The sequence below is a fragment of the Algoriphagus sp. genome (genome assembly GCF_024305035.1).
In the GTDB taxonomy this organism is placed as follows: domain Bacteria; phylum Bacteroidota; class Bacteroidia; order Cytophagales; family Cyclobacteriaceae; genus Algoriphagus.
The window spans coordinates 109576-157277 of record NZ_JAMWZB010000007.1 but is presented as its reverse complement, the minus strand read 5'-3'; the positions used below and the strand labels follow the sequence as shown (position 1 = coordinate 157277).

General features: G+C 43.8%; 36 protein-coding genes (1 of these 36 running past the window's edge). 13 read left to right on the top strand and 23 right to left on the bottom strand.

Going from position 1 to position 47702, the window contains the following annotated elements; translation table 11 throughout:
* The first annotated feature begins 96 nt into the window (after positions 1-96).
* Positions 97-978: a S41 family peptidase gene (locus tag Q0L00_RS05675; RefSeq protein WP_297335899.1), complete on the top strand. Its 882-nt coding sequence runs from the start codon at positions 97-99 to the stop codon at positions 976-978.
* A 331-nt stretch (positions 979-1309) separates the two neighbouring features.
* On the opposite strand, the gene Q0L00_RS05670 is transcribed toward Q0L00_RS05675, so the two are convergent.
* From Q0L00_RS05670 to Q0L00_RS05660, 3 genes are all read right to left on the bottom strand, one after another.
* Entirely contained in the window at positions 1310-2293 is a 984-nt protein-coding gene (locus tag Q0L00_RS05670) for a serine hydrolase domain-containing protein (RefSeq protein WP_363318513.1), read from the bottom strand.
* 180 nt (positions 2294-2473) lie between these two features.
* The gene (locus Q0L00_RS05665) at positions 2474-3976 is read right to left on the bottom strand and encodes a hypothetical protein (protein WP_297335897.1); all 1503 of its coding nucleotides are present in this window, start codon (positions 3974-3976) and stop codon (positions 2474-2476) included.
* Positions 3977-4179: 203 nt separating this feature from the next.
* Entirely contained in the window at positions 4180-4977 is a 798-nt protein-coding gene (locus tag Q0L00_RS05660; RefSeq protein ID WP_297335896.1) for a glucose 1-dehydrogenase, read from the bottom strand.
* 190 nt (positions 4978-5167) lie between these two features.
* Between Q0L00_RS05660 and Q0L00_RS05655 the strand changes: the two genes are divergently transcribed.
* The 3 genes from Q0L00_RS05655 (at position 5168) to Q0L00_RS05645 (ending at position 9876) form a co-directional block, all read left to right on the top strand.
* The gene (locus Q0L00_RS05655) at positions 5168-8161 is read left to right on the top strand and encodes a sensor histidine kinase (RefSeq protein WP_297335895.1); all 2994 of its coding nucleotides are present in this window, start codon (positions 5168-5170) and stop codon (positions 8159-8161) included.
* A 70-nt stretch (positions 8162-8231) separates the two neighbouring features.
* Positions 8232-8864, top strand: coding sequence for a response regulator transcription factor (locus Q0L00_RS05650; protein WP_297335894.1), 633 nt, complete (start codon positions 8232-8234; stop codon positions 8862-8864).
* Between the two features lie 430 nt (positions 8865-9294).
* Positions 9295-9876 (top strand): sigma-70 family RNA polymerase sigma factor, encoded by a 582-nt coding sequence (locus tag Q0L00_RS05645; RefSeq protein WP_297335893.1) that lies wholly within the window; start codon positions 9295-9297, stop codon positions 9874-9876.
* 336 nt (positions 9877-10212) lie between these two features.
* On the opposite strand, the gene Q0L00_RS05640 is transcribed toward Q0L00_RS05645, so the two are convergent.
* The 4 genes from Q0L00_RS05640 to Q0L00_RS05625 form a co-directional block, all read right to left on the bottom strand.
* Positions 10213-10683, bottom strand: a complete 471-nt coding sequence (locus Q0L00_RS05640) for a RidA family protein (protein WP_297335892.1) — start codon at positions 10681-10683, stop codon at positions 10213-10215.
* An 11-nt stretch (positions 10684-10694) separates the two neighbouring features.
* The gene (locus tag Q0L00_RS05635; protein WP_297335891.1) at positions 10695-11480 is read right to left on the bottom strand and encodes an MBL fold metallo-hydrolase; all 786 of its coding nucleotides are present in this window, start codon (positions 11478-11480) and stop codon (positions 10695-10697) included.
* Between the two features lie 125 nt (positions 11481-11605).
* Positions 11606-13930 (bottom strand): hypothetical protein, encoded by a 2325-nt coding sequence (locus Q0L00_RS05630; protein ID WP_297335890.1) that lies wholly within the window; start codon positions 13928-13930, stop codon positions 11606-11608.
* A gap of 373 nt (positions 13931-14303) precedes the next feature.
* Positions 14304-15845: a M20/M25/M40 family metallo-hydrolase gene (locus Q0L00_RS05625; RefSeq protein ID WP_297335889.1), complete on the bottom strand. Its 1542-nt coding sequence runs from the start codon at positions 15843-15845 to the stop codon at positions 14304-14306.
* A 222-nt stretch (positions 15846-16067) separates the two neighbouring features.
* Between Q0L00_RS05625 and Q0L00_RS05620 the strand changes: the two genes are divergently transcribed.
* Positions 16068-16214, top strand: a complete 147-nt coding sequence (locus Q0L00_RS05620) for a type II toxin-antitoxin system HicA family toxin (RefSeq protein WP_297335888.1) — start codon at positions 16068-16070, stop codon at positions 16212-16214.
* Positions 16211-16558 carry a type II toxin-antitoxin system HicB family antitoxin gene (locus tag Q0L00_RS05615; RefSeq protein WP_297335887.1) on the top strand — a complete coding sequence of 116 codons (348 nt, stop codon included), beginning with the start codon at positions 16211-16213 and terminating at the stop codon, positions 16556-16558. Before Q0L00_RS05620 ends, Q0L00_RS05615 begins: the two co-directional genes overlap by 4 nt.
* 151 nt (positions 16559-16709) lie before the next feature.
* Here the strand turns inward: Q0L00_RS05615 and Q0L00_RS05610 are convergent, their stop codons facing one another.
* Positions 16710-17081, bottom strand: coding sequence for a DUF6567 family protein (locus tag Q0L00_RS05610; RefSeq protein ID WP_297335886.1), 372 nt, complete (start codon positions 17079-17081; stop codon positions 16710-16712).
* A 341-nt stretch (positions 17082-17422) separates the two neighbouring features.
* Between Q0L00_RS05610 and Q0L00_RS05605 the strand changes: the two genes are divergently transcribed.
* The 6 genes from Q0L00_RS05605 to Q0L00_RS05580 are packed head-to-tail and all read left to right on the top strand — an operon-like array spanning position 17423 to position 23948.
* Positions 17423-18310 (top strand): EboA domain-containing protein, encoded by an 888-nt coding sequence (locus tag Q0L00_RS05605; RefSeq protein WP_297335885.1) that lies wholly within the window; start codon positions 17423-17425, stop codon positions 18308-18310.
* A gap of 32 nt (positions 18311-18342) precedes the next feature.
* Positions 18343-19254, top strand: coding sequence for a TatD family hydrolase (locus tag Q0L00_RS05600; RefSeq protein ID WP_297335884.1), 912 nt, complete (start codon positions 18343-18345; stop codon positions 19252-19254).
* A 1-nt stretch (position 19255) separates the two neighbouring features.
* Entirely contained in the window at positions 19256-20170 is a 915-nt protein-coding gene (gene eboC / locus Q0L00_RS05595) for a UbiA-like protein EboC (protein WP_297335883.1), read from the top strand.
* 52 nt (positions 20171-20222) lie between these two features.
* On the top strand, positions 20223-21371 hold the full coding sequence (locus Q0L00_RS05590) for a 3-dehydroquinate synthase (protein WP_297335882.1): 1149 nt from the start codon (positions 20223-20225) through the stop codon (positions 21369-21371).
* Position 21372: 1 nt separating this feature from the next.
* A complete protein-coding gene (gene eboE / locus Q0L00_RS05585) occupies positions 21373-22581 on the top strand; it encodes a metabolite traffic protein EboE (RefSeq protein WP_297335881.1) in 1209 nt (402 codons plus the stop codon).
* Positions 22578-23948, top strand: coding sequence for a nucleotide pyrophosphatase/phosphodiesterase family protein (locus Q0L00_RS05580; RefSeq protein ID WP_297335880.1), 1371 nt, complete (start codon positions 22578-22580; stop codon positions 23946-23948). Before eboE ends, Q0L00_RS05580 begins: the two co-directional genes overlap by 4 nt.
* Here the strand turns inward: Q0L00_RS05580 and Q0L00_RS05575 are convergent.
* The 10 genes from Q0L00_RS05575 to Q0L00_RS05530 all read right to left on the bottom strand — a co-directional run bounded on the left by Q0L00_RS05575 (position 23945) and on the right by Q0L00_RS05530 (position 39419).
* Positions 23945-24526: an HD domain-containing protein gene (locus Q0L00_RS05575; RefSeq protein WP_297335879.1), complete on the bottom strand. Its 582-nt coding sequence runs from the start codon at positions 24524-24526 to the stop codon at positions 23945-23947. The two genes, Q0L00_RS05580 and Q0L00_RS05575, sit on opposite strands and share 4 nt — an antisense overlap.
* A complete protein-coding gene (locus Q0L00_RS05570) occupies positions 24526-25419 on the bottom strand; it encodes a YitT family protein (protein ID WP_297335878.1) in 894 nt (297 codons plus the stop codon). The genes Q0L00_RS05575 and Q0L00_RS05570 overlap by 1 nt, the downstream gene beginning before the upstream one ends.
* 168 nt (positions 25420-25587) lie before the next feature.
* Positions 25588-29208 carry an amidohydrolase family protein gene (locus Q0L00_RS05565; RefSeq protein ID WP_297335877.1) on the bottom strand — a complete coding sequence of 1207 codons (3621 nt, stop codon included), beginning with the start codon at positions 29206-29208 and terminating at the stop codon, positions 25588-25590.
* Positions 29209-29579: 371 nt separating this feature from the next.
* Entirely contained in the window at positions 29580-30629 is a 1050-nt protein-coding gene (locus tag Q0L00_RS05560; RefSeq protein WP_297335876.1) for an adenylate/guanylate cyclase domain-containing protein, read from the bottom strand.
* Positions 30630-30635: 6 nt separating this feature from the next.
* Positions 30636-31022, bottom strand: a complete 387-nt coding sequence (locus Q0L00_RS05555) for a response regulator (protein ID WP_297335875.1) — start codon at positions 31020-31022, stop codon at positions 30636-30638.
* 3 nt (positions 31023-31025) lie between these two features.
* Positions 31026-32396 carry an ATP-binding protein gene (locus Q0L00_RS05550; protein ID WP_297335874.1) on the bottom strand — a complete coding sequence of 457 codons (1371 nt, stop codon included), beginning with the start codon at positions 32394-32396 and terminating at the stop codon, positions 31026-31028.
* Positions 32397-32430: 34 nt separating this feature from the next.
* Complete coding sequence (locus Q0L00_RS05545) at positions 32431-36087, bottom strand: two-component regulator propeller domain-containing protein (RefSeq protein WP_297335873.1); 3657 nt, start codon at positions 36085-36087, stop codon at positions 32431-32433.
* A complete protein-coding gene (locus tag Q0L00_RS05540) occupies positions 36080-37465 on the bottom strand; it encodes an ATP-binding protein (RefSeq protein ID WP_297335872.1) in 1386 nt (461 codons plus the stop codon). The genes Q0L00_RS05545 and Q0L00_RS05540 overlap by 8 nt, the downstream gene beginning before the upstream one ends.
* A 2-nt stretch (positions 37466-37467) precedes the next feature.
* Positions 37468-38142: a hypothetical protein gene (locus Q0L00_RS05535; protein WP_297335871.1), complete on the bottom strand. Its 675-nt coding sequence runs from the start codon at positions 38140-38142 to the stop codon at positions 37468-37470.
* Complete coding sequence (locus Q0L00_RS05530; RefSeq protein WP_297335870.1) at positions 38139-39419, bottom strand: oxygenase MpaB family protein; 1281 nt, start codon at positions 39417-39419, stop codon at positions 38139-38141. The genes Q0L00_RS05535 and Q0L00_RS05530 overlap by 4 nt, the downstream gene beginning before the upstream one ends.
* A 347-nt stretch (positions 39420-39766) precedes the next feature.
* Between Q0L00_RS05530 and Q0L00_RS05525 the strand changes: the two genes are divergently transcribed.
* Positions 39767-43024 carry a S41 family peptidase gene (locus Q0L00_RS05525; protein WP_297335869.1) on the top strand — a complete coding sequence of 1086 codons (3258 nt, stop codon included), beginning with the start codon at positions 39767-39769 and terminating at the stop codon, positions 43022-43024.
* 110 nt (positions 43025-43134) lie between these two features.
* Here Q0L00_RS05525 and Q0L00_RS05520 read toward each other — a convergent pair whose 3' ends face one another.
* From Q0L00_RS05520 to Q0L00_RS05500, 5 genes are all read right to left on the bottom strand, one after another.
* A complete protein-coding gene (locus Q0L00_RS05520) occupies positions 43135-44277 on the bottom strand; it encodes a DUF4221 family protein (protein ID WP_297335868.1) in 1143 nt (380 codons plus the stop codon).
* Positions 44278-44685: 408 nt separating this feature from the next.
* The gene (locus Q0L00_RS05515; protein WP_297335867.1) at positions 44686-45255 is read right to left on the bottom strand and encodes a porin family protein; all 570 of its coding nucleotides are present in this window, start codon (positions 45253-45255) and stop codon (positions 44686-44688) included.
* Positions 45256-45518: 263 nt separating this feature from the next.
* Entirely contained in the window at positions 45519-45716 is a 198-nt protein-coding gene (locus Q0L00_RS05510; RefSeq protein WP_143189465.1) for a hypothetical protein, read from the bottom strand.
* Between the two features lie 320 nt (positions 45717-46036).
* A complete protein-coding gene (locus tag Q0L00_RS05505; protein ID WP_297335866.1) occupies positions 46037-46483 on the bottom strand; it encodes a nuclear transport factor 2 family protein in 447 nt (148 codons plus the stop codon).
* 33 nt (positions 46484-46516) lie between these two features.
* Positions 46517-47702, bottom strand: the 3' portion of a protein-coding gene (locus tag Q0L00_RS05500; RefSeq protein ID WP_297335865.1) for an APC family permease. The gene runs 119 nt beyond the window's last position; 1186 of the gene's 1305 nt are visible here — the last part of the coding sequence; the start codon falls outside the window, past its right edge — the gene reads right to left on this strand; its stop codon occupies positions 46517-46519.

The following is a 47702-nucleotide window of genomic DNA, read 5'->3' as shown; positions in this document are numbered from 1 at the left end:
AGCCTTCAAAAAGACTACTCGCCGCTCTGGATGATGAGTACCGATCTAAAGTCCTGAAAATCTAAAAGCGATTTCCCTGATGGAAACATAGGGTATTTGGAGATTCCCTTTTTTGGTCCAATCACCCATTGTGCAGACAGTCTGTTTGAAGCGATGAAATTTATTTCTGAAACTGATGCCTTGATCCTGGATTTACGGGAATGTAGAGGAAGTTTGGATCCCAATATGATCCCACTTTTTAGCGGATATTTCTTTGATCAGCCCGTTCACCTTTTTGATTTCGAAAATCGAAAAAAAAACACCTTAAAACAGATGTGGAGCGCTGCCTATGTACCTGGACCAAAATATTTAGGTAAACCTTTGTATATCCTGACCAGTGGCCGGACCTTTTCTGGAGGCGAAGAATTTGCCTATGACATGAAACACCTAGGCCGAGCCAAGCTTTTAGGTCAAGTAACAAAAGGAGGCGCTAATCCAAAGTTCCCGGTACAGCTTTCTGAAAATTTCTTGGTAACTATTCCCATGGAGCGTTCGATCAATTCAGTAACTGGTACCAACTGGGAGGCTGTAGGAGTACAGCCGGATGTGGAAATGCATGCGGCTCTTGCGCTTCATCAAGGTCAAGTGATGGTATTGGAGGAGCTTCTGGCTACTGAAAAAGATCCGAAAAAGGCGAGCCAGTTGAATCAAAATTTGGAAAAAATGAAGGAGACCATCCCGAAGTTGACGCGTGTTGAAATTTCACTCACCGGCTACCCGGAGGCAAAGAAAGTTCTGGTATCGGGGACCTTCAATTTCTGGGCTACCAATACTAATTTTCTCCAAAAAACCGATCAGGGTTGGAAGGGATTTGTCGAAGTAATTCCCGGTGAACACCGTTACCAATTGGTAATAGATGGAAGATGGGTACCGGATCCAACAAACCCAAATCAAGTCAAAGAAGGAAACCGTATTTATTCTATGCTTAAGTTGGACTGATTTTAAGGTCTTATTTGCGTAAAGCAGGCGGGTCGGGAAATTTGTTTTCCGACCCTTTTTTGATAAAGCAATTGAATGCCCGTTTTCTGACCAGTAAGAAAATTAGTTGACCTAAAAGAAGCATGAAAGTTTCATGCTCGAAGGCTTCGCCTACCAGCCGTGGCTGGGTCATCGGTCGCCTATGCAGAGCTTTTCCGCTGATTCGGAAACACTTTTAAAAGTAGATCTTCAGAATTTACTAAAGAATCCTTGGCCCTGAAGGAAAAAGAAACCAAGAGATTCAGGCAACCGATCTTTGGGTTTAGATTAGGGTGTCAAATGAAGTTAAAGATCATTGTGGGATCTCCGGCATGACCAGTCCATCAATATAATATCGTGCTACCCCACGGGACAAAAATGGATAAAAACCTCCCCGTCGGTTAGTCAATACGATTATGCTAATCTTCAAGTCGGGAAAACGGATTACATCTGCCAAAGCCGGCCCTCCACTGTGTCCAGTCAAGCGGTGTCCCTGGTAGGTTTCTGTAATCCATCCCAATCCAAAATTTGATTGATTTCCGTTTTTTAGGGGGTTAGGTCCGAAAATTAGCTTTTGGGTAGAAGTAGAAATTAATTCCTCTCGGTCTAAGGCCTTCATCAATCTGGATAAATCATCGATAGAAGAATATATTCCTCCGGCTGGGTAAAACCAGTCTGGGAACCGCATGTCTGAAATAAAGTGCCGGCTTTCAGCCCAGCCATAAACTTCCACCCGATTTTTGATTAGGTCAGCGGTGCTGAACAATCCCTCATCTTTACGCTGATCAAATCCAGTATGGTGCAATTCTAGGGGATCCAGCAGCATTTCTTTCATCAATTCAGGGAAGGATTTACCCGAAATTTTTACCAAAACTTGGTTCAAGAAAGCATAGTCTGCACTGACATAATATTCTTGGGTACCTGGCTCGTATTCTAATTTTTCCTCCATGGCTGCTTTGGTGGCGGAATGGAGGTCGTGATATTTTTCGAGTTCGACTATTTTGATTCCCGATTGGTGTGCAGCGAGCTGACCAAGGGTGATTGTTTTCCAGCTGTTTGGAAGGGAGTCCAGGTATTTTTCCAGCTGATCATCGACAGAAATCACCTTTTTCTCATGCAAGATTCCCAGGAGAACTCCTGTGAAGAGTTTGGTGGCGGAAGCCATTTGAAAAGGACTGTTGGAAGTTACTTCCTGGTTCCATTCCAGGTTTGCTTTTCCGTACACACACTTTTTAAGAATCTGTCCGTCTTGAATTACTGCCACAGCTGCACCGGGAATATGATGTGCTTTCATCACACTGTCAATAAATAGGTCAGTTTGATCTTGAGCCTAAAGCAACATGAATTGCAGAAACAGCATCAAAAGAAGTGAGAGCTTTTTCATGGGTTTATAATTTGTTTTTTAGTGGTCAGATGGAATCTCGCAGGGTTGGTAGTCATGCCAGTGTGTGATTATTTGGTCATACTCGATTTCCTATCAATGAATTTGGAATATTGAATAGCGAGAAAAGGATGGAGGAAATGATGTTTTGGATTGAATCCTAGCAGAGGCCAGTGACTTGATCTTGGAGTGGAACCTACTAGAATTTTGGAAGTAGTCTCGACTTTTTCCAAGAGAAAAATCACTTAGAAAATCAGAATAATTGTCTAACAAGTCACTCTCTTCCAAGGTAATGGAGTTGAGTGAGAGATTTTCGAGATGGAGTGCTTCAGATGCGATTAAGGGTGCGAGTAGACGAGTCTGATCAGGTCCTTGCACGCGCACGATCAGCCAATCGGTACCCTTAGAATCCATTCCTGTCCAGGTAGTAAACAGTAAGTCGGAAGTTCCCTTGACTAGGAGTTTAGATTCATTTAAGATGGAAACATCCGCATCAAAAGTTTGTATATAAGTTGGGAGTTGGACCGCCCTAAATCTGGAGAAAATTTGGAAGTCATCCTCTGCATAGTTTAGCTGAAATTCGACTTTGGGGAAAAGGCTAGCATAATTTATCAAATTCAACTTAAGCTCTCCACTTAAAGGCCCTATTTCCAATGGGGTTTGGCTAGTGAGGTCTGAAACGGATTCAAATCCATATACAGAATAAGATCCGGAGATCGCTTTGGAAATGCGGATGCTTTGAGAATTCATCAAATTCATAGCACTCAAGTTAAGATCTATGGTCTCGCCAGAAAAAGTGGCCCTTTCCGGAAAAAACTGGGCATAAGTTTTCCCTTCCTGCTTTAGCCGGACAAAAAAGCGGGTCGGAATTAGATCCAAAAATAAGGGCAGAGTGGGGGGTAAATTTTGTCCGTGGGAAAAACTTCCTCGACTTCCGATCCAGTATTCCTGATGAGTAGGAATCTGTTGGAATTTTAGTGTAGCGGTACCAAATCGAGGATGGTCTTGATGAGTTACACCCAGTGGGAAAAAATTTCCCAGAGAGACTCCATCGAAAACTTGCCCCAAGCCCTGATGATATTCATCAAATTCGGTGAATATTCCCCACGAGAAAGTATCAAATTCATAGCTGCCAAGATCAACTCGGTGTTCACCTGCCTGAGCCAGTTCCTCCACCCAAATGGTTTGGCCGGCCTCATTCCAGAGGACTAAATGATGCCTCACTTGATCCTCCATCAGGCTGGGATCTATGCCCAATTCCAGTAGAAAAGCAGCTTTTTCAAAAATGCTGATCTCATTATTCTCCGGATTGGAAGTTTGGGATACGTTAAGCTGATGAGTGCCCGCAGGAAATCCTTTTAAGGGCAGAACCCATTCCCCATTTTCAGTTTTTTCAGGGAAGACTTCCAGATTTCCGATGGAAAAAGTTAAATCGGAGCTGGAGATTTCAGGATCGGACAGCAGAGTAAAGCGTAGAAAATTACCAAAAACTTGATGATCCATTTTTACCTCAAAAGAAAGGTTTGGGAACTCATTCTCTTTTTTGCATCCGCAAAAAATCAATACAAATAAGAAGCAAACTCCAATGGTTTTCATCATAGGTGGGTTTAGATTACAGAAGAGCGGAGAATTTATCCTTTCGGTAATCTAGTGGATTGATTTTAACAGGGTCGGGTTGCTTGGGGACCCGAAAAAAATGACCAATCGTTAAAAAAGAGCTTTTTAACTACCCCAAATTCTTGTCTGAAGATCAACGTGAAGAAATCAAACCGGGAATTTCCCTTGCCCGGATTTTGAAAGGCTTATTCCGGTCTTGCCTGTGAACCAGCCAAAATCCCCCCGTCCACATGGAGTTCTATTCCGGTGACATAACTAGACTCATCCGAAGCCAAATACAAGGCAGCAAAGGCCACATCTTCCGGGTTTCCAAAGTGCCCTAAGGGTATTTCCGCTTCCACATCTTTGATCATTTTTTCTCGGGCTTCTCCCTCTCCGAGCAGGGCATCCCACATCGGAGTCATGATGGCGGCAGGATGAATGGAGTTGCAGCGGATTTTATAGCCTTTTTCAGCGCAGAGCAAGGCAACGGACTTGGTGTGGTTTCTTACCGCAGCTTTGCTTGCCGCATAAGCTGCCGCTGCGGGAATGCCTACAAGACCATTGCGTGAAGAAATATTGATGATGCTGCCTTTTTCCTTTCGCTTCATGAGCGGGATCGCGTATTTGCAGCCCAATACCGTACTGTTGAGATTGACCCGCAGTACTTCTTCAAAAGACTCCATGTCCGGATTTTCAGCGTCAAATGGGCCCTTGGTTTCCAAAAAACCCGTGATTCCGGCATTATTTACTAGGATATCAAGTCCTCCAAATTCCAGTAGCAGCTTTTCGTAAACCAATTGCCATTCTCCTTCATTTTTTACATTAAGATGGGTGTAACAGGCCATTTCGCCAAGTTCTTTGGCAAGGGCTTTTCCCTGTTCATCTCGGATATCCGAGAGAATCACCCGCGCACCTTCTTGGTGAAAAATCCGAGCAATGCTTTCCCCTATTCCTCGAGCTGCACCGGTGATTAAGGCTGTTTTATTGTGTAATCTTTTCATAAATCCTATCGAGAGTTTGTCGGTCTTTAGAAACAATTGAATTAACCCATGCAGATTATGTTGCGCCTCTTTGTTTCTGATGACGCTATAAATGGCCATTACGTTGCTTTGCATGAACCACATAATCATGTGATTCGAGAAAAGAGGAAGATGGATATTTTTCTAAATCACTTATTTTTAGCTAGAAAATATGAAAAAAATATTTCTTTTTCTTCTCAGCTTATTGAGCTACTTGAGTCTTCAGGCTGAGGCAAACCGTTTTTTTATCAATCGGTTTGGGCTGGCTGATGGACTTTCTTCCAATCAGGTTTTGACAATCCATCAGGACCAAAACCGGTTTCTTTGGATTGGTACTCCCAATGGTCTACAGCGGTTTGACGGACGCAAATTTATGGCCTATGAGGTGAAAATTGATGGGGTCAAGCAACCTAGCCTTCCAGTCTATGAAATCCATCAGGATCGATCTGGAAAAATGTGGCTTCGAATAGGTGATGAGTATGGGATCTACATTCCCGAAAAAGAGGAGTTCATTCCATTCCCCTTTGAAAACGAACAGAAAAGATCCAGTTGGGGAACCCTGTGGATGGATCAGAAAGCAAATGTTTTTATCGTTTTTAAAGAAGACAAAATTCTGTGGATAGATCCTGAAAAAAGACAAATTACAGATCAAAATATACCTTTGAAATTTCCGGAGGGGTGGCGCCCCAATTCCATTTTTGAGGACCGGGAAGGAAGATATTGGATCAGCTGTTTGGAGGGAATCGCGGTCTATGATCCTACCACTAATCAAGTATACACCGCCCAATACAACCCTGAAAATCTGGCTTTGTTGAATCGCAAGGATTTTCATCATGTAATCAATGTCTATCAAGATCAAGAGGATGTTTTTTGGGTTAATTATTGGGATCCTGATGAAGCATTACTTTCCTACCAACCCCAAACCAAGACATGGAAAAATCATAAGGAGGAATTGCGAAATGGGACTACCAATTACCAAGAGGTCTATGGTATTTTGGAGTTGCCGGATGGTCAGTATTGGCGGTATGGGGTTCAGGCTTTGGCAGACTATGACCGTAAAAGAAGACAGTTCAATCCTCTGGTCCAGCGGAATTTTGTGTTTGACAAAATAACCAAAGCGATATGGGATCCCTCCAAAGGAATATGGCTTGGCACCGATCAGGGTTTGTACTTTATCCATCTGGAGACACCCGCAGTTTTTTTCAAGGAATTCGATACCCAAGAAGGGAATTACGAATTCCAATCGATAGAAGAGGTGATTCACCGCGGAGATACCTCCATTTGGTTGGGCAGCTGGGGTCGGGGAATCAAAATCTTTAAAAACCAACAGGAGCAGGATGCCGAATGGACCGCAATTAATCGTCCACCTTTAATCGAATACAATCAAGTATGGGATTTATTCCATGACAAAAAACGGGAGGTAATTTGGGTAGCGCTACAAAAAGGCAATCTGCAAATTATCGATCTGAATACTCGGAAATCTACCTTTCTCAGTCCTGAGGCTTTCGGAGGATCCACTATTAGGACCATAGCACAAGATCGCACAGGCGATCTTTGGTTTGGTACTCAAAATGGCACAGTAGTCCAATATACTGGACAGGGAATTCAAGCGGAAGGTTTTAGCCAATTCCATAAAGTAGGGGGGACTATCCCAAAGCTCCTGGTGAGTAAGGACCAAAAAATCTGGATTGCTACAATTAATGAAGGCGTTTATATACTTGATCCCGAAAATGGGAAACTTCTTAAACACCTCGATGATCAACTTCTTAACTCCAATAAAATTGAAAAAATCCATCAACTTAATGACAGTATTTTTCTCATGGGTTATGAATTGCTCAATAAATACAATGTCCTGACTGGGGGAAACCGCGTTTTTTCCTATTCCGACGGGATGGTGAGTAATGTGATCTCACATATGGCCTCAGATCGTACCGGACTCGCGTGGATCTACACCCCAAACGGTATGACGCGGTTTGATGTGACGACCAATACTTTTTCATCCTTCGGGAAGAATCATTTTTTTGCTCAGCTACCGTCAGATGGTTATTCTGGGATGCAATTGTCCAATGGATATTTGGCTTTTGTGAGTAATAACGCCTTGCTGATTTTTGATCCTTTACAGTTTGACCGGAATCTAACGCCCCCCAAACCCACCATCAGTAGTGTGAGTCTTTTTGGCATCTATGTAGGTGACGGAACTGTGGAAAATTCTCAACGAATATTTTCTTCCCAACAGAATAGCCTGACTTTTGACTTCAATGTGTTGAATTTTCCGATTCAAGACCGATTTGGATATTATTATCGATTGGTAGGTGCGGATCCCGATTGGGTAAAGGCAAAAGATGATTTTCAGGCAGTGTATTCGCTTTTGCCTCCGGGTGAATATCAGTTTGAGGTAAAAACTGCCAATGAGCTTGGGGTATTTTCAGCGGCATCCATTTATGCTTTTGAAATCAAACCAAGCCTAGTCCAGACTTGGTGGTTTAAAGCATTTCTCGGGTTGCTCTTTTTGGGAATGGTATTTCTGATTTACCGGATGAACCTAACGCGGATTTTGGCCGTCGTCAAACTCCGAAGCCGCTTGGCAAGAGACCTACATGATGACATGGGCTCTACCCTGAGTACGATCAATATCCTCAGTTCTATGGCCAAAACCAAACTTGGTACCGATCCTGTCAAAACCAGTGAGTACATTTCGAAAATATCCGAAAACAGCCAGCGTATGATGGAGTCCATGGACGATATCGTATGGAGCATCAAGCCTCAAAACGACTCCATGGAAAAGCTCATCGCCCGCATGCGTGAGTTTGCCAATCAGGTCCTTGAAAGCAAGGATATCGTCTTTTCGATGGAAGTACATCCACAGATCCTTGGCTTGAAACTCAGCATGGATGCCCGAAGAGATCTATTTTTGATCTTCAAAGAAGGAGTCAATAACTCCGCAAAATACTCGGGTGCATCCAGGGTTTACATTGCCTTTGGTCTGGAGGGGAGTCTTTTTACCATGCGAATAAAGGATTATGGCAAAGGGTTTCAAATCGAGGATTTGGATGAAGGTAATGGCCTGGAGAATATGAAAAAAAGAGCGTTAAATCTCGGAGGAATTCTGGAAATTAATACCCATCCCGGAAAAGGGACTGAATTGATTTTGAAAGTCCATTTATGAAAAACAACCTAAATATGTGATTGAAAGCCATTTTTGGCTAAGTTAATTTTATATGGTTAACCTCAAAACTATGATCAAGCTTTTAATTTATGAAGATAATCCTCAGCTCCGAGAAGGACTTACCATGCTGATCGACGGTAGTGAGGGGTATAGTGTCTTGGCTGCGTTTAAAAATTGCAGCAATGTGGCTCAGGAGATCAAGATTTTTCGACCGGATGTAGTCCTTATGGATATTGATATGCCCGGAGTAAATGGCCTGGAAGGCTTGAAGATCATCCGTCAACTCGATGAGCAAATCAAAGTGTTGATGCTGACTGTTTTTGATGATCATCAAAACATTTTTGAAGCCTTAAAAAGTGGTGCCAATGGCTATATCCTGAAAAAAACACCGCCAGCCAAATTACTGGAATACATTCTGGAAGCCTCCACAGGCGGGGCACCGATGACTTCCTCGGTGGCCGCTCAGGTATTGAAAATGTTTTCTCAAATCCAGCCTGCGGTAGAAAATGATTATAATCTTACCGACCGCGAAAAAGAAGTTTTACAATGGCTGGTTAACGGGTATTCCTATAAGATGATCGCCTCGGAGATGTTTATAGCCATAGATACCGTGCGATCCCATATCAAAAAAATTTACGAAAAGCTCCATGTCAATTCCAAAAGCGAGGCAGTAGCCAAAGCTTTTCGGGATAAACTTGTTTAAGGGAATTCCAATTCCTGCCCAGGACCTTCCATGATTTTCAAAAATCGGGGGTCCTCTTTTTTTTTAGCTTGATTAGACTCACATCTTTTTGATTTTTTTGTGCCTATCCTATTGTTTTACACCCATTTATGTGATTTTCGGATAAGGTTTTTTGCGGCAATTTTGTCCCATGCTAATTGAAAATCAAAGTGATGAAGCCTTTTTGGAAAATGATCTTCTTGCTCTGGGCAATGACCGGATGCTTGGGCGAAGGAAAAGTTGAACCTACGATCTCTGCCCATGCTAAATCGAGGAGCTTGACCCAAAAAACCACCCATTCATGTGGTGCCAATGACACATCTACACTTGATCGAATCTCGTGATAATACCATCAACCAATGTCCCTTTTTGAGAATGAAACCAACTTTTAAAAACTATCCAACTATCTATTATGAAATCTACATTGGTCAACCTGTCATCGGAACCCTCCACTAGCGGACTTCCGATCGAGCAACTGTATCTGGGCTGCCTTGCACAAAATCCCCGGACACAGCGCGAACTCTTTAATCGGCTTTATCCTAAAATGCTGAACCTTTGCCTGAAGTATGTAAAAAATTCTGCCGCTGCAGAGGATGTACTCTTGGTCGCATTTCGTAAAATTTTTGATCGAATCGAGCAATTCAAACAGACCGGAAGCTTTGAGGGCTGGATCCGGCGTATAGTGGTCAATGAGTGTCTGATGCAGTTGGAGAAAGAATCCCAGTGGCAGAAAGATACTGGCTTGGAAAAAATCCAATTAGCGGCAAATCAGGAAAACCCCGATACAGCGCTCCATTGGGAAGATCTGATCAAGACCATGGAACTGCTGCCGGCTGGGTACCGGAAGGTTTTTGAACTCTTTGTTTTTGATGGGCTAAGTCATGAGGAAATAGGAAAGGAACTCTCCATTTCTCAAAATACCTCAAAATCTCAACTGTGTCGGGCTCGGGTCCTCCTGCAGCGACTCTTGCAAATGGAACCTAGGAACAATTGAGTTCTTGAAAACTCACAGGTGGTTCCCTTGGATAATTTCAAACCTGATTAACTATACAAAAAGTAGCCTGTCCCAAAATTTCATCTGTTTATAATTGTTTTTTAGCGGTCAGATGGAATCTCGCAATTCTAATCATCCCGGTGTGTGACGGGTAGGTCATGCTCGATTTCATCACTCATTTTGGGGGCTAGAATTCTCAATGAAAGGGTGTTGCCAAAGTGGGTTATAACCCACTTTGAACTCTTTTGTTTTGATCACCGGGGATTTGCAGAGCATCCCGGTGAATCAAGAAGCTATTATTCACCTTTTACAGAGGGTAGTTTCAATTTCAGCTAGTTACATTTTTAAACTTGCTGAACCGGATAACCCCACACAAAAATCACGAGGTAAGTTTTGGACTCCAAAAATCGATCGGCTGTGCAAGCCGGGTTTTCCAAGAGAATTTACCAAAAGGTCTGAAGCTCCATTTGCGACTATCGGTCCGTCATCCCAACCTTCTGATCCCCGGTAATAGATGTCTAAATGATTAAACCCTAAAAAGTGATCAAACCCTACTTTATGATAAATTTGGGCTAATAAATTGAGCCCGCAAAGCTGCATTGCTTGGTATCCCTCTTGGGTTGATATATTTTGGCCTAATTTTCCCAGAAATAAATTCTTTCCATTAACTATTGGAAATTGAATTGACAGATAGATAATTTGACCCCGAATAGTGAGTGATTGATAATTTCCTCCAGGGATGCTGGGTTCGGGTAAGGTTAAACCTAATTTTTTTAGGTTGTTGAACAGATCATTATTTGGGTTCATTTTTTACCCGTTTAAAAGTGGAGTCGTTCGCCATTTTGTGGAATATAGATCCGATCAGCAGGAAAGCCATTTTCTGCTAGCATGCGTTCTAAGCTTTCCTTAGATTCAGTCTCATGATCCAGTGCGTTCAGATGCGTTGCGATGATTTTGCACTTGGGTGCAAATCGAATGAGCTCCTCCAGTTGTTTTGAATCCATGATCAAAGGAGAGGTATCTTCTTTCAATCCTAAACCCAGAAAATCGAAGGTTTTGAAAAATTTGTTCCCACCGGCATGACAGATCAGGAGTTGGGGGTCAAATCGATTAATCTGATTTTTTACCTCCTCTCCAAATACCGTATCTCCCAGCCAATAAAGGGTGAACTCGGTTTCATTTTGGAATACCAGCCCTGAAACCGGGCCCATGATTTCTGCCATTTTCCCAAAACCATGCGCACCACTCGTTTGATAAATGCTGGTCTTGCCCAGGATCATTTTTTCTTGCATTGGAATTACTTGGGTAAAGCCCATGGACTGAATGGATTTTTGATCTCCAGGTTGACAGATAATCGCTTGATCCTTTGGGATTTTTTGCTGTGCAAGACGGTCAAAATGATCTGGGTGTAGGTGCGAAATGATCACAAAATCTACGTGGTGAATAATTTTCGAAATTTGAATAGGAAGTGCGGAGGTTGGGTTTTTTGATTTCCCTCCCATGGATGGTTCACTATGCAATTCAGCAAAATAGGGGTCAATTAAAAAGGTCAACCCCCCATAGTTCAATTTGATGGTGGCATTTCTCAAATGTAAGATCTCCATTTTCCGATGTCTTTTTTAGTTGTATATGTGATTTAGGTTTTGATATATCCTAATTTTAACTTGATTTTTGGAGTAATCCCCCGCCAAAAGCGACGGGGGATTCACCCATAAAAAAACCCAAAAAATTACTCCCAAGCAGAAATCTCATTCCCTGGAATTCCTTCAAAAGTTAAATTGGACGTGCGTAAAAAGTCTGAAAATTGCTTAGCGACTGCGATTCCGTGTTGCCCGGAGTAAGCGATCCTTGAGTTTTGAATAAGCAAAGATCCTTGGGGGACGTTGTCCACGGTGATTGCAGCTGAGAAATTATTTGCCAACAATTTTCCAGCATGTAAAATTTCAGCGTATTGGATGTGATTTTGTGCATGATGGGTAGAATAGGTAATTCCATACCATGAACCTGCCTCTTCGCCCACACCGCGGATAATTACCGGGTTGGCTTCATTTCCTTCGATTCTTAAATACCCGAGTCTTCCATTCGCATCTTGTACATCAATGCGTGAATTGGATTGCATTTTGAGGATCACACCCTCTTTGAGCCGCATTCCAGATTGGATTACCAGGTCCTTGCTCAATCCTTTGATCACATAGGGGATACGCTGCTGGAAACCTTTCCAGATGATTTCTCCTCCATCTTTGGCCAGTGGATGGAATCCGTCGACGAGGACTTCATTTTCGCCATTATTTTCAAATTTGTTGTAATAATCGAGATGTTCTACCACCTGAGCGGAAATGGAAAGTGGATTTTTCAGGTGGTTTTGGATGATGTTTTGGCTGAACTCAATGGTTAAATTGGTCGCAGCGGCTTCCAGGCCATGGCCTTTCCCTTCATCCAGGATAGTCTTGACTACTTTTAGGCCTGCTCCATTGCCCAGTTTGATGGTGGCAGCATCTTGTCCTGCAATTGGAGTGCTTCCTGCATGTTTGATTTTGGCAAACATGATACTGCTTACTGCTCCTTGGGAGTCAGTGATGTAGATTCCTCTCCAGGCACCTTTGGCTTTGGTTTTTCCTTCGATGACTACTGGAGCTGTCTCTTCGCCAAGTATGCGGAGTTTTCCACCTGAAATCACCCGGATTCCCTGATCATCGCCCATATTTAAGTGAGCGCCAGTGGAAAGCACCAAAGTAGAGCCATTGTAAATAACCAATTCATCTAAAACGTCATATTCTACCTGAAATGTCGGCCAAAAATTGTCTGTCCCGCTTAGGATTTTCCCCTCTATGATCTGAATTGGTCCATCCTGAAACTGATTGTCAAAAGAAACATAGGTCATCAAACTAGCAGGAATTTGTAATGGAGAATTGGTATTTTCTTTGATCCGATTATTCTTAAATTCCGCTAGTTGGGAGCTGATTTGAAAATCAAGCCCAATTCCATCATTGAGGTGAATGGTGGAGTTTGATAGAAATAATTTTGTTCCAGACCCAACCTGAATCCCGTATCCCAGTTTTCCTGCATCTCTTACCTCTATCCCTACCAGGTATTCAGGGGGATTTTTAGAAAGAATTTTAATCCCGTCCCAATACCCTTTTTGGGCTTCTTTGCCTTGAAAAATAATCGGCAAGGTCTCGGTCAGCATGGTATAGGCCTTCAAGGATGCATTTTCTGCAATGATCAATCCTGCCCCATCTTCAAAACTAATTCGGACTCCAGGTTCTATGGTCAATTTTGCGCCTCTTACCGCCACATCCTGAGTGACCAAATAGTCCAATTTGTCAGAATCAGATACATAAACATTGGTCAAGGTCCGATCTTCCAAAATATCTGCGTTGATAAGGACTGGTCCCTGATTGGAGTTGCTTTCCAGCACGTTGATTTTTACCAAATCTTGCGACTTCAATCCTCCTCGGGTCAGGCTAAGTTTAAATACATATTCTCCAGGCTTATTGGGGCTGAAAGTAGTTTCAATCAATGTGGGATTTTGGATAGCCACGGAACTGTTTTCGGGTTTGGAAACATTTTCCCAGAGGATTTGAACTTGCTCTCCTCCCAAGATAGAAGCAGTTCCATTTAGTGCTAGGGAAGTTCCGATTTCTACCGTCCGGTCCTCGCCAGCTACCGCCAATAGATCAGGTTCAGGGTCGTCACTAAGGCTTATAATCACCTGATCAGTGTCTTCCCAATTTAAGTAGGAAATGGTAAGTGTAATTTTATATTCCCCGGGAAGGGTACCAATCAGCTTGGCAAAAACCTCATTTTCATTTTCAATAGTGGTTGTTGAACCTGTTGGCTTTGAATTTACCTCCCATTGGTAGGCAAAAGGTTTTCCCATGGAGTTGGTGGAGAGACTTCCGTCAAGAATGGTTGCAAATCCCACAAATCCCTCTGCCGAGTCGCCAGCATCTGCGGTGAGTGGATTTACAGGGTTTTTGTCTTCCTCTTCACATGCCGCAAAAGCGAAAACGGAAAGTAGCAGAAAAACAATGGGTCTAATCGTCAATTTCATCGTATCTGTATGTTGGTTTAGCTTGTGAAAATTCTTTTCCCCTTTAGGATGGAAAAATCAAAAGTTGAGTTGCATGAGTAGCTGATATTTTCTTTCCAGTTGAAATAAACTGCGTGAGGCCTTCTTTTTGCAGAATGAGAAAAAATCAATATTGAGGTTAAAAAGTTTGATTGAGTCTTTTTGACTACAGAGAAGGAGTTAATTTTTAAAATATCCCTTTTAGTAGATTTTATCCATCAGGATTAACTACCCATAATATGGGGTGCTGTCGAGTATGAAAATTTCTTTCACTAAAAAAATAACTGAAGTTAAGGAAAGCTAAAAAAAAGCTTCCCCATTTCTGAAGAAGCTTTTTAAGGTTTTTAGGAAATTTTTAATCCATTCCGCCTTTGCGGGTAGGAGAGCGTGGAGTTGGCCAATCCGTGGGCTCGCCATTTCTGCCTAGGGGGATTCTCAATTCTTTGGAAACCATTTCTGGCTCCTCGCAGGCCATGTAGACCAATATTGCGGCTAAGATGGCGTTGTTTTGTACGTCGTCGAAAACAATTTTGTCATAGGTGTCCAGGTTCGTGTGCCAGGTGTAATTATAGTAAGACCAGCTTAAGGAGGATAAATTAAATGCCGGTGCTTTTGCTGCTACAAAAGAAGCATAATCGGAACCGCCACCACCGGGATTTCCTGGGAAGGTAGTTTCGATATCCCGTGTGATTTCCCGGGGAACCTTAGAAAGCCAGCGACCTAAGTACTCATAACTGTCCACAAAGCCTTGTCCGGAAAGATTGGCTACTCGGCCGGTCCCATTGTCTTGGTTGAATAAGGCCTGCAAATTGGCGACAATCTCTGGATGATCCTCCACGAATGCTCTGGATCCATTCAAGCCTTGCTCTTCAGAACCCCAATGTCCAACTAGGATTGTTCTTTTGGGATTAGGATACACTTCTTTCAGAATTCGCATCACTTCCATCATCAGGATGGTACCAGTTCCATTATCTGTTGCGCCAGTACCCCCATCCCATGAATCAAAGTGTGCCGAAAGCATCACATATTCCTCTGGTTTTTCGGTTCCTTTGATTTCAGCGATAGTATTGAAGGTAGGCTGTACCCCGGTTTCTTTGGATTGGGCATTCAGATGGATCATCGGTTTCTTTCCGCTTTCGGCTAGACGATAAAGCATCCCGTAATCTTCAAGTGACAGATCGACGGTTGGTACTTTTTTGGTCATCGCAGAGAAAATCTTATTCGCTCCAAATCCTCTTGACCAGTAGCTCGTGATGATGCCCAAAGCACCGGCGTCTTCCAAGGCTTGAGGCAATTCTCTTCTTCCCAAACCGGTTTTTTGCAATCGCTGATTCCATGCCCGCTCAAATTCAGCACGCTCTTCTTTCATTTTCTCAAAAGACTCCTCGGTAGCCCATTCTTCCCAATTGTAATCAGGACGACCAGTCAATTGAGGGGTAGAAATCATAACATATTTCCCTTTGGCATTGGGTAGCCATGCCTGAAACGCTGAGGCATCAGCCAAGTCTGGCAAAACGATAACTTCGCCTTGAGCACCGCCTTCAGGAGAAGATGGGGACCAGGCAAGTTGCATTCCCGATAAGGAGCGAACCCAAGGTTCTACCATATCGATATGCGTGATTCCTCGATCCCAGCCGCGCCATTCGCCCCACTGTTCATTTCGGGCTTCGATGCCCCAGGATTGGTATTTTTCTACTGCCCAGTCATGAGCTTGTTGCATTTGGGGAGAGCCGACTAGTCGAGGGCCGATTCCGTCGAGAAGCTCATGTCCGAGTTCTTTGAGCTGGGAGTTTTCTCGAGCTTCTTTGATGATGTTGTCGATAACGGGGTCTTGGGCTTGTGCTTGGATGCCAAAAAATAGCATCAGTCCCATCCCTAAAAGGTAGTGTTTGATCATAGTAGATTTTGTTTAGAAAATAAAAATATGGGAAAGGCCTCAAAAGTGAAGAACCGCTTGTGGATATGTATTGAAATCAGAAAAGTATTTTTTATCTTTGCAACTGTATTCAGTCACAAAGTGTTTTGTCAAAGAAAGAAAAACTGATAGCCAGATTCCTCCTGTTTCCCAAAGATTTCCACTTTAATGAGATGGTAGTTATTTTAAAATATTTTGGGTTTTATGAGGAAAAAAAAAGGAAAAACTTCTGGCTCCAGAGTAAGATTTGAAAATGTGGAGGGAGTGCCTATTTTATTACATAGACCACATCCCAGCGGCATTATTAAACAGTATCAACTGAGGCAAATTAAAGAGATATTGAATTTATGAGATATTTAGAATACAAAGGATTTACAGGAAGTATTGAATATAGTCCTGAGGATAAATTGATGTATGGAAAAGTTTTGGGGATTCAAGGGCTCCTTTCTTTTGAAGGCGAAACTGGAAAACAACTAGAAGATGAATTCAAGTCAGTTGTCGATGAATATCTGAAAATCTGTAAGGAAGAAGGAAAAATTCCGGAAAAACCGTTTAAAGGAAGTTTCAACGTTCGGATTCCAGCGGCCCTTCACCAAAAAGCCGCATTGAGGGCAATGGAGGAAAAGACGTCTTTGAATAATTTAGTAGCCGAAGCAATTCGTTTGCATTTAAGCCGGGAAGAGGAATTGGCTTGATTTATTGTTTTAAATTTCCTCAATAAAATTGAGTAAATTATTTTCTTTATCAACGTTTTCATAATCGAGCATCTGATTTCAGTCAGGTGCCGTTGGGAATAGTAATCTAAAATTTTTCGGGATTGTAAATCTAAGAAGACATTTAAGGTAATCACTTCGTGAATTCAATGACATCGGCCGAAGCATTGACCTGATGCTTCCAGAAAAACAAAAAGAAAGAAGTTTTGGTAGAGAACGTTTCGTTGATCAAAGCCTTGGATCCTCCTTGGAGATTTGCATTTTGATACATTTCATTTTTAGCAGATTCTAAGAGTGATTTTTTACTAAGTCCACCTATACCAAATATATAAGTGGCATTTGCTTTCCCCTCAACTCGGTCTTGTACCTCATAATTTTTCTCCGAAAGGATAACTTGTGTATTTTGAGAATTCAAATTTCCTGTAAATGCACTATGGCTAGCACAACTGCCAAAAAAAAGCAAGGTAGATCCAAATAAAGCTGATTTAATTAATGATTTTTTCACTGTATAATGTAATTAAACTATGAATGAAATTAATATTATATCTAGGAGTTCAAGTGCTGTAATTCAAGCCTATCAGTTGATTTTTTCAGGCTTGGACTCTATGTGGTTAAAAATCAGTATTTTTGCTGTGGGTATGAAAAAGTTAATTCCTGAAATCAAGTTGAATTTCAAAATCTCCTGCATGAGTTTGAAATGCTTTTTGTATCTGAAAAGGACTAACTTTTCTTCAATTAACTGATTTTTATCAGAGATCACTCTTTTTCCTATCCGCTCTTCCCAATTCGGATGGAAATTAATTTTTGAATGAGTTAATTTACAGTTCCCAAAAGCTCAACTAACCGATGAATCAAAATCTGGAAATCCGCAGGTTTCTGCTCCAGGCCTTAGAGGCAAATACGGAAGAAAAATCCATCCTATGGCTCAAGCAAAAAGCCCAAAAAATTCAGGAATCCGCTTCCCCAACTGCTTTTTTTCTGTCTTTCAGCCAAGCATCACGCTATTTCACAAAAGATCTGCTTAAGCTCAGTGAGCAAGAAAAAAATCAAGCAGATCAATTGGTCTCGGGTTTTGAACCTGCCTTTTGGAATGTCCTTCAGAGTGCTAGATCATTTCTTTTGTTGAATTTACCAGAGGAGAAGGAAACCTGGTTTTCAGTGATGAATCAGCTTTTTGAAACCGGCGATATGCATGAGCAGCAAGCGCTTTTTGCTGCGCTTCCCATTCTGCCTTTCAAGGAAGATTTGCTTTCGCGGGCGATCGACGGTTGCCGGACGAATATGACGCTTATTTTCGACGCCATCGCGTTGAATAATCCTTTTCCTGCCGCTTTTTTTCCCGAAGCCAACTGGAATCAGCTCGTTCTTAAAGCGGTTTTTATGCAGCGTCCACTTTACCGCATTCAGGGTTTGGAAAAGCGGAGAAATTCAGCCTTGGCCGAGATAGCTTCAGATTTTGCCCATGAGCGATGGGCTGCCGGCAGAAATGTCATGCCTGAGCTTTGGCGATTAGTTGTACCTTTTGTACATGATCAATACCTTCCCGATCTCAAAAAGGTGATGAGCTCTGCAGATAAATTGGAGCAAAGTGGAGGAGCCTTGACCCTCTATGAATGTGATTTTGCTCCTGCAAAAGCCTTGTTGGCAGATTATCCCAAAATCTTAGCTTCCCTGGAATCAGGTGAAGTCACCTGGGAAAAAATTGGGAAAGAATATCAGGATTCCCGCGTTTAATAAAGAAACTTAATCGTACAAAAACAGAAGTTATGGCTAGATATATAGATCCACATATTCACCTGGTATCCCGGACAACGGATGATTACGAGGCGATGCAAAAGGCTGGAATTGTAGCGACCATCGAACCCGCCTTTTGGCTGGGACAGCCCCGGACAGAAGTAGGAAGTTTCAAGGATTATTTCAGTACCCTTGTAGGCTGGGAACGGTTTCGTGCGAGTCAATTTGGAATCGTTCATTATTGCACCATGGGCTTGAACTCCAAGGAAGCCAACAATATTCCCTTGGCCGAGCAGGTGATGGAATTGCTTCCGCTTTATGTTGGAAAAGAAGGTGTGGTGGCGATCGGTGAAATCGGATACGATGATCAGACCGAGGCGGAAGATCGTTTTTATCGGGAGCAATTGGAATTGGCCAAAGAGGTGGATTTGCCGGTGCTGATCCATACGCCACACCGTGACAAGAAAAAAGGGACTTATCGTTCCATGGATGTGGCTGAGGAGCATGGAATGGATCCAGGCTGGGTCATAGTCGATCATAATAATGAGGAGACGGTCAAGGAAGTATTGGACAGAGGGTATTGGGCTGGTTTTACGATTTATCCTCATACCAAAATGGGGTCGGAGCGCATGGTAGAGATCGTCAAACAATATGGTCCTGAACGAATTATTGTTAATTCAGCTGCAGATTGGGGGATTTCAGATCCCTTGGCTGTGCCAAAAACAGCAGACTTGATGCGCAAAATGGGTATTCCCGAGGAGCATGTGGAGCTGGTGACCTATCGTAATGCACTCACCGCTTTCTCGCTATCCGGACAGATGGACGAGAATGATTGGCTGAGCGCTCCGCCTATTGATCAGACCAAAAAGTTGGGAGGAAATTCTGTGCTCCGTGGGGGACAGGTACCCCGAGTGGAGGGACCTGCTGACCGAGTAGAAAACTAACATGAAGCGAGGAGCACTTTTCGCCTATTTGCAACTCACCCGCCCCGCAAATGTGATCACGGCGATTGCAGATATCTGGGCGGGTTTTGCCATTGCTGGCGGCTGGGTTTACTTGATTTCAGATTGGAGGTTGGGAGCTGGGGATTTCTGGCAAAATTTGCTTTGGCTTTCTCTCAGTACTATTGGGCTTTATGCAGGAGGGGTTGCCTTCAATGATATTGCCGATGCAGAACTGGATACAGTGGAGCGCCCGGAACGCCCGATTCCCAGTGGCAGAGCTTCCCAAAACGGTGCGATTTTGATGGCCACTCTCTTGCTGGTTTTAGGGGTTTTAGCGGCTTTTCAGGTCAATTTATGGGCTGGGGTTTTGGCTGTTTCGGTTTCGGTTTGTGCGTTAATTTACGATTATTGGGGAAAGCATCAGCGGATTTTTGGTCCAATTAATATGGGCCTTTGCCGCACAGGGAATTTGCTGCTGGGAATTGCCGTAGCCCCCGAGGTCCTCGGTAAGGTATGGCCTATTGGGGTCCTTCCTCTGATCTATGTGGCCGCGATTACTATGGTGAGTAGAGGGGAAGTACATGGGAAAAACAGGCGCTCTTTATTTGCTGGATTTTTTATGTATTTGATCATTTTGACCGCTATTCTAATTTTGGCCAAAATTCAAAATCCGAACTTCTGGCAGGTGATACCCTTCCTAGGCTTGGTCGCTTACATGATTTTTCCACCGCTTATCCGTGCAATTCGAACCCAAAGTCCTCAATTGATCGGAAAATCCGTCAAGGCTGCCGTAATTTCTCTGATCATTGTCAATGCATCGCTGACAGCCGCCTTCCAAGGCTGGGAATTTGGCGTCCTCGTTTTATTGCTGCTCCCCTTATCTTTGTGGCTGGCCAAAGCATTTGCGGTAACCTAAGGAAATATACTTCTTTGGGAAACTTTCCCCTCAATAGACCTATTAACCTTGTATGAATACCATCCTTCAGCAATCTTTTGCAGTTACTTTCCAGTATCCGGTCTGCTTTACAGAGGATCTGTTTGACCCGTCCAATTCACTATTTGTGGATGTTTTAGAAAAGGGGAAAAAGAATAAAACTTACTTTGTGATTGATCAGGGCGTAGTCCAAGCTTTTCCAGCACTCATCGATCAAATTCAAGCCTTTCAAAAAGCACATCAGAAGCACTTTTTTCTTAGTGCTTCACCGAAAATAGTTCCCGGTGGAGAGGCCTGCAAAAATGATCCTACGGTGTATCAACAAATCGTACAGGCTACCCATGAGTTTGGAATTGATCGGCATGCCTACATCGTGGCAATAGGTGGGGGAGCAGTGTTAGACATGGTGGGTTTTGCCGCAGCGATTTCCCATCGAGGCATTCGGCTGATTCGAATTCCAACCACTGTGCTTTCCCAAAACGACTCCGGAGTGGGTGTCAAGAACAGCATCAATTTCTTTGGGAAGAAAAACTACCTGGGGACATTTACCACACCCGTGGCAGTTTTGAATGACTTTAATTTTCTCAAAACCCTGGATGATCGAGACTGGCGATCGGGAATTTCAGAAGCCTTAAAAGTGGCCTTGATCAAAGATCTCAATTTTTTTGAGTGGCTGGAAAAACATCAAAAGGCGATGGCCACCCGAGACATGGAAGCGATGAAAACCCAAATCATCCGCTGTGCAAAAATGCATATGGCCCACATTGCAGGAAAAGATCCGTTTGAGCAGGGCTCTTCCCGTCCGCTGGATTTTGGGCATTGGGCAGCGCACAAACTGGAGCATTTGAGTGCCTATCGCATTCGTCATGGAGAAGCAGTAGCGATTGGAATTGCATTAGATTCGACTTATTCTCATCTTTTGGGTTGGATTTCCAAACAGGATTTAATGCGAATATTGGAACTGATTCAGGGTTTGGGCTTTTCGCTTTATGAACCTGAATTATCGGCAGAAAATCTCCTGCAAGGCCTTCGGGAATTTCAGGAGCATTTGGGAGGGCAATTAACCATCATGCTGTTGGAACAACTCGGAAAAGGAGTGGAGGTTCATGAAATGGATGATCACTTGATTCAAAAATCAGTCAGCTTTCTTCAAGAAAAGTCTAGAAAATTAAGTCTCCGTTAAGATGCAAATCGATACCCGTCATTTAAGTTACTGCAGCAATATTCACCCGGGAGAAAGCTGGGCAGCCACTTTTGACAACCTTCGTCGATATATCCCTCAAGTGAGGGAAACCCTTCAATTTGAAGGGCCTTTTGGGATCGGCTTGCGACTTTCCCATGAAGCAAGTTTGGAATTGGAAGCGAAGGATAAACTCGCGGAGTTCAAATCCTGGCTGAATTCGGCCAATGCCTACGTGTTTACCCTCAATGGATTTCCGTATGCGGATTTTCATCGTACGGTAGTCAAAGATCAAGTTCATGCACCGGATTGGAGTACTGTCGAAAGAAAGGATTATACCATCCGATCTTTTCGGATTTTAAGTCAATTGCTTCCAAAGGGAGTGGATGGGGGGATTTCTACATCTCCTATTTCGTATCGTCATTGGCAAGAAAGTGAATCGGATCGTACCCGGTTAATGAAAGCTGCTACTGAAAATCTGATGGAGGTAGTGGCTGAGTTGGCTCAAATCGAAACAAATAGCGGTAAGTTTTTACACCTCGATATGGAGCCAGAACCGGATGGTATTTTAGAAAATTCAGATGAAATGATCTGGCTTTTTGAAGCTTGGTTGATTCCGGTCGGGGCAAAGCTTCTTTCCGCGTCGATGGAAATTTCTGAACCTGAAGCAGAAAAATTAATCTACAAACACATTCAGGTTTGCTATGATGTCTGTCATTTTGCCCTTGTTTACGAAAAGCCTTTGGAGACGTTTGCCAAATTTAGAAAAGCGGGAATTAAAGTGGGTAAGGTCCAGCTTTCCGCGGCACTGAAAGTGAACTTAGATCAGGATCGTGAGCTGTTGAAGTCAAAACTTTTGGCTTTTGCAGAGTCCACTTACCTACATCAAGTGGTTGGGCGTAAAGCGGATGGAGAACATGTGGCTTACTGCGATCTTCCTGAGGCTTTGGAGAATCTAAGCTTAGCCAAGGAAGAGGAATGGAGAATTCATTTTCATGTCCCCGTTTATAATCCTAAATACGAGGATTTTGAATCTACCCATGCAGTTATCTCGGAGGTTTTGGGATTTCTCAAAGGTCATCCTGAAACTTGCAATCATCTTGAAGTAGAGACCTATACTTGGGAAGTTTTGCCACCCTCGGAGCGATTGCCATTGGCAGAAACCATCAGCCGGGAGTTAGCCTGGGTGATTCCGCAATTGAAACTCTTATGAAGAAAACCGTAGTCATTGATATTGTAGCACTTTCCTCCCGAGTCATCGGGGAGCATACGCCTTTTTTGAAATCTTGGATCGACAAAAAACAACATTCGGTCATCGAACCGGTGCTTCCTGCGGTAACCTGCTCGGCCCAGTCGGTTTACCTGACCGGAAAAATGCCGAATGAACATGGCATCGTCGGAAATGGCTGGTATTTTCAGGATGAATGTGAAATCAAATTTTGGAGACAATCCAACCGACTCGTCCAGTCGCCCAAAATCTGGGATAAACTCAAATCCGAAAACCCTGAATTTACTTGTGCCAACCTATTTTGGTGGTATAATATGTACTCCACAGTGGACTATGCGGTGACGCCAAGACCACTTTATCCAGCTGATGGAAGAAAACTACCCGATTGTCATAGCCAGCCTATGGAGCTTCGGGATCGACTTCAACAGGAGCTCGGGCAGTTTCCGCTTTTCTCCTTTTGGGGACCCAATGCGAATATCAGCTCCACTCAGTGGATTGCTGATGCGGCCAAAAAGGTGGATGAATGGCACAATCCAACTCTAAATTTAATCTATCTTCCCCACCTAGATTACGCCCTTCAGAAATACGGGATTGATTTTGAAAAAATCGGCAAAAGCCTTCAAGAGATTGATGCAGTTGCTCAGGATTTAATTACCTATTTCGAAAATCGAGGCGCTGAAGTGATTCTGCTATCCGAATATGGAATTACCTCGGTCAGCAAACCTATCCACATTAATCGACTTCTGCGCTCAGCGGGATGGATTCAGGTGAAAAATGAATTGGGGCTTGAGACGCTGGATGCGGGAACTTCGCAGGCGTTTGCAGTAGCAGATCATCAGGTAGCCCATGTGCATATCCAAGATCAGAACCTGTACAGTCAGGTTAAAGGTCTACTGGAAAATACGCCGGGAATCGAACAGGTGTTGGATAAAAAGGCACAGAAGGCCTACGGTTTGGATCATGAGCGATCTGGGGATTTGGTCGTCGTTGCCGATAAGGATTCTTGGTTTACTTACTATTTTTGGATGGATGATAAAAAGGCTCCGGATTATGCACGCTGTGTGGATATTCATCGCAAACCGGGTTATGATCCGGTAGAGTTGATTTTGGATCCCAAAATCAAAGTTCCCTTACTCAAAGTGGGTTCAAAAGTGCTAAAGAAAAAATTGGGTTTCCGTTATTTGATGGATGTGATTCCACTCGATGCAACATTGGTAAAGGGTGCACATGGGCGGATTCCGGAATCGGATGAGGATAAACCTGTTTTTGTTTCAAATACGAGTTTGAACGCTAAAAACACGATTCAGCCAACCGAAGTTTTCGAGCTGATTTATCGGGCCTTAAAGGCTTAAGTTTGGGCTAAGGCATCTTTGACCTTTTGCAGGTTTTCCTGCTTGACAGGCTCCCTGTATTTTTTACAAAAATCTGTATGGTATTGGTGTTTTTCCAAAAAGGAAAGCTGAAGTTCGTTCCATTGTGTCTCGGTAAGCTCAGGATTAAAGTATTTCAATTCCTCAAAAAGCGCTTCTCCTTGATTTTGAAATTGATCGGTCCCTAAATATTCCAGATCCGCATCGGCAAGAATTCGCTCCAACAAGTTTCGTGGCGATTGGGGGATTTTGGTGGCCATGATCATCCCAAAGATCATTTTTAAATCTCTGTCGGATAGTTCCTCTTTTAGATAATCTTGAGCAATTCGGCATCCAATTTCTTCGTGGTTTTTGGGGTTTTCGATGAATCCCGTATCGTGAAAAAGTGCAGCTATTTTTAATAAAAGGAGTTCTTCAGCAGGTAGCTTTTCAATTCTTCCGAAAAACTCTGCCTTTTCCATCACATATTCGGTGTGCGTTATACTGTGATAGGTCAGGTGTTTTGGGAGTCGTTTCAGAATATCTCTGAAGACGGTATGTTTCAATTCTTCAAAATCCATCAGACGTGTTTTTTACCAACTTTTTTGATGATTCCACCTTTGACTTCTTTGATCGTTTGAACATAGAAAAAGGCTTTTGGGTCTATTTCTTGAATGGCGAGTTTGATCCGATGTACCTCCAACCGGGTTACCACAGTCATGATGATGTCACAAGGATGCTTGATATGAAAGGTCTCCGGTAAGTAGCCGCGCTCCCCTTTGTAAACCGAAATCGCTTTGTTAAATTCTTTGACTATCAACTCTTTTACTTTTTCATCCTCTTTGGAAATGATGGTCAGGGCAGTATATTCTTCAAACCCCTCTACCACATAATCGGTGGTTTTAATCGCCGTAAAATAGGTGAGTATAGAATACATAGCAGGCTCTATGCCAAAAACAAAAGCGGCTGATAGCATCAGGATAGAATTGAGGAAAATCGTGATTTCACTTGCAGAAAGCGGTGAGTTTTTTTCTACATACTCGGTAATGACTTCAAATCCATCAATTAATCCTCCTCCTCGGATTATCAATCCGATTCCCATTCCCATCAAAAATCCTCCAAAAAAAGCGGCCAATACTTTGTCCTCAGTCACCGCGGGAACTTCTAGAAAGTGAAGAACGGCGACCAAAAGAAAAATCGAAAGACCAGATTGGATGGCAAAGGTTTCTCCAATTTTTTGCCAAGCCATCCAGAGAAAGGGTAAATTGATCAAGACCAAAAGGAGGTTTAAATTGATCCCAAAGCCCAAATTGACCAAAATGGCAATACCTGTCACTCCTCCATCCAAAAATTTATTTGGGAGCATAAATGCTTCCAATGCAATTGCTGCAAAAGCGACACCAATCACCGTATAACTCAGTGAAGAGAGGGAAAAAATCGATCTCCAATCGACTTGTTTTAGGCTATTTACCATTCGTGATCACAAGGTGTAGATAATTTGGTGTAATTTGTTTGATCTAGTAGCACAAACTCTTAAGTAATTAAATCAAATTAAAGCCCACCTCCAAACTTGAGGTGGGCTTTTTGTAAGTCAGTTCGGGTTTTGGGCTTTAGTTTTACTCCATCCCATTTGATTTTTAAGTTAATACGTCAAAGGTGTGGTTACTTTAGGCGCAGGTTTAGTCCAAGGGCTGACATCAAGTTTTCGGGGATTAGGAAGAATTTCATCGAGTGTATTCCCATCGTAAAGTCTTCCGTTTTTCACCACATGAGAAATGGTATTGGTGTTTCGAATATTTTCCAGAGGATTCCCATCCATGATGACCAAATCTGCCAATTTCCCTACTTCGATGCTGCCCAGTTCCTGATCCAATCCCAGCGCTTCAGCTCCTAGAATTGTTGCTGTACCAAGGGCATCCATTGGACTCATTCCTCCGCTGGCTACCGACCAGAGTTCCCAGTGGTAGCCCAATCCCTGAAGCTGACCATGTGATCCCACTCCGGCCAAACCGCCTTGCTTGACAATGTCATTGATGCCGCGTGCGTGATCTTCAAATACGTGATCTTCCGGTGCAAACCAGCCACCAAGTCCACCAACCCTTCTTCGGGCTTTGGAATTCATCTCATTATAGGGAGTAAAGCGATTTAATTTAGGGTCGTGAAGTGGACTTTCGGTCGTGTAGAAATAGTTTTCCGCCCAAGGACCGCCATAGGAAACCAGCAGAGTTGGAGTCACTGCCATCTTACTTTCGGCTATCGTTTTGGTGACATCTGAGTAAAGGGGGTAAATCGGAATTGAATGCTCATGGCCCGGATATCCGTCAAAAAGTTGAGTCATGTTAAGTTTGTAATCCAATCCCCCTTCGGTGGTAGGCATCAATTCCTGCTCTTTAGCAGCCATGATGACCCATTGTCGATGTTGTCTATTTCCGACCAAATACATTTTGATGTATTGGGTATTGTAGTATTTGGAGTATTGCTTCAGGACATTTTTGGTTTGCTCTTCGGACTTGAGATTGTACATCCAATAACCTACTCCGGGACCGGTAGAATACACACGAGGGCCAGGGACCATTCCTGCTTCCACCATATCGGCATAGGTCAACACATCGGTGGTTGCCGTTTGCGGATCTCGAGTCGTGGTGACGCCGTAAGCCAAATTGGCCGCGTAAATCCAAACGCTGTTTTTATGCAGGTTCCAGGTCGGCCACATGTGTGCGTGCGTATCGATAAATCCCGGTGTGATGGTTTTACCGCTCACATCGACGACTGCTGCATTGCCGGCTTGCAAGGTGCCCGTTTCCCCGATGGATTTGATCCGGTTATTTTCGATCAAAATGTCCCCGTTTTCTATGACCCGATCTCCATTCATGGTAATGATTCGGGCATTTTTCAAAAGAATGGAGCCTTTTGGGGTGTCCTTGGCAAAGTACACTTTTACCTGCCGCTCCTCGGGTTGGTAATTTTCCTTTTCCTTTTGCTCAGCTTTATGAATGCTGTCGGCTTTGGCTAATGCTTTGTCAGCTTTGAAAAGCGAATCGATCCGCTTTTTCTCAGCCTTTGCCAACGAGTCCGCTCGCCTCACCGCTTCTTCTCCTTGAGCTTTCAACGTGGAGACACTATCTGCCTCGGCTAGCATTTTGGCTTTTTTAGCTGCTTTGACCGAATCTTCAAGGGATTCAGCCCGAGCGATGTCGTAAACCCAGTGCCCGTTGCCCAGCGACCAATGGACTTTTTTTCCATTGGCTTCCCAAGCCGGCCATTCTCCCCCGATTTCAGTAAGCTGACGGGAAGGGAAGTTACTTGATTTGGGTTCGCCCACGTTGATGGTTGGGGTTTTTCCGACCTGAGGTACGGTGACGATGTACACGTTGTTATTGACTTGGGCAAGTGCCTTGTTTCCTTCCGGGGCCATCAAAATGGTACTGGCACTGGCAGGCTGCATTTGAGGTTCTTGGGCGGAAACTCCCTCAGGAAGCATGCAATAATTCAAAACGGAGGCCGTGGAAATTGGCTTTCCAAAAACATATTTGAAGTCCTCCAATTCGGCATCGTGGTCATGTCCCGCATGGGGATCTGCTACCGATCCAAAGGGCGTAATGCCTTTGATTTTCACATGTTCTTTCTGATCGTGTCCTTCCCAGTTTACCGAAAGTAAGGTGCCTCCCGGGCCGTTGAGGTAAATTCTGTCCGGGTCTTTGGTGAAATGCGCATTTCCGTAGTTTCCCGCATCCATGATTTTGGTAAAGCCTCCACCTGCGGCAGGCATCCAGACGAGTTCGGCCTCTGAACCATTTACTCCAGGACCTTCAGCTTCGAATTGCACCCGATTAGGACCTTTAAACACCACAATTCGATTATTCGGACTCCAAACGGGGCCCATATATAGGGCACTTTCTTGGGTGATTTTTGTGACGTTGGGATTTCCGTTTACCTGGGCGGTGTACAAATTTCCACCTTCGGATTCATCCCAAGTGGTAAACACCAGTTTGCTTCCATCAGGACTCCAGCTGGGCATGGCTTCCGTGAAATTGTGATTGCTGATTCGCTTTGGATTCCCATCGGGATAATCCATGACATAGAGGCGATTGAGTACTGTAAAGGCCAATTTCTTTCCATCGGGAGAAGGAACCGCATCTCGGATTTGGGTGGCGAGTTTGGCTGTGGTGTCCTTGATGGCATAGTTGAAATACAATCGAGGTCCCATGGCTAGTTTGACCTCTGCCTCGAAAGCAATCTCTCTGGCCGATGATCCGTCCACAGGGAGCTTCCATATTTTTCCTCCATAGGAAGCAATCAAATGCTGGCTGTCAGGAGTGAAAGACATCGCCGGCAATACGCCCTGAGGAGCGATGGACTCCTGCTCATCCCGCTGTACAGGATAGGCCAACCATCGCTCATCACCGGTTTCCATATCCCGAATGATTAAGCCCGTTTTATCATCATAGCGTGAGCCATAAGCCATCCATTTGCCATCTTTCGAAAGGGTGGGCGTAAATGCCGAGCCGTATCGGGATGAGATGGAGGTGATTTTTCCTTCTTCCAAATCATAGGTTCCAATTTGATATTGGGGGAGCAGGGCATTGTAGTTCCAGGCCCCATTTCGGTGGGAAAAGTAAACTTTTTTGCCATCCGGACTGACCACAGGGTCGATGGTTTTCATACCAGATGGGTCCGGATTGAGCTGAATGCCTCCACCACCGTCCTTGTGATACATCCAGAGTTTGGTGATGCGGCGGCCTTTGGCAACCACAATATAGTCACCGTCTGGTGACCAAGCTGCGCCCGGCACATCGCCATTTTTGTCTTTGGTGACCTGCACGGTATCTTTTTTAACTAGATCGATGTACCAGAGATTGTCACTGCCGGCACGGTCGGAGGTAAAAAGGATTTTTTCTCCATCAGGAGAAAATCTCGGATGGGTTTCATAGGCCATTCCAGAAGTGATGGGAGTGGCTTTTCCGCCTTCGATCGGAATGGTGTAGATGTCTCCCATCAAATCGAAGGCGATGGTTTTGCCATCTGGACTGACATCCAGGCTCATCCAAGTTCCTTCGGAAGTGGTGAATTTTACTTCCCGTTCTGGCTTCAGCGGAAGCTCTTTGAATTTAGGATAGTCCAGGGAGTCTTTTTTGGTGCTGTCATTTTGCAGCAGGGGGTTGTAGGGGGAGAATTCAAGAGCCAGTAGAGACTGGGAATTCAGGGCACTCATGCTAAATAGCGTAAAAGCAAGTGCGAGTTTGGGGAGTATAATTTTTCTCATAAGGGATCAACTAATCGGGCATTAATCTACTGTTAATCTTCGATTTTGCCCAATTATTTTAGGGCCATCCAAAAAAATAGATCGAATTCGGTCAAAAACAGGAATTGTTCTTTTTAGAAATTGAACACTTTGTTTGAGAAGAAGCTAACTTCTTCCAATCCGTAGTCCAAATCGAGTTTTTGTGAACTTTTGGTTCTGCTCACTGAGGTCAAGTCAGTGACTAGAATCTCAACCCGGAGTGAAAAGGTACTATGAATTTGTCCGTAGATACTTTTTGGTCAATTCATCATTTTCAAGTTCTACCAATTTCTAAAATTTAACCCAACTCAAACTATTTCTTGATACCAGGTAAATCAATCAAACTCTAGGTTTCACCCCTTCCTAGAAACCACCTCGACCACTTCCACAGGAAGAGCCTTATTTTTCATTTTAATTTCGCCGATGGATTTGAATTCGAACTGTTCCTCTAGTGATTTGGCATTTTTCTCCAAAATTAACACCTGCCCGGGTATGGCTGCGGCCTGAAGTCGGGCTGCGACATTAACCACATCTCCGATGACAGTATAGTCCAGTCGCTTCAGAGATCGGGAACCGATATTTCCAGAGACCATTTCGCCATAGTTGATTCCCACAGAGACCTGTGGCCTGAAATGGGTAGAGCTGGAAAACTCTGGGAGCGCATTCATTTTGTCCCGGATGGCAATACTGGCCCGTATCGCCCGTTCGAAGTGATTCTCCCCAAAAAACACTGCCATAATTGCATCTCCGATAAACTTATCAATGCTGCCTTTTTCTTCGATGATTTCCTTGACCATGAGATCAAAGTATTCGTTGAGCAATCCGACCACGACATTGGGTTCCTCATGCTCGGAGATTTTGGTGAAAGCCACTAAATCCACAAAGGCCACGGTAGCCTCAACGTTTTCATTTTCCATCAGTCCTGTGTCGATTTCCCGGTTTCCCATAAAATTGAGCACGGTTTCATCGACATACATTTTCAGGATATTATTTTCCCGCATCGCCCGGAGGTTGGATTTGATCTGCTCAATGTGAGTGATGGTTTTTTCCAGGGTAATCTCCAAATCACGAAAATCCACTGGTTTGGTGATAAAATCAAAAGCCCCGAGATTCATCGCCGTGCGGATATTTTCCATATCTCCATAGGCTGAAATGATCACGGTTTTGAGTAAGGAATTTTTTTCTTTGACCTTGGAAAGTAAGGTCAATCCGTCCATTTCGGGCATATTAATATCACTAAGGATGATATCTATATCGGGATTTGCCTCAAGAACCTCTAGTGCCTGTCTACCATTGAGTGCAAAACGAAAGTCAAAAATTTCATCTCGAACTTGTTTCCGGAATTTCTGTTTGATCAGAATTTCCAAATCTGCCTCATCATCTACTACTAGAATCTTGACCATGTTTAATTAGCTTTTATGGTGATCAATTAATTTACCGATTTCCTTTTTCAGGGAAATGAAATCGATGGGTTTGGTGAAAAATTCCTTTGCCCCAGAATTCATAGCTTTTTTGAAGTTTTCCTGATCCCCATAAGCCGAAATCATACTGACTTGAATGTGCGGAAAGCGCTCTTTGATTTTATCCAAAAGCTCAAGACCCGTCATGCCAGGCATATTGATATCGGAGAAAACATAAACCACTTTGGGTGGATTGTCGGCACTCAAAATCTTCAGGGCTTCATCTCCTGAAAAAGCAAAGGCGAGCTCTAAATCACCTGCTCTAACTTCTTTTCTGAATTTTTGGCGGAAAAGGTCCTCGACATCCCGCTCATCATCTACAATTAAAATTTTCATAGTTTAAACTTGAGGTATGGTGATAATAAATTTGGTAAAAAGACCCGGCTTGCTGCTCACGCTGAGCTTTCCTCCATGTCCTTTGGTAATGATTTCATAGCTCATCGATAGCCCCAGTCCTGTACCTTTCCCGGTGGGTTTGGTGGTAAAGAAGGGCTGGAAAATTTTCGATTGGATTTCTGCCGGAATACCAGGCCCATTGTCTTCAATCGATATTTCTACACTGTTTTTTAGTGCTTTAGTTTCCACAGTTACCTTGGGGATAAAGGAATCAGCGAGCGGGTCATTGGCTTCTTTGAGTTGATGTTTCTTTTCGGCGGCGGCATAAAAGCCATTGTTGATCAGGTTGAGCAAAACTCTGCCAATATCCTGGTGAATCACAGGGATTTTTGGCAAGTTGGGGTCGGCTTGAAGTTTAAAGTCCGCGGTAAAACTTTTGTCTTTGGCCCGCAGACCGTGGTAAGAAAGCCGCAAGTATTCGTCGGCCAGTTGGTTGAGGTCGGTTTCGACCTTTTCTCCGGTATTGGTCCGGCTGTGCTGCAGCATGCCTTTGACGATGGATTCGGCCCGTTTGCCGTGATGGCTGATTTTTTCCAAGTTACTGGATACATCTACAGCAAGCTCCAGAGCCTCAGCGGTATTTCCTTTTTCCAGTTCCTCTTTCAATTCGGCTAGGAGTTCATTGCTTACCTCGGAGAAATTGTTGACAAAATTGAGTGGGTTTTGGATTTCATGGGCAATCCCGGCAGTCAGTTCCCCGAGAGAGGCCATTTTCTCAGCATGAACCAGCTGATCTTGGGTGGCCTTCAAATCGTGAAGTGCTTTTTCCAAGTTGTTTTTCTGAGCCGTGAGTTCTGCTGTCCGTTCGATGACCTGTTTTTCAAGTTGTTCTTTGATCGATTCGGTTAGTTTATATTTCTCCTCCCGCTGTAGGGCCTTCAATTTTTCGGCTTCGAGGGCTCTGCGTTGTTTGGAGTTATTGAACCACATGACGATGGCCCAGGCAAAGGCAAAAAACTCAGAAACTTCGATGTAATTTTCCCATTGATCATAAAAAGTCGGGCTTAACTTGTAGATGACATCACTAATCACGCTAATGACCATAATGGGAAGCCAAGCGTAAATCATCCCTTTACGGTGATGAAGCTCTGGATTTTTTATCACCAAATAAACAATCAATCCACCCAGCAGAATGGAGGCAAAGAAGGCGATCGTTTCAAGAAAAGTAATTTGGGAATAGTTCAAAAATAGAATGACTGCAGCGGCGATCATCCCACTGGTAAAGAGTCGATTCCAATCTTGCGATACAGTAATCAAGCCCATGGGCCGTTTGAGGTAATAGAGTAAGATTAAAGAAATGATGCTTAATTCCATAATGCTAGGTTTATTTCAGATGGATATGCACCGCTTATTCGGGTTGCGTAGGTAAATATATGGTAAATGCCGTCCCGGAAGGTTCTTGGGTATTACTTTTTACCCGAAGGTCTCCTCCGTAAGACTTGACGATGTCGTAACTCAGCGAAAGCCCCAGGCCCGTACCTTGTCCAGTGGGTTTGGTCGTAAAAAAGGGCTGGAAAATCTTCCCAACAATCGTTTCGGGAATTCCGGTGCCATTGTCTTCAATGGTGACTTCTAACCCCCCGATCACTTTCTTGGTTTTCAAAAGTACAAGTGGTTTGTAGTCTGTTTGCTCGGCATGATGCGCTTTTTGATTGACCGCGTAAAAGGCATTGTTGAGCATATTAAGCAAAATCCTCCCAATTTCCTGTGGGATCACATTAAGTTTTGGGATTTCGGGGTCAAGCTCAGTTTTAAAATCAGAGTTGAAATCCTTTTCCTTGGCTCTAATCCCATGAAAGCTCAGATGCAAACATTCCTCGGCGAGCGCATTGATATCTGTAGGCTCTTTTTCACCCGCACTCGTACGGCTATGCTGAAGCATGGCTTTGACTATGCCATCCGCTCTGAGGCTGTGCTGGGAGATTCTTCCCAGGTTTTCCCGGATATCTTTGGCGATAAAAGTAACCTCCTCATAATCTCCTTTTTGGATTTCCTCTTCCATTTCTTCCATCAATTCCTGACTCACTTCAGCGAAGTTTTTGACAAAATTGAGCGGGTTTTGGATTTCGTGGGCGATTCCGGCAGTAAGCTCCCCGAGAGAAGCCATTTTTTCTGCCTGAATCAATTGAGATTGAGTGGACTTCAAGTTTTCATGGGTGGAGGCCAATTCCTGATAAGCCTTTTCAATTTCTTTGGCATGCTGGAGTTCACGTTCTTTAGCTTTTTCCCTTTCGGCTTTCAAGACCCGATTCCTCAGGTAAATATTGATGGGATAAATCAGCGAAAGCGCCAGTAATCCATAGATGCCATAAGCCCACCAGCTTCGATACCATGGGGGCAAAACAGAGAATTCGAAACTGATCGGTTCAGTCCATTCGCCGGCATTGGATTCGGAGGTTCCCGAATAGCGCGACTTGACCAAAAAAGTATAGTCTCCCTCCTGAATATTACCAAAGGTAGCACTTGTCCGCTGCAGCACCGGGCTCCACTCGAGGTCGTATCCTTCCAAAATGTATTGATACTCGATCAAAAAGGGGCGAGCCATTTCATTGGAGCCGTACTCGATATTGAGGTGATTGTGGCGATAGGGGAGCTTGAGTTTTTGAGGTACGGGGAAGAAACCATCCACCGATTCAAAGGAAATCCCCTGGAAGCGCTCCCGGAGATTTTGTCGCTCCAAGGGGCTAAGTTTTCGGCCTAGGGTGATGAGTTCGTCGCTTGCTTGGGTGAAAACATCCGCAAAAGCTTTTTCCCCAAAACTACTGCTGTCCTCTCCTGCGAGCGTATGCCAGGGAATAACTTCCTCATTGATCCGGATTTGCTTAATCATCAGATCTTGCTGAGGTTTTACCGGAATGTAGTGGGCATAGTCAAAGCGGACTAAACCGGTTTTCGAACTACCTGTTCCTGCCCAAAGCACTCCTTTGGAATCGAGAAACATTCCGTTCTGGCCATCGGTGAGGTCTTTGACAGGATAGCCATTGTCGGCATTAAAATTTTCGATTTCTGCTAAACTGATTTCGTGATCACTCTTGGCTTCTGGTTTAAAGACTGTGATTCCAAGATTCGAACCCAAAGCAATTTTTCCGTCAGGAAGTGGGACGATTTGTTGAATGAGATTATTGGAGAGGCCTTCTTGGGTGGTAAAGTTTTGGAATTTTAGGATTCCTGACTGATTCTGGGACAGGTCCAAAACCTGGGATTGAGAGAGAAAACTTACCCCATGAGCCGTTCCTATCCATAGGTTGCCTTCCAAATCCCCCGAAATTCGAATAATTCCGTTATCAACTATTCCCTGAGAGGTGGTTATCCGCTGAAATTTCTCTCCGTCAAAGCGAGTGATTCCCCCATCCACAGCTCCAATCCAAATCGCCCCGGTCTGATCTTCATAAAGGCTTAAAATCACATCTCCGGTTAAGGCTTCTTCAGAACTGAAGTAATCCAGCTGACCATCATGAAGGTAGTGAAGTCCAGTGTCCGTGCCTATCCAGATGCCTCCCTTTCGATCTTGAAGTAAGGCGTAAATTTCATTGGATACCAAGCCGTTTTCCTGACTAATTTGGGAGAATTTTTTCCCGTCAAAAATACTGATACCATTTCCTCCTGTCCCAAACCATAATCGGTCTTGATCGTCCTCCATCATACAAAAAACAATATCTCCAGCCAATCCGTGGGCGGTATTGATGGTGGTAAAAGACTCTCCGTCAAAACGACTGACTCCAAAGCCACTGGTACCAAACCACAGGTCTCCGTTTTGGTCCTCTTCGATACTTAAAATGATATTTCCAGCGAGTCCTTGGTTGTTGGTGAAATTGGTAAAATGAGTCCCGTCCAAACGACTGACTCCTCCACCATCCGTTAAAAACCATAAATTCTGGCCTTTGTCCAAAACCGATCCCATCACATTATTTCCAGCTAAGCCCTGATCGGTGGTATAGCTGGTAAATTTCCCCCCTTCAAACTTGCTGGCACCTCGTTCGGTAGCAAACCACAGGTTTCCGTCCCGATCTTCAATAGCAGATCGAACTACCAGGCTGGCCAAACCATCCTCCAAACCATAATTGGTGAAAGTTTCCCCATCAAAATGGCTCACTCCTCCGCCGATTGTCGAAATCCACAAGTCGCCCCTGCGGTCCTCATAGATATTTCGCACCCGATCCGAACTCAAGCCATCTTTGGTGGTAAACGTTTTGAATTTTCCATCGACCATCTGAGTCAAGCCTCCACCGTAGGTAGCAAACCAAAGGTTGCCTTCAGCGTCTTCAAGAATATGGACGACGAGGTATTCGTTGAGACCTTGGTCTGCTCCGACAACCTCAAATTCCTTCCCATCAAACCGAACCGCTCCCACGGCACTGGTTCCAAACCACATGTTTCCCTGGCTATCTTGTGAGATCGCAAAAATGACTCCGTCACCAATTTCTTCTGCAGAATAATTGGTGAAGACTTTTCCGTCAAATTTGCTGATACCACCCACTGTGCCAAACCAGATATTCCCATCTCGATCTTCAAAAATGCTTCTGACACTGTTTTCAACCAAGCCCTGTGCATCCGAAAAGGTCGTGAAACTCAGCCCGTCAAATCGACTGGCTCCCCCACCATTGGTGCCAAACCAAAGATGACCCCGGGAATCCAACAATGCGCAATTGATCGCGTCTAAGGCTAGGCCTTCCTCGGAGGTGTATTTTTTAAACTGAGAAATCCCTCCTTGACCGAGAATGAAGGAATTACCGGATGGGTCTCGGACGATTTCACCTTGATCGTCTTGGAGTCGAGCAAGCGAAACTCGCTGAGGTGCACTGCTGCCAGTTGGTAAGCTGTTTGTCTGCGGTGTTGGAAAATCAGTCATCCGAACCGTGGACAGTTCCAGGTTTTTAACTAAAATGGTTTCGGGCTCGATTGAATCGGGCGCTCTAAGAGTTGACTCAACAACAGGAGCTTCTTTTTGGCAACTGACCAAAATAAGCAGAAGAAAAAGTGATAGGACATTGAAATAATTATTCATGTGCACGAGCTGGTAATTCAATTTTAAAAATGGTTCTTTGGTCTAGTATACTCGAAACGGTGAGTTTCCCGCCATGAGATTTGATAATGTCATGGGAAATGGAGAGACCCAGTCCCGTGCCTTCCGTCCCTTTTTTAGTGGTGAAAAAAGGCTGAAGGATTTTATCCAAAATGGGTTTGGGTATCCCCGGACCATTATCTTCTACTTCGAAGTTAAGTCTATTTTTAGTATTCAAAGTCCTGATTTTCAGTTTTGCTTGAAAATTCTTGGGATTTTCCTTGAGTTTTTGCCTCATCGCGTCAAAAGCATTATTGCAGAGGTTTAGGATGACCCGGGAAAAGTCCTCAGCATTGATCAGGAGCGTGTTGATGTTGGGATCCAGATCAAGGTCGATGCTGACATTGATGGGGTCTTTTCCAGCCCGCATACCGTGGAAAGATAGATTGACATATTCCTTGATTAAGGCATTGAAATCGGTCAGCTCCATTTTGCCTCCGCCTTCTCGACTATGTTTGAGCATGGATTTGACAATGCTATCTGCACGACTGCCATGATCGTGGATTTTCTTAAGATTGACCTGAATATCTTTTAGCAAGGCCACATTATCTTCGGTTCTGCCCGAATGAAGATTTTCTTGAAGTTCTTCTACCAATTCCGAGTTCACCTCAGAAAAATTAAGGATGAAGTTGAGTGGGTTTTTAATTTCATGGGCAATTCCGGCGGTCAGTTGGCCCAGGGAGGCGAGTTTTTCCTGCTGAATCAATTGCTCTTGCGTATTCATCAGCGCCTCGTTTTTCTCTTGGATATTTTTAAATGCACGGGATTTGCCCAACTCATAGACCAGAAGGATAATAAAAATAGTGATATTGGTGCCCAAGATGGAGGAGAAGTAAAACAGCTCCTTTTTCTCCACATTATACTGGGGTACAGGTGTTCCTTGAGTGCTTTCCAAAAGGAAAAGTCCTAAACTCAACAAAGCAGAAATCACCATCCAAAATAGCGCGGCTCGCTTTCCCAAAATAAGCATTGCAATAGCAGGTAAGAGGAAAAATGCTGCTGCCGCAGGAGAGACCAAGCCGCCTTGAAGCCAAGCTTGAATCGGAAAGCTAATCGCAAACTGGCTCAAGAAAAGTATTGCCGAGATGGGTTTGGATAGCCCCGCTCGATAGGCCAATAAAATCAGGAGATTGACCAAACCGTTAATGAGCAAAAGGTAGCCATTCAGATCGGCGTCAATGTCCAAGGCTAAGTTTATCCCGAGAAAATTGGATAGGGCAGAAATGAGCAATACGGCCACGAAAATCCGCTCGGATCGCAGCTCATCACCCGTTTCTAACTTGGGCGCAGGGATAAAAAACGCTGTTATTTTTCTAAACATAATTAGGTTTTACTTTGCACTCCAAATAAGGTTCCGTGTCTTTTCCATAATGCATAAATGAAGGTACTGTCCAGCAGCAAGCAGGAAATCCCGAGAAACTGAACGAAGTGATTTTCTGGATAAAAGAAAAACATGGAAACGGTAATCAGCCCTGTTCCCAGCGTCCTTGCCCAAGCTAAAACCATGGAAAATTGGTGAGTATCCTTGGTTTGCATCAGCAAAAAGACACACTGGAGTGAAAGGATCACATTGATGATGTATCCGGAATTGGCACCGATCAGGGTATCATAGCCTTCATTTCGGTAGAAGTAGCTGAAGAAAATCCAGAAGATAAAATTGATGATGCAGAAGAGCGCAAAGTGTTTTTTGGTCTCTGCATTCATGGGTTGTTTGGTGCCGTATCGAAGGACGGAATAGAAAATAAAACAGTCCAGCAAAAAAGCGGCTTGATAGCTCAGCGCAAAGAGTAATCCCGTATTGGGATGGTATATCCAGCTCCAGACAAATTCCCAGCCGATATTGGCTCCCGCTACATAGGCAGGCATTTCGACAAACTTCTTTTTTCGGATTTCTAAAACCAAAATCACATAAGCTACCACCCAAAACAGGCAACCCACCCCGTTGAAAATCAGACCCGGAAGCGAATAGTCCTCAAAATTGATCAAAGTTTGGTTCATGAGCGTGCTTTTTTAGCTCCCCAGTCTTGGGTCAGGGACCTCGGAAGGTAGAAATTGATCATGTTGGCATCGGTCATTTTGCTGATCATCCACTGGGATAGCAAGCGGGTGAAGAACTGCAAAACCATGGCGAAGACGAGACTTTTGTCCAGAAACTCTCCGATTTTGGCAATCCGGCGAATGCGTTTTTCGATTTTCAGCTGATGCGAAGGATCAGATTCGGGGACGGCCAGAAGATCTGAGATTTCCTTTCCCATCATCAGGCGCAAGATGGCACTATTGGTTTTTGGGCTAAAAAAGGGATGCGATTTGAGATTGATCCATTCGACCAATGCTTGGGTTAAAGCCTTTCCGGAATCGCTTTCGGCGATTTGCTGATCCAGGATCCTGTGGCCGAGTTTCAAGGCATCTTTGGCATTGGCGGGAATCATATCCTCATCGAGACCCACGATGTGTCCGATCACACGCCAGCAATGCATATAGGCTTCGAGTTCGACTGGCTCTAGCTCGATTCCCAACTGATCCATTCCCTCCAAAATCAAGGCAGAAAAAGACATGAGTGTCCCCGCCATATCTTCCTGATTGATCGGTTCGCCGTATTTTTCGGCATCCCATCCTTTGTTTTTGAGGTAGTGTCTAATGACGGCGTGAATCAAACGAACTTTCTTTGTGGCGACCATGCCACGGCCTTTTTTGGAAAGTCCTCCGGGAAGCATGGCAAAAATCACAAATTGTGCGGTTTCAGCGATTCTGCGGCTGAAAGTATCCATAGACCCATGGTGCTCGTTAAGACGGGCCGTTTTGTGCAGGACTTCCGCTCCGTGTGCGCAGGCATAGCATTCGGGGAGGGATTTATAGGAAAGTAAAAGTGAAACCCAAAATCCATGACGAAGGTAAACCTGCTGTCCCAAAGCCATTAAATCTTGATCCGCCCAATCAGGAAGTTTGCTACTTTGCTCAAAATATACTTTGAGTTCGTCGGGAGCATTGCTGTCCAGTCGATCTCGGTCCCGGGTGATGTGTTCGAAAAGGTGGTTGATTTCCCCCTCCTCTTTTTTTTGCATGATCAGTGCGACCGTTTGATCGGCTAGGGGGTCGGTATGTTTTCGCTTTTCCAGTAAAAATGAATCAGACCATTCTTGGGTAAACTCTCGATCAAAGGATGTTAATTTTTGCCTTGCTTTTTTTCTCCAACGCCAATTTTTGAATATAAAAATCAAAGAAGCAACAGCAAATACAATCAAAAGTCCCCACAAAATCCAGGCGATAGGAGTCATAGTATTTGGGTTAAAAATTGGTGGCTTTAGTCATACTAGGTTTGATTGATGGGTCGCTGAAGTTCAACGTCTATCGGAAAGAAACCTGTTGGTTTAGGTGAAATTTCTCACTAGCTGATAGGTCTGTTGCATTCTTGACAAAATTCAATTATTATGATTTGAAAAATACAAAACTATCTGTAAAAAGAAGTCGATAATCATTTATTTGTGAGCTGATCAGAAAAAATATTATTCAAATTCAGTCCTGATATTTCAATAGGTAGTCTTTGTGGATCAATTCTGAGTTTTTCCCAAAAAAATACAATAGATTACCCCTGGGTTTTATTCAAAAAAAAGCATCATTGATTATGAAAAAAGTTTACTCCTATTTTCTGCTTTGCCTGTTTTTCATGGCAGTAAATCGTATAAGTTCCTTTGCCCAATCCAGTCCCGGTTATTTTATGCATCCGGACGTTCATGAGGGTACGGTGGTGTTTGTGGCCGAAGGGGATATATGGATGGCCTCCGTCGAGGGCGGAATGGCTACTCGGCTCACCACCCATCCCGGAGATGAGTCACATCCCAAAATCTCGCCCGATGGAAAATGGGTGGCTTATGCAGCAAGCTATGAAGGACCTACCGAAGTTTATTTGATGCCGATCACCGGTGGCCTGCCTCGCAGATTGACTTATGAGCCGATGACTTCCGTTCCCACGGCTTGGCGTTCGATTAGTGAGCTGGCTTATGTGACCAATCAGTATTCCACCTTGCCGCGACTTCGTACTGTAGTTTTTGATATTAATTCAGGAGAAAGGTCCTTTTTGCCACTGGAAATGGCCGCTGAGGGGAGCTTCGATGAGGATGGAGAAACGTACTTTTTTGTTCGCCCAACCTATCATGGCAACGTCACTAAGCGCTATAAGGGCGGTACGGCCCGGCAACTCTGGAAATATAGCGATGGTGCTGAGGAAGCCGTAAAATTGACACAAAACTACGATGGGGAAGATCATCATCCCATCTTCCAAGATGGTCAGGTTTATTTCATTTCTTCCCGAGATGGAATCCAAAATGTCTGGTCGATGAGTACAGATGGATCGAATATTCAGCAGCACACCCAAGAAGAATCTTACGATGTAAGGGAGTATTCCCTTTCAGGAAATACGCTGGTCTATCGATCCGGTGCAGACTTGTATCGCATGGATTTGGGCGAGGGGCAAAAGGAGAAAATTACCATCAATTTGGTTTCGGATTTTGATCAGTTGCGCGAAAATTGGGTGGATAATCCCGCGAGCTACATCACCAATATATCGGTAGCCAATGATGGGGAGAAGGTTGCGTTGACCGCTCGTGGTCGGGTGTTTGTGTTTCCTGCCAAGGATGGAAGAATGGTCCGTCTCAGTCGTAAAGACGGCGTGCGCTATCGGGATGCGGTTTTTTCTACCGACTCGAAGGATATTTTGACTTTTTCGGATGAAAGTGGAGAATTTGAGATTCATCAGTATTCCGGTTTGGGCTTGGATCAAGGAAAGCAATTGACCGAAAATGGAGAAACGTTGCGCTTTGGCTTGACTCCTTCGCCGGATGGAAAATGGCTGGCTTGGTATAATCTGAACAATGAGCTCTGGGTCCGAAATATGGACTCGGGCAAAGCAGTCAAGGTTTCCGAAACGGACGAAGATCTCCACGGAAGTATGGCTTGGTCCCCCGACAGTCAATGGTTGGCCTATGGACAGGCCGCTTCGAATACCTTTACCCAACTCTTTGTATTTAATCCATCCATCGAAAAACGCGTCACGCTGACTTCTGATCGCACCAATAGCCTCAGTCCGCAGTGGAGTGCGGATGGGAAGTGGATTTATTTCCTTTCCGACCGGAATTTCGAGACTAAAGTCGGCAGTCCCTGGGGACAGCGTCAGCCGGAGCCTTTCTGGGAAAAACAGATGAAAATCTACCATATTCCCTTGCAAAAGGGTTTGATTTCTCCCTTTACTCCGAAAAATGAATTGGAGTCTGAAGATGAAAAAAGTGAAGAAGAAGTCACAGTTAGCATTGAAGAGGATGGATTGATGGAGCGTGTGCAGGAAGTGCCTGTGCCTGCGGGGAATTACAAAAACTTAATCGTGACCGAAAAGGCCTTGTATTATCATCGAGTAGGTCCGGGTCCGGGTGTATACTACGGAGGAGGTGCTTCCAATGAGGATGAGCCTGCGCTGATGATGACTCCGATTTCGGAGAAAGCGGAGCAAAAGGTATTTGCAGATAAAATCAACAGCTATGCCGTGTCTGCAAACAACAAATATGCCCTGCTTCGACAGGGTTCCAATCATTTCCTGGTGGAATTAGGCACTTCGCCAGTTTCGGATTTATCCAAAAATAAACTGGATTTGAGTGGCTGGAAATTCAGCATAGACCCGAGAGAGGACTGGAAGCAGATCTATACGGATGCTTGGCGCATGGAGCGGGATTATTTCTACGATGCAGGCATGCATGGGGTGGACTGGGATGCCATGTACGAAAAATACCTTCCGCTTGTGGGCAGGGTGACGACTCGAAATGAGCTTTCGGATGTAATCGGAGAATTGATCGGCGAACTTTCCGTTTTGCATACCTCCGTACGAGGAGGAGATACCCGGGATGGGGAGGATAACATTCAGTTTGGGATGCTGGGAGGGCTTTTTTCCAAAACTGATAAAGGGTACAAAATCGACTACATTTTCCAAAGTGATCCGGATTACCCGGATGAAAAATCTCCTTTGTCACATCCAGCTTTAGACTTACAGGAAGGAGATGTGATCACGCATATAGACGGGACTTCCGTTTTGGACGTAGCGGATATGCAGGTATTGCTTCGGGATAAGGCTAGAAAGCAGGTTCGAATAGCGGTAGCTGGTAAAGGTGATCATATCATCTACCCGATGACTGTGGGTCAGGAAAACAATTTGCGCTACAATGACTGGGAATACACCCGCCGGTTGGAAGCAGAGGAACAATCCAACGGAGACATCGGCTATGTGCATCTCAGAGCGATGACGGCCGGAGATATCGGGCAGTGGTACAGGGATTTTTACCCGCAGTTTAAGAAAAAAGGGCTGATCATCGACGTGCGGCATAATCGGGGCGGAAATATCGATAGTTTCATTCTGGAGAAGTTGATGCGGGAAGCCTTTTTCTACTGGAAAAGCCGTACGGGAGAACCCTATTGGAACATGAATTATGCTTTCCGTGGCCATTTGGTCTTGTTGGTGGATGAGTTTACCGCTTCGGATGGAGAGGCTTTTGCCGAAGGCTTCCGCCGATTGGGTATGGGCAAAGCCATCGGTGCGAGAACTTGGGGTGGCGAAGTGTGGCTTTCCGGAGCCAATACGCTTTCGGATAATGGGATTGCTAGGGCTCCGATGAATGGGGTTTATGGTGAGACTGAAAATGGTGCCGAATGGCTGATTGAGGGAGTGGGATTTATCCCGGATATCGAGGTAATCAATTTGCCGAAGGCAACATTTGATGGAAAAGATGCCCAACTGGATGCGGCGATCGAGCATTTGAAAGAATTGATCCGAAAAGACCCAAGACCTGTACCTGCACCGCCGGCTTATCCGGATTTGAGTTTTAAGAATGGGAAGGATTGAGAATTCGTTTTATCTGGTCGGTGGAGACAACGAGTTCGGTAAAGGAGCTTTAAGAATTAAATAAGTTGAGGTCAGTGGAAACACTGACCTCTGCTATAAATATTAAAGCCCTACTCTTCCCATGACAACAAATAAAAGTCTACCGCTTCTTCTTCTCGACTCATCTTACTGAGATACAGCCCTTTTTTCCCAACAAACATCATGGGAATCCGGTCTAATTCATCTTCCTGAAAGTCAATCTCTCCGATGAAAGTATCACGATCCAAATCATAAATCAAAAGGTTCCTCTCAGCTGTTGGCTTGAATTCAGAATAGGTAGAAAAAGAGGATGGGTCGCTTTTGCTGTAGGATATAGTTCTGTATAGATGGGAATTGATTTCATCAGCCAAGATATCAGTATAGGCACCCTTACTTAATACTTCAAAATAAGTTCCTTCACCATTGATTTCTTGAGTAGATTTGTCGTCGTAGTTTATGATTTTTTTCTTGTAGGTTGAACCCAAGAATAAAGGCTTAGCTCGATTAGAAATTCCATCAAATTCATAAACTGAGTCGCTAAATGGATAATTCATATAAATTTTATCTCCAACCACAGATTGTTCATTCATAATGACAATCAGTCCCGGCCAAAGATGATTATGATACTCTTTAGGGTATCCGATTTCAACTTTGTTTTCTCCGGTTTTTAAATCAATGGTTTGAGCAATTTTAACCCGGTTATGGTAATCCCGGCCCTGATAGGGTACTTCCGGAAATCCATAGAAGATCAACTTTCCGTTGATTATTCCTGAAATAGCATTATTGGTGGTAAATGGGGTAATCTGATCCATGGCGGGAATTCCTTTCTTGGTATTGTAGGTTCTTACCTTCTTGCTGCCATTCATCAAATGAACCTCCCAACCGAAGCTATTCACCACAAAAATGGAGTCCATGGTATGCACATAAAATCCATTCATCGTGCCTATTCCGTCCGGGCCTTCTTTTTCAAATCGAATAGGCTCTTCCCATTCCTTTTTATCCATATTAAAGACTTTGATATTGTCTTTTTTCCGCACATCCCCAAAAAACAACTTTTCTTCTCCTTCGATGACTTGGGTTTGCAGACTCCAGGTACGAAGAGGATGATCCTCCACCACCAAGCGAAAAGCATGAGTGAGTTGATAAGAGAGTGGTTTAGTTTTTTCTTCCTCTTGGCAAGAGAAGAAAACAAGGCCAAACAAAATTAGGCTTAGGAGTAAAATTCGGTTGTTCATTTTTCAGCAAATGATTTCTATTATAAACCTATGAAATAATAGTAGATTACCAAATTGATTAAAAATAAAATATATGCGGGGCCTAGAAAAGGTTGGTAAAGCTTGGTTTTAAAAGTCTTTTTGAATGGACGGAGGAGAGACTTCTATCAAATCGCATTGTTTTGCCTACGACACTGCACCAGAATTCAGTTGAAATTGGAAAAAATTGATCCAAAAAGACCCAAGACCTGTACCTGCACCGCTGGCATATCCGGATGTGAGTTTTAGGAATGGGAAGGATTGGGAATAGTTAATATGTAGTGGTCGGTGGATAAACCGACTACAGCAACTAATTGGAAAATCGCCCCAAGCAGACAAAAAAAGAGGTTGGATCTTGTGGTCCAACCTCTTTTTCAATGAGGGTAAGCCTTAATTTCTATGCTTGAACAGGTAGAAAACACCCAATTGCAAGCCTCGGTTTTGATAATCATTGGAGGCGATTTCACTAATGTTGCTCATCCCGATATTGTACCGGGCATCCACCCCAAATCCGGAGGGAGTGTGAATGTAACTTGCTCCGATTGCGATGCCCAAATCCATACTTTTGAAATCGTTTTTCACATCGACTTTAGTGTTTCCAGCGACCGTATTGGCACCGATCAAAAGTCCCAGCTGAGGCCCTGCTTGAAGTCTAAATCCATTATCAAACATGTACTGAAAAAGGACCGGGATATTGAAATAGTCCAAGTTGAGATTGGTGGAAGAGTTGCCGATTTTTGCTCCCTGAGCGGAATAGTAGATTTCAGGTTGCAGGCCAAAGTTATCGGTGATGTGCACGTGGCCCAATAATCCGAGATGGAGACCGATTTTTGGGTCAAAATTTCCATTTGCTATCGTGTAGCTGTTAAGCCCACCTTTTACGCCGACGTTGATGTTTTGGGCATTTAGAGTCCCCATCATCATAAAGGCTAATAGTAATCCAATAGAATACAGTTTCATAATTTATTTTAGTGTAGAATTTTGATCAATTGAAAAACAGGAAACTCCTTTTAGATCTGGAGTTTTTTAAGTTTTCTAGCGTAAAAATTGATTTGTTTTTTCGCCGGTCAATTGGATGATATGATTGCAAACGGAGTGCCCCGATTAGCAAATTCACTAAGAAATAAATAATAAAAATAATGCTTTAATTAAATAAGGCCTTGATTGGCTACAACTGGCATAAAGACAAAAAAAAACTGAACCTCTCGGCTCAGCTTTTAATTTTATTGGTTGTCATTTTTGACTTCTACTTCCACTTTTTTGGTTTTGACTGATCCACCGTCTGGCCCAATTTTGATTTCCGTATCAGCTTCTTTTTCCACCTTTACCTCAATGGTAGTTTCTTTGACGGCCTCTTTTTTGTCATTGCAGCCCATGAACATAGTCAAGGCAAAAAGACATAAAATTCCTAATACTTTCATTTTATACGATAGTTAACTCGTGAAGCCAACCTTAGTCAAAAGCCATGCCCCAAAGTGAGAACTTATTTTTATCAAGAAGTTTATTTCTGGGTCTTTTCAAAATGCTGATCATTTTTCTTGGGGAATAAACTCTTCCGTTTTTTCGGAGAGATTGACGGTGAGCTGATAGGTCCCTTTTTTGCCGGAATCTCCGGCCCAAACCATTCCAGATTTCCTTTGGGGAAAGAGCTTTCTACCTAGATCCTGCGAGATTCCTCTTCATGTCGTTGCTGTAGGTGATTTATAATCCAAGCAATGGCGGATTTTACGGAAGAATTTTATCATTCTTCATTAGGTAAAGTGACAAACAACTGCGATTGGATTAGCCAAGTCCCTGAAGCCTTGGTCCATTGGGCGGAGTACTTGCCTCCAACTACTGGCTCATCCAAACCTTCTACATACCCTTTCCAGGTTCCCGTTTCCCATGCCAACCTAGTTTTGGAATTGACCAGTACTTCATCCGGAGTCCGGATCCAATACATTCTTGCGCCAGAAGATTCTTGGATATATTTCATCAATTCCTTTTTTCCGGAAATCAATGTGCCTGCCCCAGTTGTGATCAAGGCGTCATCAGTGGAAAAAGTGGCATTCAATTCCTCATCAAATGCCCGAAGGGCGTGATTGGATAATTCCCGTTGGGAGAGGATTTGCTCTCGATCATCATTTTGGCCGAAAGAATTGTTGAGGAACAAAAAGAGCAAGAGGGCGGAAGCAACTGGTATCTTCATCGGTTTTAGGTTTTGATTATAATATCCAGATTTTCAATGACTTTTCCATTTCTGATATACCTTCCCCGAAAAATAAATCAAAGACAAAATAAAAATCATGATCAACAAGCCTTTTATCTCTAAACCAGTGAGATTAGACAGAAAAAAGAGGATAATTCCTGCAGAAAGGATAGGAACGGTATAACCCAAAGGGATTTTGAAACCCCCATTATCCAAGTCTTTTTTTCTTCGAAGACCGATCACCGAGAGAGAAACTACAAAGTAGACTAAGAGCAGACTGGAAGCCGCAATGGAGGCCAAGGCTTTAAATCCCCCCATCACTGCAAGGCTGAAACCAAGCCCGGCGTAAAGTAAAATTGCAAAATGGGGTGTTTTGAATTGGTGGTGAATGGAGGCTAATTTTCTGATAGGAATTACGCCATCTCTCGATAGGCGAAAGATCGTTCGGGGGGTATTGAGTATTTCTCCACTTAGCATCCCAAACATGGAAATTCCCGCTCCGACAAAAAGCAGACTTAACCCGATAGGGCCAAAGATTATTTTAGCAGTTTCGCCCAATGGCGCCTCTTTGAAACCGGGAAGAATAGGACCTAATATTCCTTGGGCGATCAATTGGATCAGGATGTAAAGTAAAAGGACAAAGGATATTCCTGTGAAAATTGCACGGGGGATGGTTTTTTGAGGATTTTTGATCTCTCCGCCAATCTGCAAGCCCGAATCTCCTCCCATAAAGGCAAAAAATAAAATCAAGGAAGCTGCTCCCAGTTTCGGAATAGTCGGCTCCGTTTCCCAGGATAAATTGATCCATTCCACATCTTTCCAACCGAAACTTATCAATAAGATGAGCGGAGTTAGTTTCGCAATCGTATTGAGTTTGACTAATCCTACCCCTTGCTTGACACCGGTGATATTGAGGATCGCTAAGCCAAAAAAGATCACAAAGAGCGTGGTTATTCTGACCAATGATGTTTGAAAGATAGGGACAGCAGTACCCAAAATTTCAATCAGGGCGTTGGACACTGCTGCAATAGAAAAAGTGCCTGCCATGAGGTAGAATATAGCAGCCAAAAAGCCAAAAAAAGGGCCAAAGGCTTTCTCCACATAGGCATATGCCCCTCCGGAATGTGTGACCTTACTGCCGACCTCTGCAAAACAAAGCATCACCAAACCAATCAGCAATCCACAAAAAAGATAGGCGAGTACCCCGGAAGCCCCCATG

Excerpts from the sequence above, each read along its gene's own strand:
- Q0L00_RS05640 (WP_297335892.1), bottom strand. The coding sequence starts at position 10,683 with ATGAACCCAAATAATGATCTGTTCAACAACCTAAAAAAATTAGGTTTA.
- Q0L00_RS05555 (WP_297335875.1), bottom strand. The coding sequence starts at position 31,022 with ATGAAAATTTTAATTGTAGATGATGAGCGGGATGTCGAGGACCTTTTC.
- Q0L00_RS05535 (WP_297335871.1), bottom strand. The coding sequence starts at position 38,142 with ATGAACCAAACTTTGATCAATTTTGAGGACTATTCGCTTCCGGGTCTG.
- Q0L00_RS05625 (WP_297335889.1), bottom strand. The coding sequence starts at position 15,845 with ATGATCAAACACTACCTTTTAGGGATGGGACTGATGCTATTTTTTGGC.
- Q0L00_RS05545 (WP_297335873.1), bottom strand. The coding sequence starts at position 36,087 with ATGAATAATTATTTCAATGTCCTATCACTTTTTCTTCTGCTTATTTTG.
- Q0L00_RS05650 (WP_297335894.1), top strand. The coding sequence starts at position 8,232 with ATGATCAAGCTTTTAATTTATGAAGATAATCCTCAGCTCCGAGAAGGA.
- Q0L00_RS05530 (WP_297335870.1), bottom strand. The coding sequence starts at position 39,419 with ATGACTCCTATCGCCTGGATTTTGTGGGGACTTTTGATTGTATTTGCT.
- Q0L00_RS05665 (WP_297335897.1), bottom strand. The coding sequence starts at position 3,976 with ATGATGAAAACCATTGGAGTTTGCTTCTTATTTGTATTGATTTTTTGC.
- Q0L00_RS05580 (WP_297335880.1), top strand. The coding sequence starts at position 22,578 with ATGAAGAAAACCGTAGTCATTGATATTGTAGCACTTTCCTCCCGAGTC.
- Q0L00_RS05575 (WP_297335879.1), bottom strand. The coding sequence starts at position 24,526 with ATGGATTTTGAAGAATTGAAACATACCGTCTTCAGAGATATTCTGAAA.
- eboC (WP_297335883.1), top strand. The coding sequence starts at position 19,256 with ATGAAGCGAGGAGCACTTTTCGCCTATTTGCAACTCACCCGCCCCGCA.
- eboE (WP_297335881.1), top strand. The coding sequence starts at position 21,373 with ATGCAAATCGATACCCGTCATTTAAGTTACTGCAGCAATATTCACCCG.
- Q0L00_RS05550 (WP_297335874.1), bottom strand. The coding sequence starts at position 32,396 with ATGGAATTAAGCATCATTTCTTTAATCTTACTCTATTACCTCAAACGG.
- Q0L00_RS05565 (WP_297335877.1), bottom strand. The coding sequence starts at position 29,208 with ATGAGAAAAATTATACTCCCCAAACTCGCACTTGCTTTTACGCTATTT.
- Q0L00_RS05615 (WP_297335887.1), top strand. The coding sequence starts at position 16,211 with ATGAGATATTTAGAATACAAAGGATTTACAGGAAGTATTGAATATAGT.
- Q0L00_RS05520 (WP_297335868.1), bottom strand. The coding sequence starts at position 44,277 with ATGAACAACCGAATTTTACTCCTAAGCCTAATTTTGTTTGGCCTTGTT.
- Q0L00_RS05600 (WP_297335884.1), top strand. The coding sequence starts at position 18,343 with ATGGCTAGATATATAGATCCACATATTCACCTGGTATCCCGGACAACG.
- Q0L00_RS05540 (WP_297335872.1), bottom strand. The coding sequence starts at position 37,465 with ATGTTTAGAAAAATAACAGCGTTTTTTATCCCTGCGCCCAAGTTAGAA.
- Q0L00_RS05560 (WP_297335876.1), bottom strand. The coding sequence starts at position 30,629 with ATGGTCAAGATTCTAGTAGTAGATGATGAGGCAGATTTGGAAATTCTG.
- Q0L00_RS05515 (WP_297335867.1), bottom strand. The coding sequence starts at position 45,255 with ATGAAACTGTATTCTATTGGATTACTATTAGCCTTTATGATGATGGGG.
- Q0L00_RS05525 (WP_297335869.1), top strand. The coding sequence starts at position 39,767 with ATGAAAAAAGTTTACTCCTATTTTCTGCTTTGCCTGTTTTTCATGGCA.
- Q0L00_RS05655 (WP_297335895.1), top strand. The coding sequence starts at position 5,168 with ATGAAAAAAATATTTCTTTTTCTTCTCAGCTTATTGAGCTACTTGAGT.
- Q0L00_RS05505 (WP_297335866.1), bottom strand. The coding sequence starts at position 46,483 with ATGAAGATACCAGTTGCTTCCGCCCTCTTGCTCTTTTTGTTCCTCAAC.
- Q0L00_RS05590 (WP_297335882.1), top strand. The coding sequence starts at position 20,223 with ATGAATACCATCCTTCAGCAATCTTTTGCAGTTACTTTCCAGTATCCG.
- Q0L00_RS05660 (WP_297335896.1), bottom strand. The coding sequence starts at position 4,977 with ATGAAAAGATTACACAATAAAACAGCCTTAATCACCGGTGCAGCTCGA.
- Q0L00_RS05645 (WP_297335893.1), top strand. The coding sequence starts at position 9,295 with ATGAAATCTACATTGGTCAACCTGTCATCGGAACCCTCCACTAGCGGA.
- Q0L00_RS05620 (WP_297335888.1), top strand. The coding sequence starts at position 16,068 with ATGAGGAAAAAAAAAGGAAAAACTTCTGGCTCCAGAGTAAGATTTGAA.
- Q0L00_RS05635 (WP_297335891.1), bottom strand. The coding sequence starts at position 11,480 with ATGGAGATCTTACATTTGAGAAATGCCACCATCAAATTGAACTATGGG.
- Q0L00_RS05510 (WP_143189465.1), bottom strand. The coding sequence starts at position 45,716 with ATGAAAGTATTAGGAATTTTATGTCTTTTTGCCTTGACTATGTTCATG.
- Q0L00_RS05570 (WP_297335878.1), bottom strand. The coding sequence starts at position 25,419 with ATGGTAAATAGCCTAAAACAAGTCGATTGGAGATCGATTTTTTCCCTC.
- Q0L00_RS05605 (WP_297335885.1), top strand. The coding sequence starts at position 17,423 with ATGAATCAAAATCTGGAAATCCGCAGGTTTCTGCTCCAGGCCTTAGAG.
- Q0L00_RS05630 (WP_297335890.1), bottom strand. The coding sequence starts at position 13,930 with ATGAAATTGACGATTAGACCCATTGTTTTTCTGCTACTTTCCGTTTTC.